The following is a 56,219-nucleotide window of genomic DNA, read 5'->3' as shown; positions in this document are numbered from 1 at the left end:
GCAGCCGGCCTGGCGCCAGGCCTTTGTCTACGCCGATGGCTGGGTGGACGACGCACGGCTGGTGGTGCTGTGCGCCCAGGATGCGCGCGAACGCGGCGCCTCCATCCTCACACGCACGCGTTGCCATCAGCTGCGGCCTCTGGCCCAGGGCTGGGAGGCCCTGCTGGCCCACCATGATCCGCACACGGGCCGGCTCACCCATAACGTGGCCGTGAAGGCGCGCCTGGTGGTCAACGCGGCCGGTCCGTGGGCGGACCAGGTGCAGGCGATGGTGGCCGGTGATGCCCAACAGGGTGCGCCTCGCGTGGCGGCACAGCACCTGCGGCTGGTCAAGGGCAGCCACATCGTCGTGCCGCGGCTCTTTGAGCATGACCACGCCTACATCTTCCAGGGCCGTGACCGCCGCATCGTGTTCGCCATCCCTTACGAGCAGCGCTTCACCCTGATCGGCACCACCGACGTCGATCACGTGGGCGATCCCGGCCAGGCGGCCATCGACGCGGCCGAGGTGGATTACCTGTGCGAGGCCGTGAACCGCTATTTCCGCCAGCCCGTGCGGCCGGCCGATGTGGTCTGGGCCTATGCCGGCGTGCGCCCCTTGATGGAAGGCGAGCGGGCGGGCGGCAAAGCCTCCGCGGTCACGCGTGACTACCGCCTGCAGCGCCAGGCCGGGCCGGCGCCGTGGCTCACGGTGTGGGGCGGCAAGATCACCACCTTCCGCAAGCTGGCCGAGCAGGCCGGCGATGTGATCGGCGAGCTGCTGGAAGACCGGCGTGCCGCCTGGACGCGTGAAGCGGTGTTGCCCGGCGGGCGCCTGCTGGAACTGATCGAGACCGAGGTGGACCCGGTGACGGACATGGCCGAGTTCCAGCGCCGCCTGCGCCAGCGCCATCCCTGGATGGACCTGGGCCTGGTGCGCCGCTGGAGCCGGCAGTACGGCGCGCAGGCCCTGCGCCTGTTCGAAGGCGTGCAGCAGCGCGCCGACCTGGGCGCCGAGGTGGCGCCGGATGTGTACGAGGCGGAGCTGTTCTACCTGCGCCGCCAGGAATGGGCCTTCACGGGCGACGACGTGCTGTGGCGCCGCACCAAGCTGGGCCTGCACCTGGACGCGGCCCAGCGCGAGGCCGTGTCGCGCTGGATGATGGACCAGGCCTGATCAGCCCTCGCGTGCCGGCAGCAGGCAGTGGCTGCGCGCCGTGACGATGGGACGGCTGGGATCCTCCTGCCAGACCTGCACGTGCACCAGCGCCACGCGCGCGCCCTGGCGCACCGTGGTGCAGCGCGCCCAGGTGTCCACCGGACGGGCAGGGCGCAGGTAATCCAGCGAGAAGTCGACGCCGCGCGGCGCGTCTTCCGGGGCCAGGTCGCTGGTGTAGATCACATGCAGCAGCGCGGCGGTTTCTGCGAAACCGGCCACCACGCCGCCATGCAGCGCGGGCAGCACGGGGTTGCCGATCAGCTCGGGCTTGAAGGGCATGCGGAACACGCCGGCGGCCGGGTCATCGGGCGGGGCGCAGCGCTCCAGTGCCAGGAAATCGGCGTACGGCGAGCGGCCGGCAGGAGATGCGGGGATGCGCACCAGGCCCGGGGCGGCGCAGGCGTCCGAGATCGCGGCGGCCGTGGTGGCGGCGGCGAGGGCGCTTTGGGGGATCGGGGCAGAGGCTGCTGCGGGTGCTGTTGCTGGCGCAGACGTGGATGCCGAGGTGGCGGCACTGCTCGCCGCCTTGGCCGTGCGCCGCTGGTTGGCCGTGCCCAGCATGAAGGTGGCGCTCACCATGGCCACGGGCTCATCGGTGCCGGGCTGGTAGATCTCGCCGCGCACGAAGGCCACGTTGCGCGACACGCGGTGGCAGTGCGCCTGGCAGCTCAGGCCGATGCCTGCTCGGGCGGGGCGCAGGTAGTCCATGCGCAGATCCAGCGTGGCAAACGGCACCAGGGTGTCCAGCGCCGCGCCCACGGCCAGGCCGCAGGCGGTGTCGGCCAGCACGGTGGCGCAGCCGGGGTGCAGTTGCTGCGTGACCGTGTCGCCTGTCCAGGCGTCACGCGCGGGCATGTCCACGGTGGCATGGCCCCTTTGCACGCCCACGTCGCGGGCCGTCATGCCCGATTCGCGGGCGTAGGGAATGCCCTGCAGGAAGGCGTTGGCCCAGGCGGGCACGGTGTCGGCGTTGAACAGGCTCATGGCAGTGTCAGGACTTGGGGGCCAGCTTGATGGCCAGGCCGCGTTGGGTGATCTTGATGTCGGCCACCGTCAGGCCATGCTCGTCGGCGCGGCGCAGTTCTTCGGGGGTGAAGCGGTGCACCACGTAGTCCTGCAAGCGGTCTTCCGTCAGCCAGCCGCCGAGCTTGGTCATCTGGCGCTGGTAGCTGTCGGGCAGGCCCTGCATGCTGACCTTGTCGATGGTGACATTGGCCAGGCGGATGGTCTGGTCGCGCGGCTCGTAGCGCAGGCCGAAGCTCATCCACAGCGAGCCCTGGTACTGCCGCTTGAACCAGCGGTCGGTGGCGCTCAGGTCGATGTCGGCCAGCACGCGGTTGGCGTCGGGCTGCATGGTCAGGCGTGGTGCACTGGCCGTCACCTCGAACACGTCGAGGATCTGGTTGCGCAGCGGGAACTGCTGGCCGAGCTTCTTGAGCAGCTCTTCGCGCGTGATCTCGACGGTGCTGGGGGCCAGCATCGAGTTCAAGCTGGAGCAGGCCGCGAGCATGGCCACGGCGCCGATGGTCAGCAGGCGGCCGACGGCGCGGCGGGACAGCGGTGAAGGCATGGTGCGTGTCGGCGTGTGTGCCTGTTGGTGTGTCGGATCAGGGCGCTGGGCGGGATGCCACCCACTGCTGCAGGCTCAGCACCTGCGTGCCATGCAAGCGGGCGCGTTTGGCCAGCTTCAGCAGCGCTGCATCTTTCGTGAACAGCCATTGTGCTTTCAGGTGCAGGGCCAGGTCGATGAAGACCTGGTCGTCCGGGTCCTTGCATTTGAGCGGGCCGCGCGGCGGCTCGTCCACCATGTGCGCGTGCTCGAACACGGTGGTGGTCAGGGCCGGATCGGGCTGCCAGCGTGCGAACACGGAGCGAGGCCACACGTGGTGCCACTCGGTCTGCATCGACGGGCAGGCGATCCAGCGCATCGTGCCGGCCGCCAACTGGGCGGCCAGCGGGTGGGCGGCCGGGTCCTTGAACACGCGCCAGTCCAGCAGCGCGTTGGTGTCCAGGATGACGATGGCGGTCTCGCTCATGCCGCGGGGCCCGAGCCGGTGATCACGCCACCGCCCAGGCACACATCGCCGTCGTACATCACCACGGATTGGCCAGGCGTCACGGCCCATTGCGCCTGTGGGAAGCGCAGCTCGATGTGGTCGGGTGTGGCGGCGGTCACCTCGCAGGCGGCGTCTTCCTGGCGGTAGCGCGTCTTGGCGGCCAGCGCAGGCAGGTGCTCGGCGGGCGGCTGGCCGGCCACCCAGCTCAGGTCATCGGCCGCCAGCGTGTGCGATTGCAGCCAGGGGTGGTCGTGACCCTGCACCACGTACAGCGTGTTCTTGTCCATGTCCTTGCGGGCCACGAACCAGGGCTCGTGCTCGCCGCCGCCGCGCGGGGCCTTCTTGTCCTTCACGCCGCCGATGCCGATGCCCTTGCGCTGGCCCAGCGTGTAAAAGCTCAGGCCCACGTGCTCGCCCAGTTTGCGGCCCTTGTCATCGAGCATCGGGCCGGGCTGGTTGGACAGGTAGCGGTTGAGGAACTCGCGGAAAGGCCGCTCGCCGATGAAGCAGATGCCGGTCGAATCCTTCTTCTTGGCGTTGGGCAGGCCGATCTCGGCCGCGATGCGGCGCACCTCGGTCTTGGGCAGCTCGCCCACGGGGAACAGCGTCTTGGCCAGTTGCGACTGGTTCAGCCGGTGCAGAAAATAGCTCTGGTCCTTCAGTGGATCCAGGCCCTTGAGCAACTCGAAACGCGCGCCGCCGTCAACGCGGGCATCGGCCACCTCGCGCACACGGGCGTAGTGGCCGGTGGCGATCTTCTCGGCGCCCAGGCGCATGGCGTGGTCCAGGAAGGCCTTGAATTTGATCTCGGCGTTGCACAGCACATCGGGGTTGGGTGTGCGGCCGGCCTGGTACTCGCGCAGGAACTCGGCGAAGACGCGGTCCTTGTAGTCGGCCGCGAAGTTCACGTGCTCGATCTCGATGCCCAGCACGTCGGCCACGCTGGCCGCATCCAGGAAATCCTGGCGCGACGAGCAGTACTCGCTGTCGTCGTCATCTTCCCAGTTCTTCATGAAGATGCCGACCACCTCGTGGCCCTGTTGCTTGAGCAGGTGCGCGCTGACGGCGGAATCGACGCCGCCGCTCAGGCCCACCACCACCCGGTACCGCTTCATGATGACAAGGGCAGGAGAAAGAACGTGTCGGGGATCAGGCCACGCGTGCGGGGGGCACGGATGGCGGAACGGAAGGGGACGCGGGCGACGAGAACAGGCTGTCGTGCGCGTTGACGATGCCCAGCGGATAGCGCTGGCCAGTCAGGTAGGCCTCGATGCACTCGAGCACCAGCGGGCTGCGCAGGCGCTCGGGCTGGGCGCGGATCTCGTCGGCCGTGAGCCACAGCGTGCGCACGATGCCTTCGTCGAGTGTCAGCGTGAGGTCGGGCTCGGACACGCTGCCGATGTAGGTCAGGCGCAGGTAGGTGGTGTCTTCACCGGTGCGGGTGCGCCGAAAGCGCGACATGAACATGCCCAGGAAGCCCTCTGGCGTGAACCGGCAGGCGGTTTCTTCGAGCGTTTCGCGAATCACGGCCTGCTCGGGCGTCTCGCCCGGGTCCAGGTGGCCGGCCGGGTTGTTCAGCAGCAGGCCATCGGAGGTGTCTTCCTCGACCAGCAGGAAACGGCCTTCTCGTTCGATCACGGCAGCCACCGTCACGTTGGGTTTCCAACGTGCCTTGGGGGCTTGCAGCGGGGTGGCAGACACCGGTGACATCCGTGCGGCTTCCTATAGATCGGGTGGATCGGGTGGCAGATCGAGGTCGACTGGTTTCAACAACCCGGCATTATCCGATATTGCCGAGAAAGCTGCATGACAGTTTTCACGGAGGGCTGGCGGGTGTGGCCCAGGCGGTCAGGCTCTGGTTCAGATCGGTCAGCACCAGGTCCCGGTGAGCCTGGGCCTGCTCGGGAGGTTGGTCCAGGATGCCGATGGCGACATGCAGGAAGCCGAAGACCCTGTAGAGCAGCAAGGTGCGCAGGGTGGCCGTGTCCGCCGAGGCAGGCAGGTGAGGCTGGAGCAGGGCGTCGAGCTGCTGGAAGTGCAGCTGCATGCCTTCGCGGTCGAACAGCTCGCGGCGCAGGACCACGAAATCCGTGCTGGGCGAGTCGTTCAGGAAGATGAAGCGGAAATCGGCACGGTGTGCCAGCCAGTGGTCGATGAAGGCCGCGACATAGGCCTGCAGGCGCTGGCCGGGGGCTTGTGCCTCGGCCTGGGCAGCGCAGTGGCGGGCGCTGGCCTCGACGATGCCATCCCAGATCACGCACAGCAGCGCGTCCTTGCTGCTGAAGTACCAGTAGAAGGCCATCGGCGTGACCCCGGCGGTGGCGGTGACGCGGCGAATCGTGACCGCGGCATGGCCTTCGGTCAGGAAGATGTGGCGGGCGATCGAGATCAGTTCCTGGCGGAACGCTTCGCGGGCCTGCGGGGTGATGCGGCGTTTTCCCTTGTCTTCGTTGGGCATACGGATGAGGGCCCGATGCAGCCGGGCGCCGCAGGAGTGTAAGCAATGCGCGTGACGGCTCAGGCCGCGGCGGCCGCCTGAGTGACGCAGGATGAGGGGAGATCCAGCCTGAACACCGAGCCCCGGCCTGGTCGGCTGCGCACCGACAGCGTGGCGCCCATCAAGGCGGCCATGCGCTGTGCCAACGCAAGGCCCATGCCCGTGCCGTCGGCCATGCACAGTTCCTTGCCCAGACGCTCGAAGGGTTGGAACAGCCGCGCCTGCTGCGAGGCGCTCAGGCCCAGGCCACTGTCCCACACGCGCAATTGCACGCCGCCGAGGGCGGTCACCCGGGCGCAGACCACCGCATGACCACCGGGCTGGTTGTATCGGATGGCGTTGGACACCAGGGTGCGCAAGGTGCGGGTCAGCAGGGAGGGGTCGGTCCAGCCGGTCATGGACGCCGGCGCCCGCAGGCTCAGGCGTACCTCTGCCGCCATGGCTTCGGGCTGCAGCAGATCCACCACCTGCCTGCATACCGAGCCCACGTCTACCAAGCAGGGGCGGGCCCTGGCTTGTGGCGCGGACAAGGCCAGAAGGCCCAGAAACTCTGCCCGCAGATTGCCCAGCAGTTCCACGGTGTCGTGGATGCGGCGCAACTGCCCATCGCCCTGCGCCAGGGATGGGACATGCTCCAGCCGGGCGGTGGCGTCGAGCAGGTCGCCCAGCACCTGGCCGAGTGCCTGCAGGAAGCGATAGAGCACGGGCGCTGGAACGGCCGGAGCCTCCGAGGCATCGGCCGGGGCACCGGCAGGGCGGCGGGGCTCGCGGAAAAGGGTGGAGTTGTCCCGGGTCATGGGCAGGCCTTCCCGACTTGTGATTTGTGTTCTTATACATGTATAGTACATGTATAAGAAGGACTGTCACAGCCTGCGGATCCTTTGGAATAGAGGGGTTGCAGGCGATCCTAGTGAGGCACCTTCAAGCCGGGCTTGCGCTGCGTCAAGCGTGGCCTAGGCGGTGCGGGGCCTACCGCGGGAACAGGGGAATGAGCAAGCAGGACACGGGTGCGGACATGCCAGGGGTGCTGGAGCAACTGCAGAAATATCGCTTGGTGGTGGAGCACACCCGCAACATGGTGGTCATCACCGATGCCGCGCGCCGCATCGAGTACGTGAACCCGGCTTACACCGCCGTGACCGGCTGGACGCTGGAAGAGGTGCGCGGCTGCAAGCCGGGGCGCCTGCTGCAGGGGCCCAGAACCAACCCGGACACCGTGCGCCACCTCTCGGCTGCGCTCGACAAGGGCTGCGCCGTGACGGGCGTGGAACTGGTCAACTACAACAAGCAGGGCGACGAGTACTGGGTCTGCCTCAACATCCAGCCAGTGCTCGACGCTCAGGGGACGGTGACCCACTTTGTGGCCATCGAATCGGATGTGACCGAGCAGCGCCGCGCCCGTGAAGAACTGGTGGCCAGCGAGCGACGCCTGGCCGAGGCTCAGTACCTTGCCCGCATGGCCAGCTTCGAGTGCGATCTGAGCACCCACCGCATGGTCTGGTCGCGTGATTCGGCGCGTGTGCTCGCCCTGGCGCCCGCCGCGTTGGCCGGGCATTTCATGGAGCACGTGGCCTGCCTTCACCCCGATGATCGCGACCTGTTGATGGACGCCTACTGGGCGGCCGCGTCGGAAGGGCATTCCTACGAGGTGGAGTACCGCGTGCCCGGTGAAGACGGTGCCCTGCGGTGGCTGCGCGAGCGCGGCCACTGCCTGCCCGGCGACGAGCAACTGCCGAATCGGCTCAGCGGACTGATCCAGGACATCACCCTGACCAAGGCCGCGCAGGACCGCATCGAGTACCTGGCCCTGCACGACACGCTCACTGGCCTGGCCAACCGCGAGCAGCTCAAGCAGCTGCTGCGCCAGCACATGCTCAAGGGCGCCCACGGGCAGGGCGAGCAACTGGCCCTGCTGTTCATGGACCTGGATCGCTTCAAGAACATCAACGACAGCCTGGGTCACCACGTCGGCGACGAGGTGCTGCAGATCCTGGGAGCACGCCTGCGCGAGGCCGTGCGCGCCAGCGATGTCGTGTGCCGTCTGGGTGGCGACGAGTTCGTCATCGTGCTGGTCGGTGTGGAGGATCCCCAGGTGGTCAGCCGCGTGGCCAGCAAACTGCTCGGCCGCGTGGCGCAGCCACTGGCGGTGCAGGGCCGCGAGCTGCACGTCACGGGCAGCCTGGGTGTGAGCCTGTTTCCGCAGGATGGCAACGCCGTGGAAGAGCTGATGCGCCATGCCGATGCCGCCATGTACCAGGCCAAGGCGCGTGGGCGCAACACCGTCGCCTACTTCAGCCCCGAGATCAATGCTTTGTCGGGCGAGCGCTTCGAGCTGGAAAGCCAGTTGCGCCTGGCGCTGCATCGGCACGAGCTGCAACTGCACTACCAGCCTCAGTTCCAGGCCGATGACGGTGTCTTGATGGGCTTCGAGGCGTTGCTGCGCTGGCGTACCTCCACCGGCCGCTGGGTGCCGCCAGACACCTTCATTCCCCTGGCCGAAGAGTCCGGCCTGATCGACGACATCGGGGCCTGGGTGTTGGACCAGGCCTGTGCCCAGTGGCGGGCCTGGCGAGATGCCTTTGGCGTCTCGATGCGCCTGGCCGTGAACCTGTCGGCTCACCAATTGCGCCGCCCTGGCCTGGTCGAGCGCATTGCGGCCCTGATTGAACGCCATGGCCTGCCGCCGCGCACGCTTGAGCTGGAGCTCACTGAAACCGTGGCCATGCACGATCCGGCCGCCAGCATCGAGCTGATGCGGCAACTGCGTGACCTGGGCGTGTGTCTGGCCGTCGATGATTTCGGCACGGGCTACTCATCACTGGCCTATCTCAAGGCCCTGCCGCTGGATCGGCTCAAACTTGACCGATCCTTCGTGAAAGACATCGAGACCGACCCGGACGACCGGGCCATCTGCAGCGCCACCATCGTGCTGGCCCGCACCCTGGGGCTGGAGGTGGTGGCCGAAGGTGTCGAAACCCTGGCACAGCGTGACTACCTCCGCAACCAGGGATGCGACCTGATGCAGGGCTTCCTGCTGGGCCGCCCCATGTCCGCCGATGACGCCGGAGCCTTGCTTCGCGGCCCTGCGTCATCCGTTCTTTCACCCCCTTTACCTTGCCAACCCCACTGCGCCGCGGAGCACGAATGCGCCAAAACCTGCCTGTCACACAGCGAGAGCAGCCCTTGCCCGACGGAGTGTCTCTCCTGTCGACCACCGACCTGAACAGCCGCATCACCTACGCCAATGCGGCCTTCGTGCAGGCCAGCGGTTTCAGCCGGGAAGAGCTGATCGGCCAGCCGCACAACCAGGTGCGCCACCCGGACATGCCGCCGCAAGCCTTCGCCGACATGTGGGCCACCCTGCGCGCTGGCCAGTCCTGGACGGCGCTGGTGAAGAACCGCTGCAAGAACGGCGACCACTACTGGGTGCGGGCCAACGCTGCGCCCATGCGGCGAGAGGGCCGGGTGATGGGCTATCTGTCGGTCCGCACCAAGCCCTCCGAACTGGAAGCTGCCCGTGCTGAAAGGCTGTACGGCCGCTTTCTCAGCGGCCAGGCCGGCGTGCTGGCCTTTCACAAGGGCCTGGTCATCTACAGAGGCTGGCATGCCTCGTGGCGCTCGGCGCTGCAGTTGCTGCCGGTGCGCTGGCGGCTGCGCGCCGCCAGCACCGGTGCGGCACTGGTGTGGTCTCTGGTTTGGGCGGTGACCGTTTCGCTGGGGCCGCGTCCGATCGGGTTGCCAGGCCTGATGGGCGCTGCAACGGGCCTGCTGGTCAGCGTGGCCGCCTGCCTGTGGCTGGAACGCCAGTTGGCGCAGCCGCTGCAGGCCGTGCTGCAGCAGGCGCTGGCGGTGGCCAGCGGCCAGCCCGGTGACAACATCCACCTGGACCGTGTGGACGAGATCGGCATGATCCTGCGCGCCGTCAACCAGGCCGGCCTGAACCTGCGCTCGCTGGTGGAAGACGTGGGTGCACAAGTGGCTGACATGCGCCATGCCAGCGCCGAGATTGCTTCGGGCAACGCAGACCTCAGCACCCGCGCTGAACAGGCCGCATCGAGTCTTCAGCAAGCTGCCGCCTCGATGGACGAACTCAGCGCCACGGTGCGTCACAACGCCGAGGTGGCCCGCGAAGCCACGGGCCTTGCCGCCACCGCGCGCCAGGTGGCCGGCCGTGGCGGCCAACTCGTCGGAGAGGTCGTGCAGGCCATGCAGGATATCAGCGCCGGTTCCAGCCGCATCACCGACATCGTTGGCGTGATCGACAGCCTGGCCTTTCAGACCAACCTGCTGGCGCTCAACGCGGCCGTCGAGGCCGCGCGGGCTGGTGAGCATGGCCGTGGCTTCGCCGTCGTGGCTGGCGAGGTGCGAGGCCTGGCCCAGCGCAGCGCCGGGGCCTCGCGCGAGATTCGCGGCCTGATCGGCGCTAGTGCGTCGCGTGTGGACGCAGGCGCACAGCGGGTGCACGACGCGGGGAGCGCCATGGACGACATCGTGGCCCAGGTGCAGCGCATGAGCGCGCTCGTGCACGACATCAGTGAAGCCTCGGCCGAACAGGCGCGTGGCCTCGATGAGGTGGCCCAGGCCGTGTCGCGCCTGGACCAGATGACGCAGCAGAACGCTGCACTGGTAGAACAGTCCGCCGCAGCGGCCGGTCGACTGCGGGAGCGTGCCGACCGGTTGGCCGATGCGGTCGATGTGTACCGCGTTCAGGGGGGCGGTGCCTGAACGCCTCCAGCATCAGGTACCATCCGCATGTGACAACGTAGATTGTCAGGTTTTTGTCTGCCACGGCGGTGACGGACCGCTTTCGCTTGTTTGCATGCCGATCCCGCTGCAAACCTGTGTATGCTGGCGCGTTCCGCTCTGAATACCGCCCCCTTTGAAGGGCACCACCCCTAGGAGACCACGTATGCTCATCGGCATACCCCTGGAAACAGTCGCGGGCGAATCCCGCGTGGCGATCACGCCGGAAACCGTCAAGAAACTCAAGGCCCAGGGCCACACGCTGCGCGTGCAGTCGGGCGCCGGCATCGCCGCCAGCGTCATCGATGAAGCCTATGTGGCCGCTGGTGCCGAGATCACCGATGCGGCCGGCGCCCTGGGCGCCGACATGGTGCTCAAGGTGCGCTCGCCCCAGGCGTCCGAACTGCCCCTGATGAAGCCCGGCGCCGTGCTGGTGGGCATGCTCAACCCTTTCGACAAGGACGGCCTGCAGGCGCTCACCGGCGCCCAGCTCACCGCTTTTGCGTTGGAGGCAGCGCCGCGCACCACGCGGGCGCAGAGCATGGACGTGCTGTCCTCGCAGGCCAACATCGCCGGCTACAAGGCCGTGATGATCGCCGCCGACAAGTACCAGCGCCTGTTCCCGATGCTGATGACGGCCGCCGGCACCATCAAGGCCGCGCGTGTCGTGATCCTGGGCGTGGGCGTGGCGGGCCTGCAGGCCATCGCCACGGCCAAGCGCCTGGGCGCGGTCATCGAGGCCTCTGATGTGCGCCCCTCCGTCAAGGAACAGGTCGAGTCGCTGGGTGCCAAGTTCATCGACGTGCCCTACGAGACGCCCGAAGAGAAGGAAGCCGCCGAAGGCGTGGGCGGTTACGCCCGCCCCATGCCGCAGAGCTGGCTCGATCGGCAGAAGGTCGAGGTCGCCAAGCGCGTGGCCCAGGCCGACATCGTCATCACCACCGCCCTGATCCCAGGCCGCGCCGCGCCCGTGCTCGTCACGGAAGACATGGTCAAGTCCATGAAGCCCGGCTCGGTCATCGTCGACCTGGCGGCCCCGGCCGGCGGCAACTGCCCGCTGACCGAGCCTGGCCAGATCGTCGTCAAGCACGGCGTGACCCTGGTCGGTGAAACCAACCTGCCCGCCCTGGTGGCGGCGGATTCGTCCTCGCTGTACGCGCGCAACGTGCTGGACTTCCTCAAGCTGGTCTTCAACAAGGAAGGCCAGTTCCATGTGGACCTGGAGGACGACATCGTCAAGGCTTGCCTGATGTGTCGCGACGGTCAGCTGCTGCGCGCCTGATCCTGATTTGAGAGTTTGATATGCAACGCATGATGCTGCGGGCCAAGCTGCACCGCGCCACCGTGACCGAGGCGGACCTTCACTACGAAGGTTCGTGCGGCATCGATGAAGACCTGCTGGAAGCGGCCGACATGAAGGAGTTCGAGCAGATCGAGCTCTACAACATCAACAACGGCGAGCGCTTTGCCACCTACATCATCAAGGCGCCGCGCGGCTCCGGGGTGATCTCGCTCAATGGCGCGGCGGCCCGCAAGGCCCACGTGGGTGATCTGATGATCATCTGCACCTACGGCCCCTTCGATGAGGCCGAGGCGGTCAGCCACAAGCCCAAGGTGGTGCTGCTCGACGCCGAGAACCGCATCAAAGAGATCCGCAAGTTCTGACAACATCTGGAGAAGACACGATGGAAGCCATCTCCCACGTCGTCACCAACCTGACCATCTTCGTGCTGGCCATCTATGTGGGCTATCACGTGGTCTGGACGGTGACCCCCGCCCTGCACACCCCGCTCATGGCCGTGACCAATGCGGTCTCGGCCATCGTCATCGTGGGCGCCATGCTGGCGGCCGCACTCACCGTCACGACCCTGGGCAAGACCATGGGCGTGCTGGCCGTGGCGCTGGCAGCCGTGAACGTCTTCGGCGGCTTCCTGGTCACCCGGCGCATGCTGGAGATGTTCAAGAAGAAAGAAAAGAAGGCAGAGGCCAAATAAATGAGCATGAACCTCATCACCCTGCTGTACCTGGTCGCCTCGGTGTTCTTCATCCAGGCGCTCAAGGGCCTGAGCCACCCGACCACGTCCATCCGCGGCAACGTTTTCGGCATGACCGGCATGGCGATTGCCGTGCTCACCACCATCGGCCTGATCCACGGACAGGCCCAGGCGCTGGGCGTCGATTTCGGCCAGGGCATCGCCTATGTGCTGGCGGCGGTGGTCGTCGGTGGCGGCGCGGGCGCCGTGATGGCCAACCGCGTCGAGATGACCAAGATGCCCGAGCTGGTGGCCTTCATGCACAGCATGATCGGGCTGGCCGCGGTGTTCATCGCCGTGGCCGTGGTGGCAGAGCCGGCCGCCTTCGGCCTGGTGCCAGCCATCGTCAAGGACGTGATCGCCGTGGGTGACCCGGTGGCCGTGTCGGCCCAGATCGGCAGCCTGCAGCTCGACGCCATCGTGCCCTCGCCCGTGGCGGTCGAGGCTGCTGCCGTGAGCACTGGCGTGGGCCAGATCCCGGCCGGCAACCGACTCGAGCTGTTCCTGGGCGCGGCCATCGGTGCCATCACCTTCAGTGGCTCGGTGATTGCCTTCGGCAAGCTCAGCGGCAAGTACAAGTTCCGCCTGTTCCAGGGCGCGCCCGTGCAGTTCAAGGGCCAGCACATGCTGAACCTGGTGCTGGCGCTGGCCACCATCGGCCTGGGCCTGGTCTTCATGGCCACCGAGCGCTGGGATGCCTTCTTCGCCATGCTGGCGCTGAGCTTCGTGCTGGGCGTGCTGATCATCATCCCGATCGGCGGCGCCGACATGCCGGTGGTGGTGTCCATGCTCAACAGCTACTCGGGCTGGGCGGCGGCGGGCATCGGCTTCTCGCTGAACAACAGCATGCTGATCATCGCCGGTTCACTGGTGGGCAGCTCGGGCGCGATCCTGAGCTACATCATGTGCAAGGCCATGAACCGCTCGTTCTTCAACGTGATCCTGGGCGGCTTCGGTGGTGAGGCCAGCAGCGCCGCCGCCGGTGGCGCGCAGCAGCAGCGCCCCGTCAAGAGCGGTTCGGCCGACGACGCCGCCTTCGTGCTGGGCAATGCCGAAACCGTGATCATCGTGCCCGGCTACGGCCTGGCCGTGGCCCGCGCGCAGCACGCCGTGAAGGAGCTGGCCGCCAAGCTCACCGAGAAGGGCGTGACCGTCAAGTACGCCATCCACCCGGTGGCCGGCCGCATGCCCGGCCACATGAACGTGCTGCTGGCCGAGGCCGAGGTGCCCTACGACCAGGTCTTCGAAATGGAAGACATCAACGGCGAGTTCGGCCAGGCCGACGTGGCCATCATCCTGGGCGCCAACGACGTGGTGAACCCGGCGGCGCACGTCAAGGGCAGCCCGATCTACGGCATGCCCATCCTGGAGGCCTACAAGGCCAAGACGGTGATCGTGAACAAGCGCTCCATGGCCTCGGGCTATGCCGGCCTGGACAACGAGCTGTTCTACATGGACAAGACCATGATGGTCTTCGGCGACGCCAAGAAGGTGGTCGAAGAAATGGTCAAGGCGGTGGAGTGACCGCACCGGCCGCGCCGCTGGCGCGGTGAGCGGCCTCACCAAGGGGATGAGGCGTCAAACAAAGAAGGGAGCCCGAGGGCTCCCTTCTGTCATTTCGCGCCGCAGGTCACGGGCCGGGTTGTCCGGGCGCCGCGGCGCGGCACCTGTGTCATTGTCGGCGGTCGTTGCCGCCTCTGGTGACGATGAATGGGGCCACATAACGACCGGTGTAGCCCTGGCTGGGGTTCACCGAAACAGTCTGCGGCGTGGCGTTGCCGACACCGGCGGGCTGTTGCAATGATGGCAGCACGGTCTTGGTGATGTCGACCACGCCGCCGGCAGCAGCGGCGGCTGGTCCGAAGAACGCGCCTTGCACCGTCCCTGTGACGGTGGCCCGCGGATCGGTGGTCCCTACCGTGTTCGATGTGAAGGTCGAGCCGACGACGGTGCCCCCGGCTGTGAAGCCCACGCCCCCTGTCAGCATGGTTCCGCCGCTGGTTGTAGCCCTGGTGCTGACGACGTTGCTGTCGCCGCCGCCATTCCAACTTCCTGTCCACGAGCCCGCATTGAAGTTCACTTTCACGTTGACATTCGTGCCGTAGTGATCCGTGCCGTTGTACTCGGCATTGGTGACGCCTCTGATAGTCGCCATGCTGGCATCGGTGGTGGTATAGCCGATCACACCCCAACTGCCTTGCATGCTGGATGAGCCTTGCACGTACGTCACCAGCTTGAAATTGATGGCTTCTATCTGCTCGGGCGAGTAGAAGCTGCCAGCTCGCTGGGGGTCTGCTCCGATTTGGTATGCGTTGGTGGGTAGGTTGTTATTGGCGTAATGGAAGCCGCCTGGTGTCTCCCCCAGAAACCGTCCATATCCAGCGGTCAAGTTCAAGTCGCCTGACGCCGGTAAGCGGAAACTCGCATCGGTGGAGGACAGCACCGTGACTTCTAGCTGAATTGTTTGAGGCAGCAATGCGGAGCCGGTTTCGCCTTGCGAGCCAACGGTGCCATTGAGCCGGAATGCGTTGAAGTCGGATAGAGGCTTGGATTGGTCTGGGTCGTTCAGATCACCACCCCTGAAAATGCCAAATCCGCAGATGCTGCCGCCGGCGCATGCCGCGACAGGATCGATAGGTGGCGTGGTGCCGGGTTGCGTGATCTGCGCCAGCGGACGGTACGGATCGGTGCTGACACGCGGCGCCGCCACGGGCGGGTTGTTGCCCGCGGCCGTGGGTTCGAATTCAGCCCAGGGGCCCCAGCTGCTGGTCGAGTCTTCCTGGATGCTCACGTTGGCATACAGCGTCACGCTGCGCAACTGCTCCGGTGTGGCGGCAGCATGGCTGGCCTGGTGCCAGCACAGGGCGGCCGTGGCCAGGGCGACGGCGGTGATGCGGGTGGTGGTGGTCTTCATGAACTGCTCCTGATGGGTATGGTCAGAACCCGCGGCCCAGCGTGAACTGCACGGTGTCGCGGTCGTAGCCATAGAGGCTCAGATTGGCCTCGTTGTGGACATTGGTGACGGTGGCCGACAGCTGCCATTTCTGCAACCAGCCGGTCTGGAACTCGTGGCTGGCGCCCAGCTCGACGCGGCGCTCGGTCTCGCGGCGGGCCTCGCCGTAGAGCGGCTCGACGCCGTCAAAGCGGCTGCGGCGCCAGGCGGCGCGGGCAAACAGGTCGCCGCCCTCCCAGGCCCGCAGGCGGGCGCCCAGGAAGTACTCGTAGCCGTCGTTGCTGAAGCGGTCCTGATCGGCCGATTCATCGAACCAGCGGGCGCCGCCCTGCACGGCCAGCTGACCGCGGTTGAACAGGTGGCCATAGGCCAGGCCTGCCGAGCGGTAGGTGCTGTCGCGGCCTTCATCGACGCTGCGTTTGAAATCGCGCTTGACCCACTGCACGTCGGCCGTGAGTTCGCCATCGGCCCCGATGCGCACCGCGGCCGACGGGCTCAGCGAGGTGTACACGCCCAGCGTGTCGCCACCGAAGGTCAGGTGGTCGACCTGCAGGTTCAGGTTGCCGCGCCACTGGTTGCCCACGATCAGCGTGGGGCCGGTGGCCAAGGTCGCGACGCCCAGGTTGTAGTCGTGCTCGTTGTGGTAGCTCTTGTAGTACAGGCTGCCCTGGCTGACCCAGCCGAAGCGGGCGGTGGACTGGCCCAGGCGCACCGGCGAAGGGCTCATCCAGGTGTGGATCAGGCCGGCCTGGGCCACCACGGCCCAGTCGGAAGTTTCCAGGCTGCCGGGCGTGAGCTGGAAGCCGCCGGGCAGCACGGCGTTGTCGGGCCCGGCGTTCACGTTGCTGTCGTACAGCAATCCCAGAGACACACTGGGCTCGAACTTATGGGGCTTCTCGAACGCGGCCTTCTCTTCAAGCTCGAGCTGCTTCAGGAAGGACAACACCGACAGCTTGACGTTCTCGGGCGTCTGTGGATCGTCCAGCACGCGCTGTGATTCGGCTCGGGCCTTGGCGAAGTTCAGCGTGCGGTAGTAGCTCACGGCCAGTTCCAGCCGGGCACGGTTGAGCGTGGGGTTGGCCGACAGCAGGGTTTCGAGCGATTCGATGGCGGAGTAGGGCGCGCCGGTTTCGCGCTGGTACAGCGCCTGGCGGTACTGGTCGTCGACGGAGGCGTCGGCTTGGGCATTGGCCGCACAGGGGGCCAGCAAGGCAGCCAGGCCAGCGACGGCGAGGGCGGTGGAACTCAGTCGTGCGGACAGGCGGCGCTGCGTCAGCGGGGATGTTGTTTGAGGCATTGGCGAAAGTCCATTCGGATCATGATTATTCGAATCATTGTGAAATATCACCGCCTCGCCGTCGAGCGCTGGCCAACGCCGATATCGGGGGCCTGACCCCTAGAAATAGGGGAAGCGGCTATGAAAATGGGACACGCTGATGCATGGAGGGCTGCAATTTGCGCGATGTGCCATCATTCGTGCATGCACACGTCCATTGCTCACCTGCGCCTGACACCGGCCCTGGCCTTGACGCTCGGGTTGGCGGGGATGTCGTCACAGGCCTCGGCTGCAGACCTGGGCGTCACGGCCCAGCCCGCCTGCCCGCCCTTGCTCAACAAGACCTTCCCGCGCCTGCAGGATGAAAAACCGCAGCCCCTGTGCCAGTACGCGGGCAAGGTGTTGCTCGTGGTCAACACGGCCAGCTACTGTGGCTTCACATCGCAGTACCAGGGACTGGAAGCCTTGCACGCCAAGTACAAAGACCGGGGCCTGGTGGTGCTGGGCTTCCCGTCCAACGATTTCGGCAACCAGGAGCCGGGCAACGCCAAGCAGATCGCCGAGTTCTGCCAGAACACCTTCGGCGTCAAGTTCCCGATGTTCACCAAGAGCACGGTCAGGGGCGAGGGCGCCAACCCGCTCTATGCCGAGCTGATCCGCCTCAGCGGCACCAGCCCCAAGTGGAACTTCTACAAGTATCTGGTGTCTCGAGATGGACGCACCGTGACGGCCTACAGCAGCATGACCGCACCAGATGACGGCGATCTGGTCCAGGACATCGAGAAACGCCTCGCGGCACGTCCCTGAGCCCGTGCAACGCCGGCCTGCTCCGTGGCTGGCGACGCATGTTGTGCAATACACCACAGCGCTTCACCCGCTGCACTGGTCAGCCCTCAAGTCGGGGAGTGACGCAGCCGAAGCTGAGGTCAATGATGGGCTTGAGAACGGGCAATTTGTCCCCAACTCCCTGTCAGACCCAGACAGGATACGGAGTACCGTCCATGCACATGCTCTACAACTCAGACAACTACGCCGTCGTTCAGATCGACATGGCTGCCGAACAGGTGGGTATCCACCTCGCCCAGGCGCTCACGCGTGGTGGTTATGAGATCGTCGACAAATTCGCCCGCAAGGAAATCTTCATCGAAGGTGCCCTGGCCGAATCCTTCAAGGAAGGTGTCGAAGCCTTGATCGAATCCTCGCCCAGCATCGAAGAGTTCGATGCCTACCTCGAACGCTACGCCGGCATGGCGCAGCAACCGGTCGTGATGCACTGACATCCGGCCTGGCCCGGCCTGCCGCCTGATGCGCGGCGGGCGGAGCCGCCTCACGGCGAAGTCCACGCGGGAGCGTGCAGCACTTTCGGCCGTTTTTCCGTCTTCTGCCTCCTTTTTCGCTCCGTGACTGGTTTTTGCCCGTTCTTCCGCGCTCAAGAAGTGTTGTAAGAAGCCGAAACTCACACGGTGATGGCGCAGCGGCGCGCCTCCTGGAATCTGGATATGGTCGGTGAAGTGATTTTCATGCCGTCGAGCTACGAAGCATGGACCGTCGTGGCATCGGTGCTGCTGGCGATGTTCGCGTCTTTCGTGGCGCTGGACCTGGCCAAGCGTGTGCGCACGGCCGATCGCGCCATCGCCCGCGCCTGGCTGATCGGTGGTTCGGTGACGATGGGCATCGGCATCTGGGCCATGCACTTCGTCGGCATGATGGCCTTCAAGCTGCCCATCTCGGTAGGCTACGACGTGCTCTACACCCTGGTGTCGGCCCTGGCTGCCATCGGCGTGTCGTACATGGCGCTGTGGATCGCCAGCCGCCACAAGCTCACCTGCCTGCGCCTGACCGGCGGGGCCGTGGCGATGGGCGCCGGCATCTGCGTGATGCACTACCTGGGCATGCACGCCATGGAAATGAGCCCGGACGTGGTCTGGGACTGGCGCCTGGTGGCGGCCTCGGCCGGCATTGCCGTGGGCGCCTCGGCCGTGGCCTTGCTGATCTTCTTCTGGCTGCGCAAGCTGCAGGGCCTGCCGGCCCTGGTGTGGCAGATGGCGGCGGCGGCCATCATGGGCGTGGCCATCGCCGGCATGCATTACACGGGCATGGCCGCGGCGTCCTTCCCACTGGGGTCGGTCTGCACCTCGTCCAGCGAGCTGCGTGGCGACACCTTGGGTGTGATGGTGGGCGCGGCCTCCATGCTGCTGCTGTCGATGACGCTGCTGACCTCCATCATGGACGCACGCACACAGTCGCGCACCAACAAGCTGGCCGCCTCGCTGCAGGTGGCCAACCAGGAGCTCAAGCACATTGCCTTCAAGGATCCGCTCACGGGCCTGGCCAACCGCCTGGTCTTCGAAGACCAGCTCGACAGTTCGGTGCTGCGGGCGCAGGAAGGCAACCGCCGCCTGGCCATCCTGTTCATCGACCTGGACGGCTTCAAGCCCATCAACGACAGCNGTGCTGCTGGCCGAGGCCGAGGTGCCCTACGACCAGGTCTTCGAAATGGAAGACATCAACGGCGAGTTCGGCCAGGCCGACGTGGCCATCATCCTGGGCGCCAACGACGTGGTGAACCCGGCGGCGCACGTCAAGGGCAGCCCGATCTACGGCATGCCCATCCTGGAGGCCTACAAGGCCAAGACGGTGATCGTGAACAAGCGCTCCATGGCCTCGGGCTATGCCGGCCTGGACAACGAGCTGTTCTACATGGACAAGACCATGATGGTCTTCGGCGACGCCAAGAAGGTGGTCGAAGAAATGGTCAAGGCGGTGGAGTGACCGCACCGGCCGCGCCGCTGGCGCGGTGAGCGGCCTCACCAAGGGGATGAGGCGTCAAACAAAGAAGGGAGCCCGAGGGCTCCCTTCTGTCATTTCGCGCCGCAGGTCACGGGCCGGGTTGTCCGGGCGCCGCGGCGCGGCACCTGTGTCATTGTCGGCGGTCGTTGCCGCCTCTGGTGACGATGAATGGGGCCACATAACGACCGGTGTAGCCCTGGCTGGGGTTCACCGAAACAGTCTGCGGCGTGGCGTTGCCGACACCGGCGGGCTGTTGCAATGATGGCAGCACGGTCTTGGTGATGTCGACCACGCCGCCGGCAGCAGCGGCGGCTGGTCCGAAGAACGCGCCTTGCACCGTCCCTGTGACGGTGGCCCGCGGATCGGTGGTCCCTACCGTGTTCGATGTGAAGGTCGAGCCGACGACGGTGCCCCCGGCTGTGAAGCCCACGCCCCCTGTCAGCATGGTTCCGCCGCTGGTTGTAGCCCTGGTGCTGACGACGTTGCTGTCGCCGCCGCCATTCCAACTTCCTGTCCACGAGCCCGCATTGAAGTTCACTTTCACGTTGACATTCGTGCCGTAGTGATCCGTGCCGTTGTACTCGGCATTGGTGACGCCTCTGATAGTCGCCATGCTGGCATCGGTGGTGGTATAGCCGATCACACCCCAACTGCCTTGCATGCTGGATGAGCCTTGCACGTACGTCACCAGCTTGAAATTGATGGCTTCTATCTGCTCGGGCGAGTAGAAGCTGCCAGCTCGCTGGGGGTCTGCTCCGATTTGGTATGCGTTGGTGGGTAGGTTGTTATTGGCGTAATGGAAGCCGCCTGGTGTCTCCCCCAGAAACCGTCCATATCCAGCGGTCAAGTTCAAGTCGCCTGACGCCGGTAAGCGGAAACTCGCATCGGTGGAGGACAGCACCGTGACTTCTAGCTGAATTGTTTGAGGCAGCAATGCGGAGCCGGTTTCGCCTTGCGAGCCAACGGTGCCATTGAGCCGGAATGCGTTGAAGTCGGATAGAGGCTTGGATTGGTCTGGGTCGTTCAGATCACCACCCCTGAAAATGCCAAATCCGCAGATGCTGCCGCCGGCGCATGCCGCGACAGGATCGATAGGTGGCGTGGTGCCGGGTTGCGTGATCTGCGCCAGCGGACGGTACGGATCGGTGCTGACACGCGGCGCCGCCACGGGCGGGTTGTTGCCCGCGGCCGTGGGTTCGAATTCAGCCCAGGGGCCCCAGCTGCTGGTCGAGTCTTCCTGGATGCTCACGTTGGCATACAGCGTCACGCTGCGCAACTGCTCCGGTGTGGCGGCAGCATGGCTGGCCTGGTGCCAGCACAGGGCGGCCGTGGCCAGGGCGACGGCGGTGATGCGGGTGGTGGTGGTCTTCATGAACTGCTCCTGATGGGTATGGTCAGAACCCGCGGCCCAGCGTGAACTGCACGGTGTCGCGGTCGTAGCCATAGAGGCTCAGATTGGCCTCGTTGTGGACATTGGTGACGGTGGCCGACAGCTGCCATTTCTGCAACCAGCCGGTCTGGAACTCGTGGCTGGCGCCCAGCTCGACGCGGCGCTCGGTCTCGCGGCGGGCCTCGCCGTAGAGCGGCTCGACGCCGTCAAAGCGGCTGCGGCGCCAGGCGGCGCGGGCAAACAGGTCGCCGCCCTCCCAGGCCCGCAGGCGGGCGCCCAGGAAGTACTCGTAGCCGTCGTTGCTGAAGCGGTCCTGATCGGCCGATTCATCGAACCAGCGGGCGCCGCCCTGCACGGCCAGCTGACCGCGGTTGAACAGGTGGCCATAGGCCAGGCCTGCCGAGCGGTAGGTGCTGTCGCGGCCTTCATCGACGCTGCGTTTGAAATCGCGCTTGACCCACTGCACGTCGGCCGTGAGTTCGCCATCGGCCCCGATGCGCACCGCGGCCGACGGGCTCAGCGAGGTGTACACGCCCAGCGTGTCGCCACCGAAGGTCAGGTGGTCGACCTGCAGGTTCAGGTTGCCGCGCCACTGGTTGCCCACGATCAGCGTGGGGCCGGTGGCCAAGGTCGCGACGCCCAGGTTGTAGTCGTGCTCGTTGTGGTAGCTCTTGTAGTACAGGCTGCCCTGGCTGACCCAGCCGAAGCGGGCGGTGGACTGGCCCAGGCGCACCGGCGAAGGGCTCATCCAGGTGTGGATCAGGCCGGCCTGGGCCACCACGGCCCAGTCGGAAGTTTCCAGGCTGCCGGGCGTGAGCTGGAAGCCGCCGGGCAGCACGGCGTTGTCGGGCCCGGCGTTCACGTTGCTGTCGTACAGCAATCCCAGAGACACACTGGGCTCGAACTTATGGGGCTTCTCGAACGCGGCCTTCTCTTCAAGCTCGAGCTGCTTCAGGAAGGACAACACCGACAGCTTGACGTTCTCGGGCGTCTGTGGATCGTCCAGCACGCGCTGTGATTCGGCTCGGGCCTTGGCGAAGTTCAGCGTGCGGTAGTAGCTCACGGCCAGTTCCAGCCGGGCACGGTTGAGCGTGGGGTTGGCCGACAGCAGGGTTTCGAGCGATTCGATGGCGGAGTAGGGCGCGCCGGTTTCGCGCTGGTACAGCGCCTGGCGGTACTGGTCGTCGACGGAGGCGTCGGCTTGGGCATTGGCCGCACAGGGGGCCAGCAAGGCAGCCAGGCCAGCGACGGCGAGGGCGGTGGAACTCAGTCGTGCGGACAGGCGGCGCTGCGTCAGCGGGGATGTTGTTTGAGGCATTGGCGAAAGTCCATTCGGATCATGATTATTCGAATCATTGTGAAATATCACCGCCTCGCCGTCGAGCGCTGGCCAACGCCGATATCGGGGGCCTGACCCCTAGAAATAGGGGAAGCGGCTATGAAAATGGGACACGCTGATGCATGGAGGGCTGCAATTTGCGCGATGTGCCATCATTCGTGCATGCACACGTCCATTGCTCACCTGCGCCTGACACCGGCCCTGGCCTTGACGCTCGGGTTGGCGGGGATGTCGTCACAGGCCTCGGCTGCAGACCTGGGCGTCACGGCCCAGCCCGCCTGCCCGCCCTTGCTCAACAAGACCTTCCCGCGCCTGCAGGATGAAAAACCGCAGCCCCTGTGCCAGTACGCGGGCAAGGTGTTGCTCGTGGTCAACACGGCCAGCTACTGTGGCTTCACATCGCAGTACCAGGGACTGGAAGCCTTGCACGCCAAGTACAAAGACCGGGGCCTGGTGGTGCTGGGCTTCCCGTCCAACGATTTCGGCAACCAGGAGCCGGGCAACGCCAAGCAGATCGCCGAGTTCTGCCAGAACACCTTCGGCGTCAAGTTCCCGATGTTCACCAAGAGCACGGTCAGGGGCGAGGGCGCCAACCCGCTCTATGCCGAGCTGATCCGCCTCAGCGGCACCAGCCCCAAGTGGAACTTCTACAAGTATCTGGTGTCTCGAGATGGACGCACCGTGACGGCCTACAGCAGCATGACCGCACCAGATGACGGCGATCTGGTCCAGGACATCGAGAAACGCCTCGCGGCACGTCCCTGAGCCCGTGCAACGCCGGCCTGCTCCGTGGCTGGCGACGCATGTTGTGCAATACACCACAGCGCTTCACCCGCTGCACTGGTCAGCCCTCAAGTCGGGGAGTGACGCAGCCGAAGCTGAGGTCAATGATGGGCTTGAGAACGGGCAATTTGTCCCCAACTCCCTGTCAGACCCAGACAGGATACGGAGTACCGTCCATGCACATGCTCTACAACTCAGACAACTACGCCGTCGTTCAGATCGACATGGCTGCCGAACAGGTGGGTATCCACCTCGCCCAGGCGCTCACGCGTGGTGGTTATGAGATCGTCGACAAATTCGCCCGCAAGGAAATCTTCATCGAAGGTGCCCTGGCCGAATCCTTCAAGGAAGGTGTCGAAGCCTTGATCGAATCCTCGCCCAGCATCGAAGAGTTCGATGCCTACCTCGAACGCTACGCCGGCATGGCGCAGCAACCGGTCGTGATGCACTGACATCCGGCCTGGCCCGGCCTGCCGCCTGATGCGCGGCGGGCGGAGCCGCCTCACGGCGAAGTCCACGCGGGAGCGTGCAGCACTTTCGGCCGTTTTTCCGTCTTCTGCCTCCTTTTTCGCTCCGTGACTGGTTTTTGCCCGTTCTTCCGCGCTCAAGAAGTGTTGTAAGAAGCCGAAACTCACACGGTGATGGCGCAGCGGCGCGCCTCCTGGAATCTGGATATGGTCGGTGAAGTGATTTTCATGCCGTCGAGCTACGAAGCATGGACCGTCGTGGCATCGGTGCTGCTGGCGATGTTCGCGTCTTTCGTGGCGCTGGACCTGGCCAAGCGTGTGCGCACGGCCGATCGCGCCATCGCCCGCGCCTGGCTGATCGGTGGTTCGGTGACGATGGGCATCGGCATCTGGGCCATGCACTTCGTCGGCATGATGGCCTTCAAGCTGCCCATCTCGGTAGGCTACGACGTGCTCTACACCCTGGTGTCGGCCCTGGCTGCCATCGGCGTGTCGTACATGGCGCTGTGGATCGCCAGCCGCCACAAGCTCACCTGCCTGCGCCTGACCGGCGGGGCCGTGGCGATGGGCGCCGGCATCTGCGTGATGCACTACCTGGGCATGCACGCCATGGAAATGAGCCCGGACGTGGTCTGGGACTGGCGCCTGGTGGCGGCCTCGGCCGGCATTGCCGTGGGCGCCTCGGCCGTGGCCTTGCTGATCTTCTTCTGGCTGCGCAAGCTGCAGGGCCTGCCGGCCCTGGTGTGGCAGATGGCGGCGGCGGCCATCATGGGCGTGGCCATCGCCGGCATGCATTACACGGGCATGGCCGCGGCGTCCTTCCCACTGGGGTCGGTCTGCACCTCGTCCAGCGAGCTGCGTGGCGACACCTTGGGTGTGATGGTGGGCGCGGCCTCCATGCTGCTGCTGTCGATGACGCTGCTGACCTCCATCATGGACGCACGCACACAGTCGCGCACCAACAAGCTGGCCGCCTCGCTGCAGGTGGCCAACCAGGAGCTCAAGCACATTGCCTTCAAGGATCCGCTCACGGGCCTGGCCAACCGCCTGGTCTTCGAAGACCAGCTCGACAGTTCGGTGCTGCGGGCGCAGGAAGGCAACCGCCGCCTGGCCATCCTGTTCATCGACCTGGACGGCTTCAAGCCCATCAACGACAGCTTCGGCCATGCCGTGGGCGACGAGGTGCTCAAACAGGTGGGCCAGCGGCTCTCTTCGGTGGCGCGCCCCGGTGACGTCGTGGCCCGGGTGGGTGGCGACGAGTTCCTGATGTTGCTGGAGAACAATCCCGATCGTGCGACCGCGGCGGCCGTGTCGATGAGCGTGCGAGAGGCCCTCTCCAAGGCTTTCGAGATCGACGGGCGCGGCATGCACCTGTCGTGCTCCATCGGCATCGTGGTCCACCCGGACCATGGCCCGCGCGCTCGCCTCATCGCCAATGCCGATGCGGCCATGTACGCCGCCAAGCGGGCCGGCGGCAGCGTGCACTGCTTCTACGAAGCCGACATGGCCAACGATGCCGAGATGCAGATCGCCCTGCAGCGCGATCTGCGCCATGCGCTGGACCATGGCGGCAAGGGCCTGGAGCTGTACTACCAGCCCAAGATCCATGCGATCAGCCGCCAGACCACGGCGGTGGAGGCCCTGATCCGCTGGCACCATCCCACGCGCGGCACCGTGAGCCCCGTGCAGTTCATCCCCATCGCAGAGCGCTTCGGCCTGATCGGTGCGCTGGGTGACTGGGTGATCAACGACGCGTTCCGCCAGATGCGGCAGTGGCAGAAGGAGGGCTTGCGCATGCGCGTGGCCGTGAACCTCTCCATGCACCAGCTGCGCCAGAACGACCTGGTCGAACGCATCTCGAAGGCCCTGCGCGAGCACAGGATCGAGCCGGATCTGGTCACTTTCGAGGTGACTGAGTCCGCCGCCATGGAAGACACGCAGACCTCGTTGCGCATGTTCGACCAGTTGGCCGCCCTGGGCGTGCGCCTGTCCATCGACGACTTCGGCACGGGCTATTCCAGCCTGGCCTACCTGCGCAAGCTGCCGGCGCGCCAGCTCAAGATCGACCGCAGCTTCATCAAGGATCTGCAGCCCGAGGGCGACTCCTACGCCATCGTGCTGGCCGTGGTGCAACTGGCCCACGCGCTGGGCCTGAACGTGGTGGCCGAAGGCGTTGAAACCGCCGAGCAGGAGCGCATACTGCTGCAGATCGGCTGTGATTCGCTGCAGGGCTTCCGTTATGCCAAGCCGATGCCGGCCAAGCGGCTGGCGATCTGGGCCGCCAGCGAGGAGGGCCCCGACCACGGCGCACCGTTGGGCTTCCGCGATTCGCTGATCGAGCCCGAGGTCTGATCGGCGAGGCGGGCGTTGCTGCAGGGGCTTGACGCCCTTTCTACAATAGAGGCATGAGTTCCTCCGCCACTTCTGCCTCGTCGTCCGTCCCTGCGGCCCTGCCACCCGTGGAGCGCCGCCCCTACACCCGTGCCGCCGAGCTGCCCGAGATCATGCGCCAGCGCATCGTGGTGCTCGACGGCGCCATGGGCACGATGATCCAGCAGTACAAGCTGGGCGAGGCCGATTACCGTGGCAGCCGCTTCACCGAGCACCACAAGGACCTCAAGGGCAACAACGAGCTGCTGCAGCTCACCCGCCCCGATGTGATCCGCGAGATCCACGAAGGCTACCTGGCGGCCGGTGCCGACCTGATCGAGACCAACACCTTCGGCGCCACCACCGTGGCGCAGGACGATTACGACCTGCCGGAGCTGGCCTACGAGATGAACCTCGAAGGCGCCCGCCTGGCCAAGGTGGCCGCGCTCAAGTACAGCACGCCCGACAAGCCGCGCTTCGTCGCCGGCGCCATCGGCCCCACGCCCAAGACCGCCAGCATCAGCCCCGATGTGAACGACCCGGGCGCGCGCAACGTCGATTTCGATGCGCTGCAGCAGGCCTACTATGAGCAGGCCAAGGCCTTGCTGGAGGGCGGCAGCGACGTCTTCCTGGTCGAGACCATCTTCGACACCCTCAACGCCAAGGCGGCCATCTTTGCGATCGACCAGCTGTTCGAGGACACCGGCGAGCGCCTGCCCATCATCATCTCCGGCACGGTGACGGACGCCTCGGGCCGCATCCTGTCGGGCCAGACGGTCAGTGCCTTCTGGCACTCGGTGCGCCACGCCCATCCGATCGCCATCGGCCTGAACTGCGCCCTGGGCGCGGCGCTGATGCGCCCCTACATCGAAGAGCTGTCCAAGGTGGCCGGCGACACCTACATCAGCTGCTACCCCAACGCCGGCCTGCCCAACCCGATGAGCGACACCGGCTTCGATGAGACGCCGCCGGTCACCGGCGCGCTGGTGGAAGACTTCGCCAAGGCGGGCTTCCTGAACATCGCCGGCGGATGCTGCGGCACCACGCCGGCCCACATCGCCGAGATCGCCAAGAGAGTAAGCGCTTACAAACCACGCTGCCTGCACGATGAGGGCGTGCGCGGATTCCTCAGCGGTCTGGCCGCCTGATATGGCGCCTTCAGTCAATACGATTGTCGTTTAACACTCATTCGTGGGGTGTTGCGGGTTTGCCCAAGGATTCAGTTTCTGAATGACGAGACATGATCGGCGCGCGCCTGAATTTTGAACAAACGTTCAACGTTAAGGCGTGATGCGCTACGCATGAAACTCAACATAAGGAATCCAAAATGAAAGTCCTGAGCAAGCAAGAAATCTCGCAAGTCAGCGGCGGCGAGAGCCTCATCGACGCCATCCACCGTGCCGAATGGAACAGCTACGGCGTGCCCCTGGCCAACGCCGCCATCTTCGCGTACAACCTGTTCGCCACCACCAAGGTGGCCTACCTGAAGCCGATCCCCAAGCCCTGAGCTTGTGACAGGCTGCACGCTCCGGCCCGCCGCGATGGCGCAGGTCCGGAGCGGCTTCTCAAGCCGGCCCCTGGCCGGCCGATAGACCGGCGAGTTCCAATTTCCCGTTTCCGAAGGAAATCTCGCCGTGCCCCCTGGTTTGCGCCGCCTTGCCACCGCTCTGTGGCAGGTCGGCCCCGTTCTGGCCCCACCTGCATCGACCAGGTCAGGCCCGGCATGGGCGGACAGCACCGCCGGGACGGGTTTTCGCAGTGCCCGCGGGGCGCAGGCCAAGCACCAGCGCCGCATGCAGTTGCTGCTGGCGCTGGGCAGTGTGCTGCTGATGCTGATCGCGGCGGGCTGGGCGGTGTTCTTCGTCGTCAATGGCCTGTGGCTGATCGTGCCGCTGGACATGGCCATGGTCGCCACCGGGGCCGCCTCCCTGGTGATGAGCCGCCGCGGCGAACTGCGCAATGCCTCGTTGCTGCTGTTGGGCAACCTGTTCGTGTTCATCGGGGCGATCTGCGTGTTCCTCGATGTGCCCAGCAGCCAGGTGCCCCGGGCCACCCACCATTTCTTCCTGTCGCTGGGGGCCAGCGCCTACCTGCTGTTCCGCGCGGAGCGGGCGCTGTTGCGCCATGGCGTGGCGCTGCTGTTCTTGGCCGCCTTCGTGGTGTTCGCCAGTTGCGAGGCGGCCATCGTCACGCCCTATGCCTTGCCGGACGACATGCGCGTGGCGGGCACCTGGGCCAACAACATCCTGGCCGTGCTGACGCTGTACCTGGTGCTGCATGTGATGCAGGCCGATGTGGTGGCGCGCAACGAGCAGGAAGACGAACTGCGCACGGCACTGGACGAGCAGCAACTGGTGCTGCACTACCAGCCGCAGATCGGCGCGGGCGGCCAGGTCATCGGCGCCGAGGCCCTGGTGCGTTGGGTGCATCCCCAGCGGGGGATGGTGTCGCCTGGCGAGTTCATCCCGCTGGCCGAGCAGACGGGCCTGATCCTGCCCCTGGGCGCCTGGGTCATGCGCGAGGCGTGTGCGCAGTTGCTGCGCTGGTCGGAGGATCCGCGCATGGCACCGCTCACGCTGGCGGTCAATGTCAGCGCGCAGCAGTTCCGCCAGCCCGATGCGGTGGCGCGCCTGGACGCGGTGCTGGGCCGGCAGGGCATCGACCCGACCCGCCTGAAGATCGAGCTGACCGAGAGCATGCTGGTCAGCGACATCGAGGACACGATTGCCAAGATGACGGCGATGAAGACCCGGGGCGTGGGCTTCTCGCTGGATGATTTCGGCACGGGCTATTCATCGCTGAGCTACCTGAAGCGGTTGCCGCTGGACCAGCTGAAGATTGACCAGTCCTTCGTGCGGGATGTGCTGACGGATCCCAACGATGCGGCGATTGCGCGGACGGTGGTGAGTCTGGGGCAGAGCCTGGGGCTTTCGGTCATTGCCGAAGGGGTGGAGACGGAGGGGCAGCGGGCGTTTCTGGCGGACATTGGGTGCGAGGCGTATCAGGGGTATCTGTTCAGCCGGCCCCTGCCTGTCGATGTGTTCGAGGCGTTTGTGAGGGAGCGGGCGGGGCTCTGACCTTGAACGTGTTTGTCCTTTGCCTGCGGTGCTTGTCTCGCTTTCGCGTGGCAGCGCGGGGCGGGGGCTGAGACGGCATCCGTCCGGGCTTCATTCGGGTGGTTTCGCCTTCGGCGAAACTTCCCTGCGGTGCTCACGGCGAGGTGGGGCCGCAGAACTCGCTACGCGGCTTCGCCGCTGCGCTCAAACAGCTGCGGCCAGTCAGTTGAACGAAGCATGTGCTGCGCACATGCCCACCTCGCCGCTCCGCTCCTCGGCACCCTCAAGGCGCCCGGCCGGATGCCGTCTCAGCCCCTTTGTGCCCCGCTCTCCGCATGCGCCGGCTGCGTCCTTGGCCTGTGGCGGGCTGGCGCTGGCTCACGCATCGCTTCGTTGTGCACGCGCACCGCGGCCCCATGGATGTTGCCCAGATCCGGTGTTGCAATGCGCAGCGAGCAAGGCGTGCCACCATTTTTCGCATACCGCCAGCGGGGCGAAATAAGGGATGTGGGGGCGGCTGGCCGGGCGCCTTGTTGGCGCCGAGCAGCGCAGCGGCGAGGTGGGCGCGCGCAGCGCGCTTCGTGAACTGACTGGCCGCAGCTGTTTGAGTGCAGCGGCCAACGGCCGCGGAGCGAGTTCTGCGGCCCCACCTCGCCGCGAGCAGCGCAGGGCAGTCCCGCCGAAGGCGGGACCGCCAACAATGAAGCCCGGCCAGACGTCTCCACATCCCGCGCCCCGCGCTGCCCCGACAAAGCGCTCAAAACGATTTCAACGTAGAACGGATGCGCACAAAAAAGGGGGCCCGAAGGCCCCCCAAACTCTTCACCCCTAGAGAACTGGTACCCGGGCCCTTCAGCCCATCGTGGCCCGGTGCCGTGCCACCGCCTTGCCGAAACTCGAATCCGACCACTGATTGGCCAGGCGACGACGCCAGCCCGCGCCCGAGCGCGACGGCTTGAACAGCAGCTTGAGCACCTGCGGCGCGATCACCTGGAAGAAGGTCACCAGGTCGGCCCGGCCCACGCAGGGCAGCTCGGTGCCGCGCTCCCACTGCGGGTTGCGCTGCTCGAAGAAAGCGATGTCGGTCTCGGTGCGCTGCGCCGCGCTGATCGGCGTCACGTCGCTCTTGAGGCAGTTCGAGCCCTCGCCGAAATCCAGCACCATGGCGTCGCGGTCCAGCTTGCCCGGGAACAGCTTGTCGCAGTAGGCCTCCACGATGTGCTTCATGTGGGGGTTGTCATGCTCCGGGTGCGGGTAGTAATCCGGGAAATTGCGCGTCAGCAGCAAAAAGGTTTTATATCCCTTGGAAATCAGGAACCAATACTGCGGCGTGAACGGGTCCTTGATGGCCTCCCACACCAGCCGCTTCACGAAAGCGGCATTCATGGCGCGGTTGCCCCAATATTCCTTTTCCAGAATGGTGTCGCCGCTGAAAATGCCGCGGATCTTTTTGCCGTCCACCTCCATGTGGTAAATACCCATGGTCGAGAAACCCACGATCGCGTCGTCGATCTTGCGGCGGATGATGAACGCGCCCGATTTGCGGTTCAGGTCGGAGATGAACTGCTCCAGCGAGGTGTTCTCGTAGTAACGGCAGAACACCTTGAACATCTCGCGCACGTCCTGCACGGCGATGTGTTTCAGCGGGTGGTAGCGGGTATAGATTTTTGATTTGTGAAGAGCTGACATCGAAACCTCTCGGGGTTTGCATCGGAATGCGTTGTCGATGGCTCGATTGTTCTCATCCCCGGTTCAGACCGTCACAGGGTGGCCCCTGAGGGCCCCCAAATAAGGGGGTGAAACCGCGTGATCAATTCACGGATTGAGGCGCGGTTTTATTTTCCCGGCAGCAGCGCCTGTTTTCAAACAGTTGTTCGTGTGTTATTTCCGCCCCAGATATTCGGGCAGGCGGGGCGTGAGTGGCCCCGCCAGTTTCAGGCCGCGTACGGGTCGTCAAAACCCAGTTGCGCCAGGATCTCGCGCTCCCGCGCTTCCATGGCGTCGGCCTCTTCGGGATCCTCGTGGTCCCAGCCCTGGGCGTGCAGGGCGCCGTGCACCAGCATGTGGGCGTAGTGCGCCTGAAGCGGCTTGCCTTGCTCCTGTGCCTCGCGCTCGATCACGGGCGCGCAGATGATCAGGTCGGCCATCACCACCGGCTCAGTGGCGTAGTCGAAGGTGAGCACGTTGGTGGCGTAGTCCTTCTGGCGGTAGTCGCGGTTCAGGGACTGGCCCTCCTCGGCATCCACCAGGCGCACGGCGATCTCGGCGTCTGATTCCAGCGCGGCGCGGATCCATCGGGTCACCTTGTGGCGGGGCAGATGTTCGCGGTGGCGCTTGTCGGCGAACTGCAGACTCAGGGACAGGGCGGGCTTCATGCTTGCGTAGGGGCGCTGCCGGCGGCGGCATCGGCCTCGGCGGTGTTCTGGAAACGGTCGTAGGCCTCGACGATGCGGGCCACCAGTGGGTGGCGCACCACGTCCGAGGCGCCGAACTGCGTGAAGGCCACGCCCTTGACGCGCTTGAGCACCTGGCGAGCCTCGATCAGGCCGCTCTTGCTGCCCTTGGGCAGGTCGATCTGGCTGACATCGCCCGTGATCACGGCCTTGGTGCCGAAGCCGATGCGGGTCAGGAACATCTTCATCTGCTCGGGCGTGGTGTTCTGCGCTTCATCGAGGATGACGAAGGCGTGGTTCAGCGTGCGCCCGCGCATGAAGGCCAGCGGGGCCACCTCGATCAGGCCCTTCTCGAAGGCCTTGGTAACACGGTCGAAGCCCATCAGGTCGTACAGGGCGTCGTACAGCGGGCGCAGGTAGGGGTCGACCTTCTGCGACAGATCCCCCGGCAGGAAGCCCAGGCGCTCGCCGGCCTCCACGGCCGGGCGGGTCAGGATGATGCGCTGCACGGCGCTGCGCTCCAGCGCATCGACCGCGCAGGCCACGGCCAGGAAGGTCTTGCCCGTGCCGGCCGGCCCGATGCCGAAGCTCATGTCGTGGCCCATGATGTTGCGCAGGTACTGCACCTGGTTGGGCGTGCGGCCCTGCAGGTCGCTGCGGCGCGTGTGCAGGGTGGGGCCGTCGGCGCCCTCGTCGGGCAGGCTGTCCTTCGGGGCAGCAGCCGTGCGCCGGGCGGTGCCGGTGCCGCGGCCCGCGCCGCCAGAGGCGGATCCCTGTCCGCCCAGCGCCTGCGCCACCATCAGCTGCACCGTCTCGGGCGATATGGAGCGGCCGGCCTTGGCGTACAGCGCTTCCAGCAGGCCCAGCGCCTGCTGCGAGGCGGCCTTGGCCCCGTCGATGCGGAAGCTCTCGCCGCGCCGCGCCAGCGTCACGTTGAAGGCCGCCTCGATGGTGCGCAGGTGCTCGTCCATCGGGCCGCACAGGTGGGCCAGGCGGGTGTTGTCGGGTGGGGTGAAGCTGTGGCGCAGGGGCATCGCAGGGCGGTGGTCCGTGGGGATCGTGCAAGATAGCCCCTAAATTGTCGCTTGCCCTGGGCTTTCAGGTGTGACATCTGCCGCAGAATCCAGCAGAGCCTCCCTGACCACCCCCGGGGGGCCCCTAACGCAGGGCGGTCCTGCGTTTCATCGAGAGCAGTCCAGAACATGGTTCAACAGTGGTGGCAGCAATGGTGGGCGAGGACAGGTGGGCGCTGGTCGCCGACCATCTCCCCGGGCGGTACGCCCGATGAGGAGGTAGCCTCGTCGCGCCTGATGGCGCTGGGCACGATGCTGCTCGGCCTGCTGCTGGCCTGGGTCGTGGCCTGGGCCATCGTGGCGCTCAACCGCTCGGCCGGTGGCGACGAAGATGGCCGGGCCGATCCCGAACACCTGCACGGCGTGGCCCTGCGCGGCGCCTGGACAGCCGCCACCCCCGGCCGCACAGCGGGTGTTTTCCCCACGCACCTGGCGGGCCAGGTCACCACCTTGCCCGATGAATGGTCGCGCTCGCGCCCGGGCTTCGATGGCAGCGTCTGGTACCGCTTCCAGTTCGAGCGGCCACAGCGCATCTCGCCCGACGTGCTGCTGGCCGCCTATGTAGAGCGCGCCTGCTCGGCGGTGGAAGTGCAGCTCAACGGCCAGTTGCTGTACCGTGCGGGCCGTGTGGGCCAGCCCATCGCCAGCCAGTGCTACCAGTCGCACGTCGTGCCGCTGCCCGGCTTCCTGCTGCGCGCTGGCGAGAACCACCTGGATGTGAAGGTCTCGGGCCACCCGCTCGACAAGGTCACGGCGCGCCAGCGCGCCGGCGGCCTGGGCGCCGTGCGCATCGGTACCTGGGGCGATCTGAGCGATCTGCACGATGAGCAGACCTTCTGGTCCGTCACCGTGTCGCAGATCATCGGCGGCATCCTGGCCGTGCTGGGCGTGTTCGCGCTGGGCCTGGCCTGGGTGCGCCGGCTGGGCTACCTGGCCCACTTCGCCCTGCTCACGCTCAGCTGGGCGCTGCTCACCGGCCGCTTCTGGCTGACCGACGTGCCGCTGTCCAACACGGTGCTCGAGGTGCTGATCGCCTGCCTGTTCGCGCCCATGGCGGCCTTCGCCGTCAAGTTCCTGCTGGGCTACGCGGGCCACGGCCTGCACGCCCCCGGCGAGCCCATGCGTGAGCGCCTGGTCAACCGCATCCTGTGGGCCCAGGTGGTGCTGATGCCCATCACCCTGTGGCTGGGCCTGTCCAACCTCTTCATCGTCAGCCGGCTGTGGTACCTGGTGCTGGCGCTGGAGGTGTTCGCGGCCATCGTGTACTTCCTGTGGTTCGCGGGCCGCTCGCGCCGTGCCGAGTTCTGGCTGATGAGCGGCACGCTGGGCGTGACCTCGGCCCTGGTCGGCATCGAGCTGTTCTTCCAGCACCGCCTGATCCACATGTGGGGCTGGAACGTCACCTACTTCGTGATGCCCATGCTGTTCGCGGCCGTGTCCTTCCGCCTGATCCAGGTCTACGCCCGCGCGCTGCAGACGGCCGAGGGCGCCCGCGTGCAGCTCGAGCGCCGCGTGCAGGAGATCAGCAGCGAGATCGAGCGCAACTTCACGCAGATCGCCGAGCTGCGCGTCGAGCAGATCGCCGAGAAGGAGCGCAAGCGCATCGCCGCCGACTTGCACGACGACCTGGGCGCCAAGCTGCTGACCATCGTGCACACCAGCGACAACGACCGCATCTCCACGCTGGCCCGCGAGGCGCTCGAAGAGATGCGCCTGTCGGTGCGCGGCCTCACGGGCCGCCCCATGCGCCTGCCCGACGCGCTGGCCGACTGGCGCGCCGAGGTGGTCTCGCGCCTGGGCCAGGCCGGCATCGAGGTGGAGTGGCGCCACCCGATGGACGTGATGGACGAGCCCCTGTCGGCCCGCACCTATGTGCAGACCACGCGCATCGTGCGCGAGGCCGTCAGCAACATCATCAAGCACAGCCAGGCCTCGCACGTGGTGATCAACTGCGAGGTGGGCACGCACGATTTCCAGATCGTCATCCAGGACAACGGCAAGGGCATCCCGCTCGAGCTCGACGGCCGCCTCGACCGCGGCCATGGCATGGCCAGCATGAAGCACCGTGCCAAGCAGCTCAACGGGCAGTGCCTGGTCGAATCCGGTCCCGGATTCGGCACCGTGATCCGGATGAACCTGCCGCTGGAGATCGAAACCGTGGCATCCGCGCTATCTCATGGGGGATCAACCCCCCGTAAAGGTGCTGCGGCTGCTAGCATCCCTGTTCGGACCCCTGGGGAAAACCCCCGCGCTTTTTGAATGAGGCCCTGGCCATGAAGCAAATCCTGTTGCTCGAAGACTTGCCCGAGATCCGTGCCTGGCTCAAGACATTGGCCCTGCAGGTGTTCCCCGGTGCGCAGATCCACGAAAGCGCCCGCATCCACGATGCCCTGCAGCTCGTCAACGCGATGCGCTTCGACGTGGCCCTGTGCGACCTGGGCCTGCCCGACGGCTCCGGCGTCGAGGTGGTGCAGGCCCTGCGCGACAAGCAGCCCGATGTGCAGTCGGTCGTGGTCACCATCCACGACGACGACGAGCACCTGTTCCCTGCGCTGCAGGCCGGTGCCTTCGGCTACCTGCTGAAAGAACAGTCGCGCGAGCAGCTGGCCGAACAGCTGCAGCGCATCGCCCAGGGCGAGCCGCCGCTGTCGCCGTCCATCGCGCGCCGCGTGATCCAGTACTTCACGGCCCAGGCCCGCCAGCAGCCGCAATCGCACAACGACGCCGATTCCGTGACGCCGCACGTGCAGCTCACCGACCGTGAAAACGAAGTGCTGCTGCGCGTGGCCAAGGGCTTCACGCTGCCCGAGATCGGCCAGCAGCTCAACCTGTCGCGCCACACCATCGCCGACTACGTCAAGCAGATCTACCGCAAGCTCAACGTGTCCTCGCGTGCCGAGGCCGCGCTGGAAGCACAGCGCCTGGGGCTGTTCCGCCGATGATCTCCAGGTTGACGGGCGTGCTGGCCGACAAGGCCCCGCCCAGCGTGCTGGTCGACGTGAACGGCGTCGGCTACGAGGTGCAGGTGCCCATGAGCACCTTCTACAACCTGCCCGACACCGGCGCCAAGGTCACGCTGCTCACGCAGTTCATCGTGCGCGAAGACGCGCAGCTGCTCTACGGCTTCCTCACCTCGACCGAGCGCGAGTCCTTCCGCGAGCTGGTCAAGATCAGTGGCGTGGGTCCGCGCATCGCGCTGGGTGTGCTGTCAGGGCTGAGCGCCAACGACCTGGCCCAGGCCGTGGCCGCCCAGGACACGGCCCGCCTGACCAAGGTGCCCGGCATCGGCAAGAAAACAGCCGAACGCCTGCTGCTCGAACTCAAGGGCAAGCTGGCACCCGCCTTGAACCTGCCGGCCACCGAGGCCAGCGGCGGCGAATCGCATGCCGACATCCTGCAGGCGCTGGTGGCGCTGGGCTACTCCGACAAGGAGGCGCGCGCCGCCCTCAAGGCCCTGCCGGCCGACGTGGGCGTGAGCGAGGGCATCAAGCAGGCACTGCGGGCGCTGTCCCGCTGACACGGCTCTGCCCCTCTGACGCGTGTCACAGAGCCTTGTTGGATTCAAGGCATGATAGAGGGCTATGCCCTTCGTGAGATCACCCCGCCAGGCGGCCCGTGCCGCCATCGCGGCGCTGATGCTGGCAGCGGTTCCCGCCCTGGGCGCCGCCGCACCGCAGGCAGCCGCCACCGCGTCATCACCGAATTCGCCGACCCCGCCCGTCAAGGCGGCGCCAGGCAAGCCGGCACAGCCCGCGGCCAAGCCGCCCGCGCCCGCCAAGCCTCCCGTCAACATGACGGTCAAGCCCTCGGTGCCTTCGCTGGTCAACAAGCCATCGGTCGTCAACAAGCCGGCCGCCAACACCGCGCCCGCCAAATCGGTGCTGCCCACCCCGGCTGCCTTGGCCAAGCCCACCGTGTCCATCGCCACCTCGCAGGCCTTCTGCGAGCAGAGCGTGCGGCGCCTGCCCAGTGTCTCGACGGCCCTGTGCAAGAACGCCCAGCTCACGGACAACGGCGGCCGATCACTGCAGGGCCAACCGTTCTACCAGCGTGATGTGATCTCGCCGCACGCCCAGCTCAAGGTGCTGGTGATCGGCGGCATCCATGGCGATGAGCTCTCGTCCACCTCGCTGGTGCTGCACTGGATCCAGCACGCCACACAGACGCCGGCCAATGTGCACTGGCGCTTCGTGCCGCTGGTCAATCCCGACGGCATGCTGCGCGATGTGCCCAGGCGCACCAACGCGCGCGGCGTCGACCTGAACCGCAACTTCCCCACGCCCAATTGGGACAAGGAAGCGCCGCACTACTGGAAGGACCGCACCCGCAACGATCCGCGCCGCTACCCGGGCCCCAAGCCGCTGTCAGAGCCCGAAAGCAAGTGGGTGCACGACGAGATGGAGCGCTGGAAACCCGACCTGATCGTGTCGGTGCACGCGCCTTACGGCGTGCTCGATTTCGACGGCCCCACCTCGCCGCCGCAGCGCCTGGGGCGCCTGTACCTCGATCAGGTGGGCATCTTCCCGGGCAGCCTGGGCAACTTCGGCGGCGTGCACAAGCGCGTGCCCGTGGTCACCATCGAGCTGCCCAGCGCCATCCGCACCCCGCAGGATGCCGAGATGCGCCAGATGTGGCTGGACCTGCTGCGCTGGATGGGCGAGAGGTTGGGGGCGAATTGATGGCTTCTTCGCTTTGAGGCGGTTTGAGCGTCGGGGTGGAGGCGATGGGCGCCTGACTCCGGCCCACGCTCGCGGGGCACCACCGCGCGCTGCCCACGTCACCCCTTGAACACCGGCCAGGCTGTGGCCGAGCCATGACACCGCGAATGGGGCCTGCGCAGGCACCCATCGCCTCCACCCCGCGAGACATCGTGGCGTGCGAGAAGCATCAATCGCGGGTTGGGAAGGGGGCGGTCGGCTTGCGCCGACCGCATCGGCCGCGCCGCGGCACATCACCTGAGTGAGCGCCGCCACAGCGTCGCGGGGCGGAGGCTTGCGGTGGTCGGGCGCAGGCCCCATTCGCGGTGTCATGGCCTGCAACAGCCTGGCCGGTGTTCAAGAGGCCAAAAGTCGACGAGCTCGGTGATGCCCCGCGAGCGTGGGCCGGAGAACGATCACCGCAAGCCTCTGACCTCGCTCAGCCCCCCCAAGAAGCGAACGGGCCAAAACACACAAAAAGCTTCAAGCAGCGCTGCTGGGCAACGTCCCAGCCCGAGCCTTCTCCAGACGCTCAGCAAAACTGGCCGGCGGCGGCGCCACGGTCTTGCGTCCCTGCCCGAAGTTGTCTGCCGACAGAAACACCACCCCGGTCTTGCCCCGAGCCACTTCACGCCCAGTCGCCTTGTCCCTCAACCGGAACACCAGGTCGAAGCCATACTTGTTGAAATCGTCCGGCACCATGTCCACCTGCATGGTCTCGCCATAGAAGGCCTCGGACTTGTACTGCGCCATCATGTCGCCCACCACGATCGACTGCCCGTCGATGTCCCCCTCGCTGCGGTAACCCAGCCAGCGGAAGAAACGCACCCGCGCCTCCGACACCAGGGTGAGCAGCAGGGCGTTGTCGAGGTGACCGCCCTGGTTCACATGACTGATGTAGATGGGAACGTCGGTGGAGAACAGGAACTGCTCGGGCAGCTCGAACTGGATACGGGCCATGGTGGGCGGGGACTGCAAAGTACAACAGGCCGATGATACCTGCGGGTTTGTACCTATGCTTGTGCGCAGGCCGCCCCCGCAGCCCCCAAACCGGTCAGATTCAGCGCGGCGGTGGGTTCGCCGGCATGCCCGCCAGGATGCCCAGCAGCCGCTGCAGCTGGATCGGCTTGACCAGGTAGTGGTTGAAACCGGCCTGCAGCGCACGGGCGATGTGGTCGGGCAGGGCGTCGCCGCTCAGCGCGATCAAGGGCACACGCCGTGTCAGCGGGCTGGCGCGCAGGGTTCGGCACAGGTCCAGGCCGCTGCCGTCGGGCAGGTTGATGTCCACCAGGCCCACGTCGGGCATCTCGCCCTGGATGGCGGCCAGCCCTTGCGACGCGGTGGCGAACGATGACAGCTGCACCTGCGGGTACGCGGCGAACAAGGCCTCGACCAGGCTGCGGTTCAGGGCGTTGTCCTCGACATGGATGATGCGCAGCGGCGGCAGCTCGATGCCTGCGGGCGGGTGCGCGGCGGAGGGGGCGGCCGGTGGTGAAACCAGGCGGTCGGCCAGTGGCAGGTTCAGCGTGAACATCACACCTTTGCCCAATGCCGTGGTCACGCCCAGGCCGCCGTTCATCAGCTCGGCCAGGCGCTGCGCGATGGCCAGGCCCATGCCGTGGTCGTCCAGTTCGTCCACGGACTGGCCTTGCCTGGCCGAGGGGGCGTTGTTCGGCACGGCCTTGAAGGGCTCGAACAGGCGGCCGGCATCGCCGCCAGGCAGCAAGCCATCGCCGCCGGGGTGGTTCACCTCGATCAGCGCGCGGCCGTGGTCGGGCGAGTGGCGGCAGCTCACCCACACGGTGTTGTCGGCCGGGCAGTGCGAGATCGCGAAGCGCAGCACCTGCGTGAGCACGTCGCGCACATGCACCGGGTCGGCCCAGGCCGTGGGCCCGTCACCTTCGATCACCAGCGTGACGCGACGCTCCCGGGCGGCGGCCTCCAGCGCATGGCTGGTCTCCTTGCTCACGGCCAGCAGGTTCACGCGCTGGGCATGCACCGGCAGGGCGCGGTCTTCGGCATTGGCCAGCTTCACAGCCTTGTCCAGCAGATGGATCAGCTGCTGCGCCGCCTGCTGGATGTTGCCCACCTGGCGTCGCGCGTCGGGGCCAGCCTGGATGTCCATGTCCAGCAACTGCGAGAAGCCCACGATGGTGTTGAGCGGCCCGCGCATGCCCAGGCTCAGCTGGCCCAGGAAGGTGGTGCGCCGCGCCAGGGCCACCTCGGCCTCCAGGCGGCTGTGGTGCTCTTGCTGCGCCCAGCGCTGGGCGTGCAGGTCGGTCAGGATCTCGATGTAGCGGTCGACCGCGCCATCGGGGCCGGGCAGGGGCTGCACGGTGCGCTCCACCCAGAAGGCATCGCCATCCTTGTGGTGCTGGCACATGGCCACGCGCTCGACGCCTTCGCCCTGCGAGATCCACTGGTTGATGCGGCGCACCGCCTCGGCATCGGTCTGCGGGCCGCTGAGCAGCTCTTCGACCTGGCGGCCATAGGCGTCTTCCAGCGTGTAGCCGGTCAGGCGGGTGAAGGCCGGATTGGCCCAGCGGATGCAGCGTTGCGCATCGCATACCAGCACCGCATCGGTGATGCGGTCGGCCATCAGGGCCAGTTCCTGGTTGGTGGCCTGTGCGCGGGGCGTGGGGGCCTGCTGAGCGGCCAGAGACGCGTTGGGGTGGACGTTTGATGAGGAGTCCGACATGACCCGTGTCTCCTGAAGTGCCAGTGCTTATGCGGATGTTATGCAAAACAGGATATCCAGGGCGTCCGGGATCCGCAAGGGCCCAGGCTGGATAATGGGTAACTCAACTTTGCACCAAGGTGGCGTCCCATGAGCACTGTCTACGATTTCACGGCCGAGACCATCAATGGGCAGCCGGCACCGTTGTCCGAATACAAAGGCAAGGTCCTGCTGATCGTGAACACCGCCAGCAAATGCGGCTTCACGCCCCAGTTCGAAGGGCTTGAAAAGCTGTGGAAGGAGTACGGTGACAAGGGCCTGGTGGTGCTGGGGTTCCCATGCAACCAGTTTGGCTCGCAGGACCCGGGCGCGAACGATGAAATTGCCTCGTTCTGCCAGCTCAATTACGGGGTCAGCTTCCCCATGATGGGCAAGATCGATGTCAACGGCGGCAAGGCCCATCCGCTGTACCAGTGGCTCGTGAAAGAGGCCCCCGGCATCCTGGGCACCAAGTCGATCAAGTGGAACTTCACCAAGTTCCTGATCGGCCGCGATGGCCAGGTCATCGGGCGTTATGCGCCCACCGATGCGCCCAAGGCCCTGGTGTCCGACATTCAGAAGGCGCTGGGCTGATCCAGCCTCAGCCCGCCGCGCCGGCCAGGTTCATCGGGTCGGCGGTTTCCAGCACGCTGTCTGACGGCGCGCTGTCGTTGGTCACCACCTGCGGGCAACGCAGGCAGGCGCTCACGCCTTCCTGCGCCCACCACACGCACCGCGTTCGGATGGCGCAGCGCGGCGGCTTGCTCACCACCACGGGCGCGATGCGCACCGTGCGGATGGCCAGGCGGCACTTGCGGCGGTCTTCGTCGAAGTGCCAGCAATCGGTGCTCATGGCGCAGGGCGCGCCGAAGCGGAACACCTCGGCCGGGTCCACCGGGGCGGCCATGGCGACCACCTCCGGTGTGACCGCAAAGGCCTGTTCAAGGTAGGACACCTCGGGCCGCTCGGCGCTGCCGCCGATCACCGCGAAGACTTCGGCGCCGTCCAGGTGGTGCTGGGCGCTGGGGCACATGGGGATGGCAGGGTGGTTCATCGCATGCTCCTCGTCGTGGGCCGTGGTGTCCTCAGGCAAGGCGTGCGATCAGCGCAGCACCAGGCCACCGAGGGTGGCGGTGTTGATCTGCGGGATCTGCGAGACCTGCAGGTTGCGGATGATCTCGGGGTTGATCTTGCCGTTGATGATGTGGCCGCCGACAGGCAGGTACACGCCGGCGCCGCTCACGGCCTGCACCTGTTCGGCGCTCAGTTCGGTCATGCGGCGGGCGGCCAGCGCGCGCTCCACGCCTTGGGCGGCCAGGGATTGCAGGTCGGCCAGGGCAGCGCGGGGGGCGGTCTTCAGTTCGGTCTTGGTGGTCATGATGAGTCCTTTCAAAATGGAGATGGATCGTTGGAATCGCCACCGTGATCAGCAGGGGTCGGGTGTCGATGGGTGGACTGTAGAAACCGCAAGGCCGCGCCACATCCTGCGAACTAGGGCCTCCCCTAGCTCAAGCTAGGGCCCTCTTGTGGGGGCCCCTTCCGTGGGGAGCCCGGATAATGCGAGCTCCAGTCAGGAGCTCTCAGCCATGTTCAAGCACGTCGATGCCTACCCCGGTGACCCCATCCTCACCCTCAACGAAGATTTCCAGAAAGACCCGCGCCAGGCCAAGATCAACCTGAGCATCGGCATCTACTTCGACGAAGAAGGCCGCCTGCCGGTGATGAACGCCGTGCGCCAGGCCGAGACCGCCCTGCTGTCGACCATCGGCCCCAAGCCCTACCTGCCCATGAGCGGCGCGCCCGATTACCGCCAGGCCATCCAGCACCTGCTGTTCGGTGCCCAGCACGAGGCCGTCACCGCGGGCCGCATCGCCACCATCCAGACCATCGGCGGCTCAGGCGCCTTGAAGGTGGGCGGCGATTTCCTCAAGCGCTACTTCCCTGATTCGCAGGTGTGGGTGAGCGACCCCACCTGGGACAACCACCGCGCCATGTTCGAAGGCGCCGGGTTCACGGTGAACACCTACCCGTACTACGACCCGGCCACCGGTGGACTGAAGTTCGACGAGATGCTGGCTGCGATGGATGCGCTGCCCGCCAAGAGCATCGTGCTGCTGCACGCCTGCTGCCACAACCCCACCGGTGTCGACCTGAGCCAGGCGCAGTGGACAGCGCTCACCGCCGTGCTCAAGGCGCGTGAGCTGCTGCCCTTCCTGGACATCGCCTACCAGGGCTTCGGCGATGGCATCGACGAAGACGCCTTCGCACTGCGCACGCTGGCCGATGCGGGCGTGAGCTTCTTCGTGGCCAACTCGTTCTCCAAGAGCTTCTCGCTGTACGGCGAGCGCGTGGGCGGCCTGAGCGTGGTCTGCCCCGACAAGGCCGAGGCCGGCCTGGTGCTGGGCCAACTGATGGCCTGCGTGCGCCGCAACTACTCCAGCCCGCCCACGCATGGCGCGCGCATCGTGGCCCAGGTGCTGGGCACGCCCGCGCTGCGCCAGGCCTGGTCCGATGAACTGGGCGCCATGCGCCAGCGCATCAAGCTGATGCGCCAGCGCCTGTACGACGGCGTGGTGGCCCAGCTGCCCGGCCGCGACGTGCGCTACTTCATCGACCAGCGCGGCATGTTCAGCTACACGGGCCTCAGCGCCGCGCAGGCCGATACCCTGCGCGAGCAGCATGGCGTGTACGTGCTGCGCTCGGGCCGCATGTGCGCGGCCGGCCTCAACGCCAACAACGTCGACAAGGTGGCCGAGGCCATCGCTGCCGTGCTGCGTTGAACGGCCTGTCGGCATTGGCGTGCGGATGCCGGCCATTGCAGACGCCTGGGGCGGCAAAGCGGACATTTTTGCGGCCCTTATCAGGGAACCCCTTAGTTGAGGGGGGCGCCAGTTCGGTTCAAGATGACCCTTTGATCGAACAAGCAACGCTCAAACGTTGAGGCGCCATGACCCAAACCTACCCCTGGCTCAAGAGCTACCCGCCCGGCGTGCCGGCCGAGATCGACCACAGCATCTACCCCTCGCTGGTGGACCTGATCGACGAGGGCCTGACCAAGCACCGCGCCAAGCCGGCCTACGTGTTCATGGGCAAGCAGTTCAGCTTCGGTGACATCGACCAGGGCTCCAAGGCCTTCGCGGCCTACCTGCAGACCCTGGGCCTGGCCAAGGGCGACCGCGTGGCCGTGATGCTGCCCAACGTGCCCCAGTACCCGGTGGCCGTGATGGCCATCCTGCGGGCGGGCTTCGTGGTGGTCAACGTGAACCCGCTGTACACGCCGCGCGAACTGCAGCACCAGCTGTCGGATTCGGGCGCGCGCGCCATCATCATCCTGGAGAACTTCGCGCACGTGCTGCAGCAGGTGCTGGCCTCCACGCCGGTGCAGCACATCGTGCTGGCCAGCATGGGCGACACGCTCGGCCTGCTCAAGGGCGCCATCGTCAACCACGTGGTGCGCAAGGTCAAGAAGATGGTGCCGGCCTTCGACCTGCCCAAGGCCATCCGCTACAAGGATGCCATGGCCCGTGGCGCGCAAGGCCGCTACACCGCGGCCCAACCAGGCCCTGAAGACGTGGCCGTGCTGCAATACACCGGCGGCACCACCGGCGTGAGCAAGGGCGCCACGCTGGTCCACCGCAACGTGGTGGCCAACCTGCTGCAATCAGAAGCCTGGAACCAGCCCATCTGGTCGCAGGTGCCCGAAGGCGAGCAGCCCACCATGGTGTGCGCGCTGCCGCTCTATCACATCTTCGGCTTCACGGTGAACATGATGCTGGGCCTGCGCCTGGGCTCGTGCAACATCCTGATCCCCAACCCGCGCGACCTGCCGGCCACGCTCAAAGAGCTGTCCAAGCACCGCTTCCACAGCTTCCCGGCCGTCAACACGCTGTTCAACGCGCTGGCCCACCATCCTGATTTCAACAAGGTCGACTGGAGCCATCTGCGCCTGTCGGTCGGCGGCGGCATGGCGGTGCAGGGCGCCACGGCCAAGCTCTGGAAAGACAAGACCGGCTGCCCCATCGCCGAAGGCTACGGCCTGTCCGAGACCTCACCATCGGCCACCTGCAACCCGGTGACCAGCACCGCCTACTCCGGCACCATCGGCGTGCCCATCCCCTCCACCGAGGTGCGTGTGCTCGACGACGCGGGCAACGAGGTGGCCGTGGGCACCGCCGGCGAGATCGCCATCCGCGGCCCGCAGGTGATGGCCGGCTACTGGCGCCGTCCGGATGAAACCGCCAAGGTCATGACGGCCGACGGCTTCTTCCGCACCGGCGACATCGGCATCATGGACGAGCGCGGCTGGTTCAAGATCGTCGACCGCAAGAAGGACATGGTCCTGGTGTCGGGCTTCAACGTCTACCCCACCGAGATCGAAGAGGTGGTGGCGCAGATGCCCGGCATCCTCGAATGCGGCGTGGTGGGGGTGCCCGATGAACACTCGGGCGAGGCCGTCAAGCTGGTGGTGGTGCGCAGCGATCCGAACGTCACCGAGCAGCAGGTGCGCGAGTACTGCGCTCAGAACCTCACGGGCTACAAGCGCCCGCGCGTCATCGAGTTCCGCACCGAGCTGCCCAAGACCCCGGTGGGCAAGATCCTGCGGCGCGAGCTGCGGGGTTGAACCTGCAGCGACCGGGGCTGGCTGTGCTCAGTCGGCCCCGACCAGCTTCACCGGCGTGATCTCCACCGACCGGTCGCCATCGCCCACCCACACGGTGCCGTCCTGCACCGTCACCTGCAGCACCATGCTGCGCTGAGCCAGCTTGGCCAGCTCCTGGCTCTGCTCGGTGGGCACCTGCCACACCGTCAGCTTGTCGGCCCGCACCAGCTTGCCGGCAATGTTGTTCCACCACACGTTCGTGCTGCTCTGGAAGGCCCACACGCTCACCTTGTCCGAGCGGCCGCAGGCCTTCATCAGGCGCTTGTCGTCGGGCTGGCCCACGTCCACCCAGTGCCGGATATCGCCCGTGAAGTTCTTGTGCCACAGCGCGGGCTCGTCGGTGTCCCACATGTCCTTGGCCAGCTCCAGCGTGCCCTCTGATGTGTCGGCCGGCCAGCCCATGGCCAGGGCCAGCACGCGGATCATCATGCGTTCGTCCGTCTCCGAGGGGTGGCGCGCGATGGTGGTCTGCGGGTCTGCGTAGACATGGCGGTCCATGTCGGCCAGTTGAAGCTGGGCCTTGTAGATGGTGGCTTTGATGGCCATGGTGGAACTTCCGGATCGATCGATGTGTGGTTGATGAGGCTCGCGCGGCAGCGTTGGTGTTCAGCGCGCCGCCAGCCAGGCGCCCAGGTCCTTCAGCACGGTGGCCTGGTCGGGCTCGTTGAAGATCTCGTGGGCCATGTGGGGGTAGGCGTGGGTGGTGACCACGTCTTTCGGTGCCGCGGCGCCAAAGCGCTCGCTGCCGGCCGGGCGCACGCAGCGGTCGCTGCCGGCGTACAGCAGCAGCGTGGGCACGGTCCAGCTGGCGGCCCGTGCGTGCACGGTCTCGCCGCCTTCCAGCATGAAGCGCGTCAGCCGGCCTGTGATGCGGTCGTGCACGAGCGGGTCGTCCACATAGCGCTTCACCACGGCGGGGTCGGAGCACACCCATTCGGGCTTCAGGCCATTGCCCACCGCCAGGTCGGGCGTCAGGCGGCCCAGGCTGTTCAGCAGGCCCTTCTGCACGGCGTTGAGGCCGATGTCCAGCGCGGGCGATGACAGCACGCACAGGTCCACGGGGCGGCGCCATGCGGCGTCTTCGGCCGGGCGCGCCCAGGCCGACACGAAACGCGACACCACCAGGCCGCCCAGGCTGTGGCCCAGCACCAGCAGGCGCTGGCTGGGGTAGGCGCGGCGCAGCGTGTCGATCACGGCGGCCAGGTCGTGCAGCAGGTCGTCGTCGTGCACCAGGCCGCCGCGTGGGCCGGGTGAGCGGCCATGGCCCCGGTGGTCGTAGGACACCACGGCCCAGCCTGCCTGGTTCAGGAAACGCGCCACGTGGGCGTAGCGGCCCGCGTGCTCGCCCAGCCCATGCACCAGGCAGACCACGCCCTGCACGGGCTGGCCAGCCTCCACGGGCCAATGGCTCAAGGCCAGCGGCAGGCCATCGCGCGTGGTGGCCGTGTCGGGCAGCGGTGTCGTGGCAGACGGTGCAGTGGTCGTCATGGTGTGGCGGTGAATGGTGGACACGCGGGCGGTGCATCGGCGCACATGGCCGATGAAATGGCCGATGCGCAGGGGCGCGAAGCCCCGAAGTATCCCGCAAAGCGCGCCGCGTGGGCGTTCAGCGCCAGGCCTGCATCCAGCCCAGGCCTGCGGTGGTGCCGCCCGGCACGGCCTGGCGCGGCCTGTATTCGCAGCCGATCCAGCCTGCCCAGCCCAGGCGCTGCAGCTCGGCGAACACGTGCGGGTAGTGCAGTTCGCCCTGGTCGGGCTCGCCCCGGTCCGGCACGGCGGCCACCTGCAGGTGGCCCACCTGGCCGGTGGGCAGCCACCGGCGCAGGCGCGTGGTGATGTCGCCCTCCATGATCTGGCAGTGGTACAGGTCCATCTGCACCTTCAGGTGCGGTGAGCCGATTTGCTCGACCAGGCCGTGGGCGCGCGCCTGCCCGCTCAGCAGGTAGCCGGGCATGTCGCGCGTGTTGATCGGCTCGATCAGCAAGGTGATGCCGGCGGCGCTGGCCTGGCCGGCGGCCCAGCCCAGCCGGGCCTCGTAGCGCGACCACGCGCTGTCAGCCGCCGCGCCCGGCGCGCTCAGGCCGGCCATCACGTGCACGCGCGGGCAGTTCAGCGCCTGGGCCTGGGCCAGTGCCGAGCTGATGCTGTTCTGGAAATCCGCCTCGCGCCCATCCAGGCAGGCCAGGCCGCGTTCGCCCGCAGCCCAGTCGCCCGGGGGCGCGTTGAACAGCACCAGTTGCAGGCCCAGATCGCGCAGGCGCGCCTGGATCTCGGCGGTGGGGTGCTCGTGCGGGAACAGGCATTCCACGCCCTTGAAGCCGTCGCGTGCGGCGGCCTCGAAGCGGTCCAGGAAAGGCAGCTCCGTGTAGAGCCACGACAGGTTGGCGGCGAAGTTCAGCATGGTCATGTCGCGGCAGGCCGGTCCAAAAGAAGTTCGGGGCATGGAGGTGTGTCCATGCCCCGAAGCCTATCGCGTTGTGACGCCGATCAGCGGCCCATCAGCGCCCGATCAGAAGGTTTCCCAATCGTCGTCCTTGGGCGGTGCCGAGGCGGCCGGCGGGGCCTTGCGGGGCGCCGCAGCGGGTGGCAACTGCGGTGCCACGGGCTTGCGGGCCACCGGCGCGATGGCCTTGGCCTTCGGTGCCGACACGGGCTTGGCGCTCAGCACGGGCGTGGTCGGCGGCTCCGGCATCTGCCGGGCGGTGGCCTGGGCACGGGCGATCACCTCGTTGGCGTGGCCACGGGCCTCGGCCTGCGCCACCATGCGGGCATGGCCCAGCTTGAAGGCGGCCACGGCGTTGGCCAGCTTGCTGGCCTGCTCGCGCAGGCTCTCGGCCGCGGCGGCGGATTCTTCCACCAGGGCGGCGTTCTGCTGCGTCATCTGGTCCAGCTCATTGACCGAATTGTTGACCTGGCCGATGCCCTGGCTCTGCTCGGTCGATGCCGCGCTGATCTCGCCGATGATGTCCGACACGCGCTGCACGCTGCTCACGATCTCCTGCATGGAGACACCGGCGTCCTGCACCAGCTTCGAGCCGGATTCCACCTTCTCGCTGGAGGCGCTGATCAGCGTCTTGATCTCCTTGGCGGCCTCGGCGCTGCGTTGCGCCAGTGAGCGCACCTCGCCGGCCACCACGGCAAAGCCGCGGCCCTGTTCACCGGCACGTGCGGCCTCCACCGCGGCGTTCAGCGCCAGGATGTTGGTCTGGAAGGCGATGCCGTCGATCACGCTGATGATCTCGGTGATCTTGCGGCTGGCCCCGTCGATCTCGGCCATGTTGGTCACCACCTGCGAGACGATCTCGCCGCCGCGTTGCGCGGCCGTGGCAGCGCCCGAGGCCAGCTGGTTGGCCTGGCGGGCGGCATCGGCGCTCTGGCGCACGGTGCCGGTCAACTGCTCCATCGAGCTGGCGGCCTGCTGCAGGTTCGAGGCGGTGTTCTCCGTGCGGCTGGACAGATCCTGGTTGCCGGTGGCGATCTCGGTCGATGCGGTCGAGATCGAATCGGTGGCCATGCGGATCACGCTGACCGTGTCGCGCAGGCGGTTGACCATGTCGGCCAGCGAGGCGTGCAGCGAGCCGCTGTCGCCCTGGCCACGGCGGATGTCGATGTCCAGATCGCCCTCGGCGATGCGGCCCACCAGCTTGCGCAACTCGGCCGGCTCGTCGCCCAGGTCCTTCCACACCGAGGTGACGATGGCCCACGAGGCCGCACCCAGCACCACCAGCACCACCAGCGCCGTGATCACCGAGGCCCACAGGCTGATGCGCATGCCTTGCTGCACCGATTGGGCGGCCGCGGCCAGCTCGGCGGCAGATTCGGTCTGCTGCGTCTTGAGCACGTTGTTGAGGTTCTGCAGCGCCGTCTGCATCTGGCCGACGTCATCGGCGCCACCGCTCTTTTCGATCATGCCGCGCGTGGCGGCCAGCCCCTTGGACTGGAAGGCCTCGAAAGCATCGGCCAGGGCCGTGGCTTCCTTGGTCTTGCCATCGAGCTTCTTCAGCGCGTCCAGCGCCTTGCGGCCGGCGGCCACGGCGGTCTGCGCATCGGCCAGGCGGTCCACGCTGCCTTCGATGGCGGCGCCCTGTAAGTGAATACTCACTTGTTCAATGGCTCGCTCCACGCGGGCCACGTGCTCTGCGTAAGGCGCATCGACCTGCGACAGGCGGTCAAAGCGCGCCGACGTCTGGTCGTTGATCAAGAAGGACACGATCATGCCCACGATGAAAACCGCCGCCGCGCTGAGGGGCAGCATCCAGATTCTTGTTCGAAACTTCATTTCCAAAAGACTCCTGTGGAGCACAGCTGATGCCCTGGGCCTGCGAGGGCAGACGGGCGACATCGGGTTTTCGGCAGCAACGCGTCCCAAATTAAGGAGATAAGTCGCAGAACGACGCCTCTCAGGCCTTTTTAGAATGCCGGGATGACGCAACCCCCTTCCGCCGTGGCTGCCCGGCCGCCGACGACCTCCCGCCTGATGTTCTGGGTGGCCCTGCTGTACTTCTCGGAAGGCCTGCCGCTGGGGTTGTTCTTCGACCTGTTCCCGGTGCACATGCGCCAGGCGGGCGTGGGCCCGGCCGAGATCGGCCTGCTCAGCCTGCTGGGCCTGGCCTGGACGGTGAAGTTCTTGTGGGCGCCGCTGGTGGATGCCCTGCGCGGCCACCGCTTCTGGATCGCGGGGGCCAACCTGGGCATGGCGGCCGTGCTGGCGGCGCTGGCCATGCAGCCCGGCGCCCTGGGCAGCGGCGAAAGCTGGCCCTGGGTGCTGCTGGCCGCCTTCACGGTGCTCTCGGCCACCAACGACATCGCCACCGACGGCTACACCATCGAGCAACTGGCCCGCGGTCAGTACGGCATCGCCAACGGCCTGCGCATCGGCTTCTACCGCGTGGGCATGCTCACGGCAGGCGGCATGCTGGTGGTGGCCGGCTGGACGGGCACGGCCGGCGCGCCCAACTGGCAGGCCGCCTACGCCATGGCGGCGGCGCTGCTGCTGATCAACGGCTCGCTGGCGCTGCTGGCGCCCGCGCCGCTGCCGCGCGTGGTGGCGGTGCGCACGCAGGCCGAGCAGGCCACCTCGTCGTGGTCGGCCGAATGGGGCCGCCTGCGCGCCCAGCCCCTGTGGCTGCTGGCCCTGGGCCTGGTGATCGCCGGCCTGCTGTGGCCCGTGCTCGGCCCCCTGGCCAAGGCCCTGCAGCCCGATGCCGCTGCGGTGGCCACCGTGGCCGATCCCAACCCCCTGCTGGCCTGGATCACCGCCTACAGCGGCACCTGGTGGTTCAAGGGCGCCATCCCTGTGGGCCTGATGCTGCTGGGCAGCGGCCTGATGGTGGCCGCCGCGCGTGACCCGCGCGCCACCGCCATGGCCGACGGCCCGGTGTTCGGCGGCTGGGTCAGCCTGCTGGCGCGCCAGGGCATGCTGCCGGTGCTGGCCTTCATCCTGCTGTTCAAGCTGGGCGATGCGGCCATGGGCTTCATGGTCAAGCCCTTCTGGGTGGACGCGGGCTTCACCCCCGCGCAGATCGGCCTGGTGTCCGTGAACGTGGGCCTGGGCCTGTCGATCGCCGGGGGACTGGTGGGCGGCTGGTACGTGGACCGCGCCGGCATCTTCAAGGGCCTGTGGGTGCTGGGGCTGGCGCAGGCGCTGTCCAACCTGGGCTATGCGCTGGCGGCCTGGTGGGTGCCCCATGGCGTGCCCGGCATGCCGGTGGACATGCAATACCAGGCGGCCGTGTACGCGGCCAGCGCGCTGGAGAGCTTCACCGGCGGCCTGGGCACGGGCGCCTTCCTGGCCTTCCTGATGGCCATCACCGACAAGCAGCGCGCCACCACCGAGTACGCCATCCTGTCCTCCATATTCGCGTTCTCGCGGGCGGTGGCCGGCTGGGCCGGCGGCCTGGGGGTGGAGCAGATGGGCTATGCCCTGTTCTTCCTGATCACCTTCGGGCTGTCATTCCCGGCCTATCTGCTGTTGCCGCAGGTTCGTCGTATGCTTTCCCGCGACGAGGTGCGTTAAGCCCTGTGACAGCCTGTGGCATGCGCCCGGGCCAGCCCCTGGAAGGACTTTGCAGATCATGAAAATAAAAGTGTCTTTGTTCGCCGCCACCACCCTGGCCCTGGCCGCCGCCCTGGCCACCACCCCCGCGCTGGCGCGCGAAGGGGTGGATGTCGGCAACCAATCGGGCTTCAGCCGCCTGGTGCCGGCCGAGCAGCTCGAGCAGGCCGCCGTGCAGCAGTACGACCAGCTCAAGGCCGAGGCCGCCAAGAAGGGCGTGCTGGGCACTGACGGCGATCCGCAGGTGATCCGCCTGCGCGCCATCGCCAAGCGCCTGATCCCCTACAGCATCGAGTGGAACCAGCGCGCCAAGAGTTGGCCGTGGGAGGTGAACCTGCTCAAGACCAAAGAGCTCAACGCCTTCTGCATGCCCGCCGGCAAGATCGCCTTCTACTCCGGCATCCTGGAGCAACTGCAGCTCAACGACGACGAAGTGGCCATGATCATGGGCCACGAAATGGCCCACGCCCTGCGTGAGCACGCCCGCGCCCGCATGGGCAAATCGGCCGCCACCCGCATCGGCGCCAGCCTGCTGTCCAGCGTGCTGGGCCTGGGCAACACGGGCGATGCCCTGCTGAACATGGGCAGCCAGTTGCTGACCCTGAAGTTCAGCCGCGAAGACGAATCAGAGGCCGACCTGATCGGCATGGAACTGGCCGCCCGCTCGGGCTATGACCCGCGCGCCGGGGTGACCCTGTGGAAAAAGATGGAGGCCGCCAACAAGGGCGCGCCGCCGCAGTTCATGTCCACCCACCCCTCCAGCGGCACCCGCATCCAGGACATCGAGGCCAACCTGCCCAAGGTGATGCCCCTGTTCCAGCGCGCCGGCAAGCCGCCGCAGCGTTTCGACGCGCCGCGCAAGACGGGCCAGGCCGATGGGCAGGATGCGCTGGCGTACTGGGGCGTGGCCAGCGCGCCGCAATCCACGGCGGTGCACAGCCATGGCACGCCTGAGCAGGCGAAGCCGGCCACACAGCCCGTTGCGCAGCCCGCCACCACCACCCAACCCGCATCCACCAAGGATGCCGGTGGCTGGGTGCGTGTGACGCCCTGAGCGCCAAGCCCGCGGGTCAGCGGCCCGCGGCCAGGTACGGGTTGTAGAGCCGCTCTTCGCCGAAGGTGCTCTCAGGCCCGTGGCCTGGCGTGAAGGTGATGTCATCACCCAGGGGCAGCAGCTTGCCCTTGATCGCGTTGATCAGATCGGCATGGTTGCCGCCCGGGAAATCCGTGCGGCCGATGCTGCCCGCGAACAGCACATCGCCCACGAAGGCGTGGCGCGTGGCGGGCTCGAACAGCACCACGTGGCCCGGCGTGTGGCCCGGGCAGTGCAGCACCTGCAGCGTGTGCTTGCCGATGGTGACGGTGTCGCCATCTTTCAGCCACTGCGTGGGCGCGAAGGGCTCTGCCTGCGGAAAGCCGAACATCTGGCTTTGCTGGGGCAGGGCATCGATCCAGAACTGATCACCGGGGTGCGGGCCGATGATGGGCACGCCGTGCGTGCGCGCCAGCGTGCCGGAGGCACCGGCGTGGTCGATGTGCGCGTGCGTGAGCCACAGGGCCTTGAGCGTGAGGCCGCGTTCTTCGATGGCACCCAGCAGCAGGGGGATGTCACCGCCCGGGTCGATCAGGGCGGCTTCGTTGGTTTCATCGCACCACACCAGGGAGCAGTTTTGGGAGAAGGCGGTGACGGGGAGGGTGTGGCGGTGGAACATGGGCGCGAAGGAGGAAGCGGATAACAAATCTCAAAAATCAAAACATAGTTTCAAAACGCGCTGTCCAAGCATGTCTGCCTGGAAAACACTGTCTGGGGTGCTTTCGATCGCAACCAGTTGGATCGTGAGTGCCATCGTCTGGGCTTGAACAACCCGATCGAACTGCCGCACATCAATTTGAAGCAGGCATTTGCGAAAGCTCGGCGAATCGGGAAACAAGTGGGGATGCGCAAAGCACTTGAGCTGGCATCCCTGCAGTTCGAAGGTACGCATCACCGAGCCCTTGATGATGCAATCAACACAGCTCGCTTGCTGCCTTGGGCTCTGCCGGCGACTTGAACGCGCGCAAGAAGGGCAACGCGTCGTCAGTATTGAGGATTATTTGAATATCTAAAAGACTTGCTTAAAATAGCCCGTTTTTATCATTTCAGCAGGGAAGCCAAATACTCTAGGCTGTCCGCGCCCCGGTAATCTCCGGGATTCAAAGTTCCGCCATTTGACGGGTTTTTATAGCGATTGCTCAGCGTGTCGAGGATGTTCCTAAATCCTCCGACTGAGGCGATTTGATCTTTTACGTTCGAAAAATTGTAGGAAACTACGGAGTGCGTAAATCCGTTGATTGCCCCGTAAGCGGGGTTTTCATCGCTCGTTTCCAAGTAGGACTTAGCTGCTTCGACATATGCGTTCGCAGCATTTTTCAAAGCAGAATCGCCATTTAGTTTGGCTTCAATCCATTTTTTATCAGATGCAGATATATTCCCGGTAACTTGAAGGTCGCCTTTGGAAAATGTGAAATCCCAGTTCGCCTTGCCTAGATCAGGCCTTTGGGCCGAGATAGCCTTTCCTACATCACCAATGCGATCCTCAATGGTGTCCAGCGCGGTATTGGCCTGCTGCATAGGCTGCTGACGGTGGTTCAATGCGACCCCGTAGTCGAACTCTTCCTGCTCTTTGGCAGATCTTGCCGCTTGCGCGGTGTAGGTCAGGCTTGCGTCAAGGGTGACGTTCGGGTCTTCAAGCGCCTTTGAAGTTGTACCTTGCTGCATAGGCGTCAGCCCGGACTTAGCGGCAGCAGCAGCTTCCGAAGCCGAAGTTGGGCGTGTGGTGGCCGGGGTCAAGGCGACTGCGTTGACGTTGGATACGTTCATCGATCTCTCCTGTGTTTAATCCGGCCACGCCCTCATCAGTAGTAGCCTAGGTAGGTTTCGGAACAAATGCGGGTGAACTGAATAGCGAACGTCGAATATTTCGGCGCGACCGGGGCTGCGCCGAGCAATGTTGCCGACACGGTGCCCATTTGAGCAGTCCCCTTCCAGTGATCAGTTGGGTTGCCAGGCGGGCCATAGTTGTTGCTGGACAGCAGGGATCCGCTACAAGCGGCAGCAAAGTTGGTCGTTTTGGTGACGCCGCCAGTCTGAGGCAAGGTTGGCGTGTCAGCAATTCTTCCCCAAATGTTCGTCTTGACGGTCATCACCTGGCGGGAGTTGATGTCATTGTTGAACCGCTGCACCGTCAGTTGAACCGGTTGGTTCTTCACCCATGCGCCTTGGTCATCTATTGCCCCCAGGTAGGTCGAAATGTAGTTCGCAGCCTGCAGGAAGCCTGACACCGGGAACCATCGGGTGATGCTCTCGGTGTTATAGATGTCCATGCTGGCGATGTTGACCACCTGCGCACCAACCCGCAACCCGTAGGCTTGATTAGCGGGTGCACTTGAGTTAGTCCCAGTCACCCGAACCATCACGCCCGCTGGCGTTGTGGTGCCTGCAGTGTTGGCTGCGTACGTTGAGGTGAAAAGGAGTTGCGTGCCTGACTGCGTCGATGACAGGGGCGTCTCTGGCGAAACAGAGTAGGTGTTCGGACCGGTCTTCTGTGCCGAAGAGAAGGCTGCCACCTGATTCGAACCATTGAAGGTCACGGAGATCAAGGCCTTCGTTTGCCCCGTTTTCAGTGGGTAGAAGTAGTACGCCGAGTCAGTGTTGTTGACTAGCGTACCGCTCACTTCTTCATTCATGTCGATGACATGAGCATTCGAAGAAGTGGTGTTCGATGCCAACGTAGGCGCGGAAGGCAGGTTGATGCCATATCCGAACACTTGGCCACCGGTGCCATTCGAGGTGCGAATGACCAGCACCAAGCGGAGGTACTGGGTGGTGGCTGTGCCACTCAGCGGAGCTGTCGGGCTGGTCGACTTTGCGATCATGAAGCCGGAGCCGTTTGTATTGACGTTGAAGAGCTCGCCAATTCCGACGACGCCAGCAGGCAGTTGCGCCTGAAAGTTGATTGCTGTGCTGGCATTGACAACGAACTGGTAGCAAGCCAATGAACCAGGGGGAGGCGTCACACCTTGCAGCAACTGGCCAACGGGAATCTCAGGGCACCATTGATTGACGGAGGCAATGGTCGAAGGCCCCGTGCCTTGAATGCCGTTGGGTGCAGGAGACCCGTAGATGAAGCACCGCACGCCATTCGTGCCGAAATACATCGTTGAACAGGAAGCCGGCGGATCGGGGTCCACGGTCATGGCCTTGGCTCGATCTGATTTTGGGTCTGTGTCACTGGAAGCAGCTTGATCGGATGGCGCCGTCGCAACGAGGGTGTTGAGCTCGGCAGCGCTGAGCGAGGCAATTTGCTCTTGGCTCAAGCTGGATGGCGTAAATTTGCTCTGCTGTTGCGTGTCGGCAGTATTGTCTCCACCGCCACAGGCGACGAGTGACACTACAGCAACGCCCGCGGTGGCAAGCTGAAATGCGCTTTTGATTTGCTTTGCGAAGTTTTTCACTGGTATTTCTCTTAATTAACCGAAATTCAATAACTGATACGTGTTTTCAGTGGTGGAGACCTCCTGGTTATTAATTGAACATGCAGCAGCCAGCCACGGTTTTTAACCATGGCCACTGTAAGTGGCGCGTGTGAGCGAATTGGTAATTCGGACGTCAGCCGTCCGCTTAGCCCGCTGCCATATAAGGCATGAGTTCTCTCCCTTGTTTTGGAGAGATTCTCACGCGATTGTGGATTCTTGTAAACGATGATTCGGGTAAGAAGGCTCTGAGCGTTGGTAAAACGTCAAGCCTCAGGGGCAATGGCCGGATCCGATCGAACTCAATGAAAGTCTTTTGAGGACGTTCGAGGGGGAGTGTCAGATCTTTTGTGTTCAGGGCGGTGAAGCTGCTTACGCAGCGGATTTGATGAATCGATCCGCGTAGAGGATCGCAAACTGATTCATCGCGTTTTTCTAGTCCTGCGCTGCCCGCCCCTATTCGGCTGTGATGTTGCACAAGGCCAGCCAGATCAGCTTGGTCGCCGCATCATCGCTGGGGAAGTGCCCTCGAGTCTTGATGATCTTGCGCAACTGGGCGTTGATGCTCTCAATGGCGTTGGTTGTGTAAATCACATTGCGGATAGCTGGTGGGAAGGCGAAGAAGAGGATGACCCGATCCCAGGCTCTTCGCCATGCTGCCACGACGGTAGGAAACTTCTGGCCCCAGGGGCCGGCCTCGAAGGCGTCCAATTCGGCCAGGGCCGCCTCCATCGTCGGGGCCGCATAAACCGGCTTGAGCGCCGCCGCCGGCCCCCTGCGGTCCTTCCAACTGGCGAAGTCCAGGCTGGCACGGATCAGGCGCACGATGCAAGTCTGAAGTGTCGTGGCAGAGAACACCGCGCCCAGCGCTTCGGGCATGCCTTTGAGGCCGTCTGTGACGGCGATCAGGATGTTATTGACACCACGCGTCTTGAGATCGTTGAAGACCTTCATCCAGAACTTGGCGCCCTCGGTGCCTTCGATCCACAGACCCAGGATGTCACGTGAGCCGACTGGCAGCACGCCAAGGGCCAGGTAGATCGCCTTGTTGCGCACGACCGCGTCTTCACGAATCTTGACCCGCAAGGCATCGAAGAACACCACCGGGTACATCGGCTCCAGCGGCCGGCTCTGCCAAGTAGTGAAGCGCCCCGAGTTTCG

General features: G+C 66.1%; 49 protein-coding genes and 4 pseudogenes (1 of these 53 running past the window's edge). 27 read left to right on the top strand and 26 right to left on the bottom strand.

Annotated features, from left to right (window positions below):
- Positions 1-1,156 carry the 3' portion of a glycerol-3-phosphate dehydrogenase gene (gene glpD, locus EIP75_RS20585; RefSeq protein ID WP_125245071.1) on the top strand. 461 nt of this gene lie to the left of the window's left edge, so 1,156 of the gene's 1,617 nt are visible here — the last part of the coding sequence; the start codon falls outside the window, past its left edge; it ends in the stop codon at positions 1,154-1,156.
- Here the strand turns inward: glpD and EIP75_RS20580 are convergent, their stop codons facing one another.
- The 7 genes from EIP75_RS20580 to EIP75_RS20550 all read right to left on the bottom strand — a co-directional run bounded on the left by EIP75_RS20580 (position 1,157) and on the right by EIP75_RS20550 (position 6,549).
- Positions 1,157-2,182, bottom strand: a complete 1,026-nt coding sequence (locus EIP75_RS20580) for a PaaI family thioesterase (protein WP_125245070.1) — start codon at positions 2,180-2,182, stop codon at positions 1,157-1,159.
- Positions 2,183-2,189: 7 nt separating this feature from the next.
- Positions 2,190-2,768, bottom strand: coding sequence for a DUF1439 domain-containing protein (locus EIP75_RS20575; protein WP_125245069.1), 579 nt, complete (start codon positions 2,766-2,768; stop codon positions 2,190-2,192).
- 37 nt (positions 2,769-2,805) lie between these two features.
- A complete protein-coding gene (locus EIP75_RS20570) occupies positions 2,806-3,234 on the bottom strand; it encodes a PIN domain-containing protein (protein WP_125245068.1) in 429 nt (142 codons plus the stop codon).
- The gene (mnmA, locus tag EIP75_RS20565; RefSeq protein WP_125245067.1) at positions 3,231-4,370 is read right to left on the bottom strand and encodes a tRNA 2-thiouridine(34) synthase MnmA; all 1,140 of its coding nucleotides are present in this window, start codon (positions 4,368-4,370) and stop codon (positions 3,231-3,233) included. Before mnmA ends, EIP75_RS20570 begins: the two co-directional genes overlap by 4 nt.
- A gap of 34 nt (positions 4,371-4,404) precedes the next feature.
- Positions 4,405-4,956, bottom strand: coding sequence for an NUDIX hydrolase (locus EIP75_RS20560; protein WP_233584964.1), 552 nt, complete (start codon positions 4,954-4,956; stop codon positions 4,405-4,407).
- Positions 4,957-5,071: 115 nt separating this feature from the next.
- Entirely contained in the window at positions 5,072-5,713 is a 642-nt protein-coding gene (locus tag EIP75_RS20555; protein ID WP_125245065.1) for a TetR/AcrR family transcriptional regulator, read from the bottom strand.
- A gap of 59 nt (positions 5,714-5,772) precedes the next feature.
- Positions 5,773-6,549 (bottom strand): sensor histidine kinase, encoded by a 777-nt coding sequence (locus EIP75_RS20550; RefSeq protein WP_158622926.1) that lies wholly within the window; start codon positions 6,547-6,549, stop codon positions 5,773-5,775.
- A 191-nt stretch (positions 6,550-6,740) separates the two neighbouring features.
- Between EIP75_RS20550 and EIP75_RS20545 the strand changes: the two genes are divergently transcribed.
- From EIP75_RS20545 to EIP75_RS20520, 6 genes are all read left to right on the top strand, one after another.
- Entirely contained in the window at positions 6,741-8,975 is a 2,235-nt protein-coding gene (locus tag EIP75_RS20545) for a putative bifunctional diguanylate cyclase/phosphodiesterase (protein ID WP_158622925.1), read from the top strand.
- Entirely contained in the window at positions 8,936-10,477 is a 1,542-nt protein-coding gene (locus EIP75_RS20540; RefSeq protein WP_338014952.1) for a methyl-accepting chemotaxis protein, read from the top strand. Before EIP75_RS20545 ends, EIP75_RS20540 begins: the two co-directional genes overlap by 40 nt.
- A gap of 184 nt (positions 10,478-10,661) precedes the next feature.
- Positions 10,662-11,777 (top strand): Re/Si-specific NAD(P)(+) transhydrogenase subunit alpha, encoded by a 1,116-nt coding sequence (locus tag EIP75_RS20535; protein WP_125245061.1) that lies wholly within the window; start codon positions 10,662-10,664, stop codon positions 11,775-11,777.
- Between the two features lie 20 nt (positions 11,778-11,797).
- Positions 11,798-12,160: an aspartate 1-decarboxylase gene (gene panD / locus EIP75_RS20530; RefSeq protein WP_125245060.1), complete on the top strand. Its 363-nt coding sequence runs from the start codon at positions 11,798-11,800 to the stop codon at positions 12,158-12,160.
- Between the two features lie 20 nt (positions 12,161-12,180).
- Complete coding sequence (locus EIP75_RS20525) at positions 12,181-12,489, top strand: NAD(P) transhydrogenase subunit alpha part 2 (protein WP_125245059.1); 309 nt, start codon at positions 12,181-12,183, stop codon at positions 12,487-12,489.
- The gene (locus tag EIP75_RS20520) at positions 12,490-14,052 is read left to right on the top strand and encodes an NAD(P)(+) transhydrogenase (Re/Si-specific) subunit beta (RefSeq protein WP_125245058.1); all 1,563 of its coding nucleotides are present in this window, start codon (positions 12,490-12,492) and stop codon (positions 14,050-14,052) included.
- Positions 14,053-14,200: 148 nt separating this feature from the next.
- Here EIP75_RS20520 and EIP75_RS20515 read toward each other — a convergent pair whose 3' ends face one another.
- Positions 14,201-15,442, bottom strand: a complete 1,242-nt coding sequence (locus tag EIP75_RS20515; protein ID WP_125245056.1) for a hypothetical protein — start codon at positions 15,440-15,442, stop codon at positions 14,201-14,203.
- A 22-nt stretch (positions 15,443-15,464) separates the two neighbouring features.
- Complete coding sequence (locus EIP75_RS20510) at positions 15,465-16,778, bottom strand: tetratricopeptide repeat protein (RefSeq protein WP_125245055.1); 1,314 nt, start codon at positions 16,776-16,778, stop codon at positions 15,465-15,467.
- A 183-nt stretch (positions 16,779-16,961) separates the two neighbouring features.
- On the opposite strand from EIP75_RS20510, the gene EIP75_RS20505 reads away from it, so the two are divergent.
- From EIP75_RS20505 to EIP75_RS24695, 4 genes and pseudogenes are all read left to right on the top strand, one after another.
- The gene (locus tag EIP75_RS20505) at positions 16,962-17,564 is read left to right on the top strand and encodes a glutathione peroxidase (RefSeq protein WP_125245054.1); all 603 of its coding nucleotides are present in this window, start codon (positions 16,962-16,964) and stop codon (positions 17,562-17,564) included.
- A 194-nt stretch (positions 17,565-17,758) separates the two neighbouring features.
- Entirely contained in the window at positions 17,759-18,034 is a 276-nt protein-coding gene (locus tag EIP75_RS20500) for a BTH_I0359 family protein (RefSeq protein ID WP_125245053.1), read from the top strand.
- A gap of 189 nt (positions 18,035-18,223) precedes the next feature.
- Positions 18,224-19,150, top strand: a pseudogene (locus EIP75_RS24700) (MHYT domain-containing protein); the annotation flags it as partial.
- A gap of 43 nt (positions 19,151-19,193) precedes the next feature.
- Positions 19,194-19,529: pseudogene (locus EIP75_RS24695) on the top strand (NAD(P)(+) transhydrogenase (Re/Si-specific) subunit beta); the annotation flags it as partial.
- 148 nt (positions 19,530-19,677) lie between these two features.
- Here the strand turns inward: EIP75_RS24695 and EIP75_RS20490 are convergent.
- Together EIP75_RS20490 and EIP75_RS20485 are read right to left on the bottom strand one after the other, a co-directional pair.
- A complete protein-coding gene (locus EIP75_RS20490) occupies positions 19,678-20,919 on the bottom strand; it encodes a hypothetical protein (RefSeq protein ID WP_125245056.1) in 1,242 nt (413 codons plus the stop codon).
- Positions 20,920-20,941: 22 nt separating this feature from the next.
- The gene (locus EIP75_RS20485) at positions 20,942-22,255 is read right to left on the bottom strand and encodes a tetratricopeptide repeat protein (RefSeq protein WP_125245055.1); all 1,314 of its coding nucleotides are present in this window, start codon (positions 22,253-22,255) and stop codon (positions 20,942-20,944) included.
- A 183-nt stretch (positions 22,256-22,438) separates the two neighbouring features.
- On the opposite strand from EIP75_RS20485, the gene EIP75_RS20480 reads away from it, so the two are divergent.
- The 6 genes from EIP75_RS20480 (at position 22,439) to EIP75_RS24990 (ending at position 28,973) form a co-directional block, all read left to right on the top strand.
- The gene (locus EIP75_RS20480) at positions 22,439-23,041 is read left to right on the top strand and encodes a glutathione peroxidase (RefSeq protein ID WP_125245054.1); all 603 of its coding nucleotides are present in this window, start codon (positions 22,439-22,441) and stop codon (positions 23,039-23,041) included.
- 194 nt (positions 23,042-23,235) lie between these two features.
- Positions 23,236-23,511: a BTH_I0359 family protein gene (locus EIP75_RS20475; RefSeq protein WP_125245053.1), complete on the top strand. Its 276-nt coding sequence runs from the start codon at positions 23,236-23,238 to the stop codon at positions 23,509-23,511.
- A 243-nt stretch (positions 23,512-23,754) separates the two neighbouring features.
- Positions 23,755-25,878: a putative bifunctional diguanylate cyclase/phosphodiesterase gene (locus tag EIP75_RS20470; protein WP_158622923.1), complete on the top strand. Its 2,124-nt coding sequence runs from the start codon at positions 23,755-23,757 to the stop codon at positions 25,876-25,878.
- Between the two features lie 53 nt (positions 25,879-25,931).
- On the top strand, positions 25,932-27,044 hold the full coding sequence (locus EIP75_RS20465) for a homocysteine S-methyltransferase family protein (RefSeq protein ID WP_125245051.1): 1,113 nt from the start codon (positions 25,932-25,934) through the stop codon (positions 27,042-27,044).
- Positions 27,045-27,223: 179 nt separating this feature from the next.
- The gene (locus tag EIP75_RS20460; RefSeq protein ID WP_125245050.1) at positions 27,224-27,403 is read left to right on the top strand and encodes a hypothetical protein; all 180 of its coding nucleotides are present in this window, start codon (positions 27,224-27,226) and stop codon (positions 27,401-27,403) included.
- Positions 27,404-27,530: 127 nt separating this feature from the next.
- On the top strand, positions 27,531-28,973 hold the full coding sequence (locus tag EIP75_RS24990; protein WP_338014951.1) for a putative bifunctional diguanylate cyclase/phosphodiesterase: 1,443 nt from the start codon (positions 27,531-27,533) through the stop codon (positions 28,971-28,973).
- 831 nt (positions 28,974-29,804) lie between these two features.
- Here EIP75_RS24990 and EIP75_RS20450 read toward each other — a convergent pair.
- From EIP75_RS20450 to EIP75_RS20440, 3 genes are all read right to left on the bottom strand, one after another.
- Complete coding sequence (locus EIP75_RS20450; protein ID WP_125245049.1) at positions 29,805-30,641, bottom strand: hypothetical protein; 837 nt, start codon at positions 30,639-30,641, stop codon at positions 29,805-29,807.
- A gap of 245 nt (positions 30,642-30,886) precedes the next feature.
- Positions 30,887-31,327, bottom strand: a complete 441-nt coding sequence (gene ybeY, locus EIP75_RS20445) for an rRNA maturation RNase YbeY (protein WP_125245048.1) — start codon at positions 31,325-31,327, stop codon at positions 30,887-30,889.
- The gene (locus EIP75_RS20440; protein ID WP_125245047.1) at positions 31,324-32,379 is read right to left on the bottom strand and encodes a PhoH family protein; all 1,056 of its coding nucleotides are present in this window, start codon (positions 32,377-32,379) and stop codon (positions 31,324-31,326) included. Before EIP75_RS20440 ends, ybeY begins: the two co-directional genes overlap by 4 nt.
- Positions 32,380-32,547: 168 nt before the next feature.
- Between EIP75_RS20440 and EIP75_RS20435 the strand changes: the two genes are divergently transcribed.
- From EIP75_RS20435 to EIP75_RS20420, 4 genes are all read left to right on the top strand, one after another.
- Entirely contained in the window at positions 32,548-34,677 is a 2,130-nt protein-coding gene (locus tag EIP75_RS20435; protein ID WP_125245046.1) for a sensor histidine kinase, read from the top strand.
- A gap of 14 nt (positions 34,678-34,691) precedes the next feature.
- Positions 34,692-35,360, top strand: coding sequence for a response regulator (locus tag EIP75_RS20430; protein WP_125245045.1), 669 nt, complete (start codon positions 34,692-34,694; stop codon positions 35,358-35,360).
- On the top strand, positions 35,357-35,935 hold the full coding sequence (gene ruvA / locus EIP75_RS20425) for a Holliday junction branch migration protein RuvA (RefSeq protein ID WP_125245044.1): 579 nt from the start codon (positions 35,357-35,359) through the stop codon (positions 35,933-35,935). Before EIP75_RS20430 ends, ruvA begins: the two co-directional genes overlap by 4 nt.
- Before the next feature lie 73 nt (positions 35,936-36,008).
- The gene (locus EIP75_RS20420) at positions 36,009-37,097 is read left to right on the top strand and encodes a M14 family zinc carboxypeptidase (protein ID WP_233584963.1); all 1,089 of its coding nucleotides are present in this window, start codon (positions 36,009-36,011) and stop codon (positions 37,095-37,097) included.
- A 501-nt stretch (positions 37,098-37,598) separates the two neighbouring features.
- Here EIP75_RS20420 and EIP75_RS20415 read toward each other — a convergent pair.
- Positions 37,599-38,075 carry an acyl-CoA thioesterase gene (locus EIP75_RS20415; protein ID WP_125245043.1) on the bottom strand — a complete coding sequence of 159 codons (477 nt, stop codon included), beginning with the start codon at positions 38,073-38,075 and terminating at the stop codon, positions 37,599-37,601.
- Between the two features lie 100 nt (positions 38,076-38,175).
- Positions 38,176-39,813 (bottom strand): ATP-binding response regulator, encoded by a 1,638-nt coding sequence (locus tag EIP75_RS20410; RefSeq protein WP_125245042.1) that lies wholly within the window; start codon positions 39,811-39,813, stop codon positions 38,176-38,178.
- 129 nt (positions 39,814-39,942) lie between these two features.
- On the opposite strand from EIP75_RS20410, the gene EIP75_RS20405 reads away from it, so the two are divergent.
- Complete coding sequence (locus EIP75_RS20405; protein ID WP_125245041.1) at positions 39,943-40,425, top strand: glutathione peroxidase; 483 nt, start codon at positions 39,943-39,945, stop codon at positions 40,423-40,425.
- 7 nt (positions 40,426-40,432) lie between these two features.
- On the opposite strand, the gene EIP75_RS20400 is transcribed toward EIP75_RS20405, so the two are convergent.
- Together EIP75_RS20400 and EIP75_RS20395 are read right to left on the bottom strand one after the other, a co-directional pair.
- A complete protein-coding gene (locus EIP75_RS20400) occupies positions 40,433-40,885 on the bottom strand; it encodes a nitrogen fixation protein (protein WP_125245040.1) in 453 nt (150 codons plus the stop codon).
- 48 nt (positions 40,886-40,933) lie between these two features.
- Positions 40,934-41,209 carry a hypothetical protein gene (locus EIP75_RS20395; RefSeq protein ID WP_125245039.1) on the bottom strand — a complete coding sequence of 92 codons (276 nt, stop codon included), beginning with the start codon at positions 41,207-41,209 and terminating at the stop codon, positions 40,934-40,936.
- Between the two features lie 208 nt (positions 41,210-41,417).
- On the opposite strand from EIP75_RS20395, the gene EIP75_RS20390 reads away from it, so the two are divergent.
- Together EIP75_RS20390 and EIP75_RS20385 are read left to right on the top strand one after the other, a co-directional pair.
- Complete coding sequence (locus EIP75_RS20390) at positions 41,418-42,611, top strand: amino acid aminotransferase (RefSeq protein ID WP_125245038.1); 1,194 nt, start codon at positions 41,418-41,420, stop codon at positions 42,609-42,611.
- A 167-nt stretch (positions 42,612-42,778) separates the two neighbouring features.
- A complete protein-coding gene (locus tag EIP75_RS20385; protein WP_125245037.1) occupies positions 42,779-44,452 on the top strand; it encodes a long-chain-fatty-acid--CoA ligase in 1,674 nt (557 codons plus the stop codon).
- Positions 44,453-44,479: 27 nt separating this feature from the next.
- Here EIP75_RS20385 and EIP75_RS20380 read toward each other — a convergent pair whose 3' ends face one another.
- The 4 genes from EIP75_RS20380 to EIP75_RS24910 all read right to left on the bottom strand — a co-directional run bounded on the left by EIP75_RS20380 (position 44,480) and on the right by EIP75_RS24910 (position 48,746).
- Entirely contained in the window at positions 44,480-45,037 is a 558-nt protein-coding gene (locus EIP75_RS20380) for a YaeQ family protein (protein WP_125245036.1), read from the bottom strand.
- 60 nt (positions 45,038-45,097) lie between these two features.
- Positions 45,098-46,003, bottom strand: coding sequence for an alpha/beta hydrolase (locus EIP75_RS20375; protein WP_233584962.1), 906 nt, complete (start codon positions 46,001-46,003; stop codon positions 45,098-45,100).
- A 94-nt stretch (positions 46,004-46,097) separates the two neighbouring features.
- Positions 46,098-46,892, bottom strand: a complete 795-nt coding sequence (otnI, locus tag EIP75_RS20370; protein ID WP_125245091.1) for a 2-oxo-tetronate isomerase — start codon at positions 46,890-46,892, stop codon at positions 46,098-46,100.
- A 108-nt stretch (positions 46,893-47,000) separates the two neighbouring features.
- Positions 47,001-48,746 carry a methyl-accepting chemotaxis protein gene (locus EIP75_RS24910; RefSeq protein ID WP_338014950.1) on the bottom strand — a complete coding sequence of 582 codons (1,746 nt, stop codon included), beginning with the start codon at positions 48,744-48,746 and terminating at the stop codon, positions 47,001-47,003.
- 168 nt (positions 48,747-48,914) lie between these two features.
- Here EIP75_RS24910 and EIP75_RS20360 point away from each other — a divergent pair, with 168 nt between their 5' ends.
- Both EIP75_RS20360 and EIP75_RS20355 read left to right on the top strand, forming a co-directional pair.
- Positions 48,915-50,507, top strand: coding sequence for an MFS transporter (locus EIP75_RS20360; protein WP_125245034.1), 1,593 nt, complete (start codon positions 48,915-48,917; stop codon positions 50,505-50,507).
- Between the two features lie 58 nt (positions 50,508-50,565).
- Positions 50,566-51,378, top strand: a pseudogene (locus EIP75_RS20355) (M48 family metallopeptidase); the annotation flags it as partial.
- 238 nt (positions 51,379-51,616) lie between these two features.
- On the opposite strand, the gene EIP75_RS20350 reads toward EIP75_RS20355, so the two are convergent.
- Positions 51,617-52,258 carry an MBL fold metallo-hydrolase gene (locus EIP75_RS20350; protein ID WP_125245032.1) on the bottom strand — a complete coding sequence of 214 codons (642 nt, stop codon included), beginning with the start codon at positions 52,256-52,258 and terminating at the stop codon, positions 51,617-51,619.
- 117 nt (positions 52,259-52,375) lie between these two features.
- Between EIP75_RS20350 and EIP75_RS20345 the strand changes: the two genes are divergently transcribed.
- Positions 52,376-52,597, top strand: coding sequence for a hypothetical protein (locus EIP75_RS20345; RefSeq protein WP_338014949.1), 222 nt, complete (start codon positions 52,376-52,378; stop codon positions 52,595-52,597).
- An 83-nt stretch (positions 52,598-52,680) separates the two neighbouring features.
- On the opposite strand, the gene EIP75_RS20340 is transcribed toward EIP75_RS20345, so the two are convergent.
- The 3 genes and pseudogenes from EIP75_RS20340 to EIP75_RS20330 all read right to left on the bottom strand — a co-directional run.
- Positions 52,681-53,406: a hypothetical protein gene (locus EIP75_RS20340; RefSeq protein ID WP_125245031.1), complete on the bottom strand. Its 726-nt coding sequence runs from the start codon at positions 53,404-53,406 to the stop codon at positions 52,681-52,683.
- Between the two features lie 35 nt (positions 53,407-53,441).
- Positions 53,442-55,040, bottom strand: coding sequence for a hypothetical protein (locus EIP75_RS20335; protein ID WP_125245030.1), 1,599 nt, complete (start codon positions 55,038-55,040; stop codon positions 53,442-53,444).
- A gap of 390 nt (positions 55,041-55,430) precedes the next feature.
- A pseudogene (locus tag EIP75_RS20330) lies at positions 55,431-56,219 on the bottom strand (IS256 family transposase); the annotation flags it as partial.

Source organism: Aquabacterium soli, assembly GCF_003933735.1.
Classification (GTDB): Bacteria; Pseudomonadota; Gammaproteobacteria; order Burkholderiales; family Burkholderiaceae_C; genus Aquabacterium; species Aquabacterium soli.
This window is presented reverse-complemented; position numbering and strand designations above follow the sequence as displayed.

What these genes read in the sequence shown, in the direction of transcription:
- EIP75_RS20360 (WP_125245034.1), top strand. Translation starts at nt 48,915, where the DNA reads ATGACGCAACCCCCTTCCGCCGTGGCTGCCCGGCCGCCGACGACCTCC.
- EIP75_RS20545 (WP_158622925.1), top strand. Translation starts at nt 6,741, where the DNA reads ATGAGCAAGCAGGACACGGGTGCGGACATGCCAGGGGTGCTGGAGCAA.
- EIP75_RS20500 (WP_125245053.1), top strand. Translation starts at nt 17,759, where the DNA reads ATGCACATGCTCTACAACTCAGACAACTACGCCGTCGTTCAGATCGAC.
- otnI (WP_125245091.1), bottom strand. Translation starts at nt 46,892, where the DNA reads ATGCTGAACTTCGCCGCCAACCTGTCGTGGCTCTACACGGAGCTGCCT.
- EIP75_RS20575 (WP_125245069.1), bottom strand. Translation starts at nt 2,768, where the DNA reads ATGCCTTCACCGCTGTCCCGCCGCGCCGTCGGCCGCCTGCTGACCATC.
- EIP75_RS20505 (WP_125245054.1), top strand. Translation starts at nt 16,962, where the DNA reads ATGCACACGTCCATTGCTCACCTGCGCCTGACACCGGCCCTGGCCTTG.
- EIP75_RS20535 (WP_125245061.1), top strand. Translation starts at nt 10,662, where the DNA reads ATGCTCATCGGCATACCCCTGGAAACAGTCGCGGGCGAATCCCGCGTG.
- EIP75_RS20410 (WP_125245042.1), bottom strand. Translation starts at nt 39,813, where the DNA reads ATGTCGGACTCCTCATCAAACGTCCACCCCAACGCGTCTCTGGCCGCT.
- EIP75_RS20480 (WP_125245054.1), top strand. Translation starts at nt 22,439, where the DNA reads ATGCACACGTCCATTGCTCACCTGCGCCTGACACCGGCCCTGGCCTTG.
- EIP75_RS20395 (WP_125245039.1), bottom strand. Translation starts at nt 41,209, where the DNA reads ATGACCACCAAGACCGAACTGAAGACCGCCCCCCGCGCTGCCCTGGCC.
- EIP75_RS20555 (WP_125245065.1), bottom strand. Translation starts at nt 5,713, where the DNA reads ATGCCCAACGAAGACAAGGGAAAACGCCGCATCACCCCGCAGGCCCGC.
- EIP75_RS20550 (WP_158622926.1), bottom strand. Translation starts at nt 6,549, where the DNA reads ATGACCCGGGACAACTCCACCCTTTTCCGCGAGCCCCGCCGCCCTGCC.
- EIP75_RS20435 (WP_125245046.1), top strand. Translation starts at nt 32,548, where the DNA reads ATGGTTCAACAGTGGTGGCAGCAATGGTGGGCGAGGACAGGTGGGCGC.
- EIP75_RS20430 (WP_125245045.1), top strand. Translation starts at nt 34,692, where the DNA reads ATGAAGCAAATCCTGTTGCTCGAAGACTTGCCCGAGATCCGTGCCTGG.
- EIP75_RS20350 (WP_125245032.1), bottom strand. Translation starts at nt 52,258, where the DNA reads ATGTTCCACCGCCACACCCTCCCCGTCACCGCCTTCTCCCAAAACTGC.
- mnmA (WP_125245067.1), bottom strand. Translation starts at nt 4,370, where the DNA reads ATGAAGCGGTACCGGGTGGTGGTGGGCCTGAGCGGCGGCGTCGATTCC.
- EIP75_RS20460 (WP_125245050.1), top strand. Translation starts at nt 27,224, where the DNA reads ATGAAAGTCCTGAGCAAGCAAGAAATCTCGCAAGTCAGCGGCGGCGAG.
- EIP75_RS20470 (WP_158622923.1), top strand. Translation starts at nt 23,755, where the DNA reads ATGCCGTCGAGCTACGAAGCATGGACCGTCGTGGCATCGGTGCTGCTG.
- EIP75_RS20340 (WP_125245031.1), bottom strand. Translation starts at nt 53,406, where the DNA reads ATGAACGTATCCAACGTCAACGCAGTCGCCTTGACCCCGGCCACCACA.
- EIP75_RS20405 (WP_125245041.1), top strand. Translation starts at nt 39,943, where the DNA reads ATGAGCACTGTCTACGATTTCACGGCCGAGACCATCAATGGGCAGCCG.
- EIP75_RS20490 (WP_125245056.1), bottom strand. Translation starts at nt 20,919, where the DNA reads ATGAAGACCACCACCACCCGCATCACCGCCGTCGCCCTGGCCACGGCC.
- EIP75_RS20465 (WP_125245051.1), top strand. Translation starts at nt 25,932, where the DNA reads ATGAGTTCCTCCGCCACTTCTGCCTCGTCGTCCGTCCCTGCGGCCCTG.
- EIP75_RS20450 (WP_125245049.1), bottom strand. Translation starts at nt 30,641, where the DNA reads ATGTCAGCTCTTCACAAATCAAAAATCTATACCCGCTACCACCCGCTG.
- EIP75_RS20525 (WP_125245059.1), top strand. Translation starts at nt 12,181, where the DNA reads ATGGAAGCCATCTCCCACGTCGTCACCAACCTGACCATCTTCGTGCTG.
- ruvA (WP_125245044.1), top strand. Translation starts at nt 35,357, where the DNA reads ATGATCTCCAGGTTGACGGGCGTGCTGGCCGACAAGGCCCCGCCCAGC.
- EIP75_RS20515 (WP_125245056.1), bottom strand. Translation starts at nt 15,442, where the DNA reads ATGAAGACCACCACCACCCGCATCACCGCCGTCGCCCTGGCCACGGCC.
- EIP75_RS20475 (WP_125245053.1), top strand. Translation starts at nt 23,236, where the DNA reads ATGCACATGCTCTACAACTCAGACAACTACGCCGTCGTTCAGATCGAC.
- EIP75_RS20390 (WP_125245038.1), top strand. Translation starts at nt 41,418, where the DNA reads ATGTTCAAGCACGTCGATGCCTACCCCGGTGACCCCATCCTCACCCTC.
- EIP75_RS20485 (WP_125245055.1), bottom strand. Translation starts at nt 22,255, where the DNA reads ATGCCTCAAACAACATCCCCGCTGACGCAGCGCCGCCTGTCCGCACGA.
- EIP75_RS20415 (WP_125245043.1), bottom strand. Translation starts at nt 38,075, where the DNA reads ATGGCCCGTATCCAGTTCGAGCTGCCCGAGCAGTTCCTGTTCTCCACC.
- EIP75_RS20385 (WP_125245037.1), top strand. Translation starts at nt 42,779, where the DNA reads ATGACCCAAACCTACCCCTGGCTCAAGAGCTACCCGCCCGGCGTGCCG.
- EIP75_RS20570 (WP_125245068.1), bottom strand. Translation starts at nt 3,234, where the DNA reads ATGAGCGAGACCGCCATCGTCATCCTGGACACCAACGCGCTGCTGGAC.
- panD (WP_125245060.1), top strand. Translation starts at nt 11,798, where the DNA reads ATGCAACGCATGATGCTGCGGGCCAAGCTGCACCGCGCCACCGTGACC.
- EIP75_RS20580 (WP_125245070.1), bottom strand. Translation starts at nt 2,182, where the DNA reads ATGAGCCTGTTCAACGCCGACACCGTGCCCGCCTGGGCCAACGCCTTC.
- ybeY (WP_125245048.1), bottom strand. Translation starts at nt 31,327, where the DNA reads ATGAAGCCCGCCCTGTCCCTGAGTCTGCAGTTCGCCGACAAGCGCCAC.
- EIP75_RS20440 (WP_125245047.1), bottom strand. Translation starts at nt 32,379, where the DNA reads ATGCCCCTGCGCCACAGCTTCACCCCACCCGACAACACCCGCCTGGCC.
- EIP75_RS20510 (WP_125245055.1), bottom strand. Translation starts at nt 16,778, where the DNA reads ATGCCTCAAACAACATCCCCGCTGACGCAGCGCCGCCTGTCCGCACGA.
- EIP75_RS20520 (WP_125245058.1), top strand. Translation starts at nt 12,490, where the DNA reads ATGAGCATGAACCTCATCACCCTGCTGTACCTGGTCGCCTCGGTGTTC.
- EIP75_RS20380 (WP_125245036.1), bottom strand. Translation starts at nt 45,037, where the DNA reads ATGGCCATCAAAGCCACCATCTACAAGGCCCAGCTTCAACTGGCCGAC.
- EIP75_RS24910 (WP_338014950.1), bottom strand. Translation starts at nt 48,746, where the DNA reads ATGCTGCCCCTCAGCGCGGCGGCGGTTTTCATCGTGGGCATGATCGTG.
- EIP75_RS20400 (WP_125245040.1), bottom strand. Translation starts at nt 40,885, where the DNA reads ATGAACCACCCTGCCATCCCCATGTGCCCCAGCGCCCAGCACCACCTG.